Source organism: Qipengyuania marisflavi, from assembly GCF_005884405.1.
Taxonomy (GTDB): domain Bacteria; phylum Pseudomonadota; class Alphaproteobacteria; order Sphingomonadales; family Sphingomonadaceae; genus Qipengyuania; species Qipengyuania marisflavi.
In genome coordinates this window covers 793,690-851,360 of sequence record NZ_VCAO01000001.1, presented here as the reverse complement: position 1 = coordinate 851,360, position 57,671 = coordinate 793,690, and the positions used below count along the sequence as shown (strand labels likewise).

At 62.5% G+C, this 57,671-nt stretch carries 41 protein-coding genes (2 of these 41 only partly in view); 26 read left to right on the top strand and 15 right to left on the bottom strand.

The genetic code is table 11. From position 1 onward, the window contains the following. The 3 genes from glmU to FEV51_RS04090 all read left to right on the top strand — a co-directional run. A protein-coding gene (glmU, locus tag FEV51_RS04100; RefSeq protein WP_138616107.1) for a bifunctional UDP-N-acetylglucosamine diphosphorylase/glucosamine-1-phosphate N-acetyltransferase GlmU crosses the window boundary here: on the top strand, window positions 1–1,182 show its 3' portion. It extends 201 nt beyond the left edge of the window; the window shows 1,182 of its 1,383 coding nt (coding positions 202–1,383); its start codon lies beyond the left edge, outside the window; the stop codon is at window positions 1,180–1,182. Between the two features lie 68 nt (window positions 1,183–1,250). Beyond that, window positions 1,251–1,448: a hypothetical protein gene (locus FEV51_RS04095; protein WP_342773727.1), complete on the top strand. Its 198-nt coding sequence runs from the start codon at window positions 1,251–1,253 to the stop codon at window positions 1,446–1,448. A gap of 65 nt (window positions 1,449–1,513) precedes the next feature. Further along, window positions 1,514–2,137: an SOUL family heme-binding protein gene (locus tag FEV51_RS04090; protein WP_138616103.1), complete on the top strand. Its 624-nt coding sequence runs from the start codon at window positions 1,514–1,516 to the stop codon at window positions 2,135–2,137. A gap of 30 nt (window positions 2,138–2,167) precedes the next feature. On the opposite strand, the gene FEV51_RS04085 is transcribed toward FEV51_RS04090, so the two are convergent. The 9 genes from FEV51_RS04085 to FEV51_RS04045 form a co-directional block, all read right to left on the bottom strand. Continuing rightward, window positions 2,168–2,407, bottom strand: coding sequence for a hypothetical protein (locus FEV51_RS04085; protein WP_138616101.1), 240 nt, complete (start codon window positions 2,405–2,407; stop codon window positions 2,168–2,170). Window positions 2,408–2,521: 114 nt separating this feature from the next. Next, window positions 2,522–4,636: a prolyl oligopeptidase family serine peptidase gene (locus FEV51_RS04080; RefSeq protein ID WP_342773726.1), complete on the bottom strand. Its 2,115-nt coding sequence runs from the start codon at window positions 4,634–4,636 to the stop codon at window positions 2,522–2,524. A 104-nt stretch (window positions 4,637–4,740) separates the two neighbouring features. Then, window positions 4,741–6,204: an ArnT family glycosyltransferase gene (locus tag FEV51_RS04075; RefSeq protein ID WP_171033027.1), complete on the bottom strand. Its 1,464-nt coding sequence runs from the start codon at window positions 6,202–6,204 to the stop codon at window positions 4,741–4,743. Window positions 6,205–6,346: 142 nt separating this feature from the next. Continuing rightward, complete coding sequence (locus FEV51_RS04070; protein WP_138616098.1) at window positions 6,347–6,604, bottom strand: ATP synthase F1 subunit epsilon; 258 nt, start codon at window positions 6,602–6,604, stop codon at window positions 6,347–6,349. Between the two features lie 4 nt (window positions 6,605–6,608). Next, window positions 6,609–8,066, bottom strand: coding sequence for a F0F1 ATP synthase subunit beta (gene atpD / locus FEV51_RS04065; RefSeq protein WP_138616096.1), 1,458 nt, complete (start codon window positions 8,064–8,066; stop codon window positions 6,609–6,611). Window positions 8,067–8,086: 20 nt separating this feature from the next. Next, window positions 8,087–8,434, bottom strand: coding sequence for a hypothetical protein (locus FEV51_RS04060; RefSeq protein WP_246034423.1), 348 nt, complete (start codon window positions 8,432–8,434; stop codon window positions 8,087–8,089). 49 nt (window positions 8,435–8,483) lie between these two features. Then, complete coding sequence (locus FEV51_RS04055) at window positions 8,484–9,359, bottom strand: F0F1 ATP synthase subunit gamma (protein WP_138616092.1); 876 nt, start codon at window positions 9,357–9,359, stop codon at window positions 8,484–8,486. Window positions 9,360–9,386: 27 nt separating this feature from the next. Further along, window positions 9,387–10,916 (bottom strand): F0F1 ATP synthase subunit alpha, encoded by a 1,530-nt coding sequence (gene atpA, locus FEV51_RS04050; RefSeq protein ID WP_138616090.1) that lies wholly within the window; start codon window positions 10,914–10,916, stop codon window positions 9,387–9,389. Between the two features lie 27 nt (window positions 10,917–10,943). Continuing rightward, window positions 10,944–11,498, bottom strand: coding sequence for a F0F1 ATP synthase subunit delta (locus FEV51_RS04045; RefSeq protein ID WP_138616088.1), 555 nt, complete (start codon window positions 11,496–11,498; stop codon window positions 10,944–10,946). A 237-nt stretch (window positions 11,499–11,735) separates the two neighbouring features. On the opposite strand from FEV51_RS04045, the gene FEV51_RS04040 reads away from it, so the two are divergent. Then, a complete protein-coding gene (locus FEV51_RS04040; RefSeq protein WP_138616086.1) occupies window positions 11,736–12,563 on the top strand; it encodes a TauD/TfdA dioxygenase family protein in 828 nt (275 codons plus the stop codon). Here FEV51_RS04040 and FEV51_RS04035 read toward each other — a convergent pair. Then, window positions 12,560–14,101, bottom strand: coding sequence for a S1 family peptidase (locus FEV51_RS04035; protein ID WP_138616085.1), 1,542 nt, complete (start codon window positions 14,099–14,101; stop codon window positions 12,560–12,562). The genes FEV51_RS04040 and FEV51_RS04035 overlap by 4 nt on opposite strands. 114 nt (window positions 14,102–14,215) lie before the next feature. Here FEV51_RS04035 and FEV51_RS04030 point away from each other — a divergent pair, with 114 nt between their 5' ends. Together FEV51_RS04030 and FEV51_RS04025 are read left to right on the top strand one after the other, a co-directional pair. Next, window positions 14,216–15,256 (top strand): bifunctional transcriptional activator/DNA repair enzyme AdaA, encoded by a 1,041-nt coding sequence (locus FEV51_RS04030; RefSeq protein WP_138616083.1) that lies wholly within the window; start codon window positions 14,216–14,218, stop codon window positions 15,254–15,256. Between the two features lie 53 nt (window positions 15,257–15,309). Then, window positions 15,310–16,245, top strand: coding sequence for a CPBP family intramembrane glutamic endopeptidase (locus FEV51_RS04025; protein ID WP_138616081.1), 936 nt, complete (start codon window positions 15,310–15,312; stop codon window positions 16,243–16,245). On the opposite strand, the gene FEV51_RS04020 is transcribed toward FEV51_RS04025, so the two are convergent. Further along, entirely contained in the window at window positions 16,230–18,395 is a 2,166-nt protein-coding gene (locus FEV51_RS04020) for a primosomal protein N' (RefSeq protein WP_138616079.1), read from the bottom strand. The genes FEV51_RS04025 and FEV51_RS04020 overlap by 16 nt on opposite strands. 65 nt (window positions 18,396–18,460) lie before the next feature. On the opposite strand from FEV51_RS04020, the gene FEV51_RS04015 reads away from it, so the two are divergent. The 14 genes from FEV51_RS04015 (at window position 18,461) to FEV51_RS03950 (ending at window position 52,073) form a co-directional block, all read left to right on the top strand. Further along, complete coding sequence (locus FEV51_RS04015) at window positions 18,461–19,156, top strand: DUF4197 family protein (RefSeq protein ID WP_138616077.1); 696 nt, start codon at window positions 18,461–18,463, stop codon at window positions 19,154–19,156. A gap of 59 nt (window positions 19,157–19,215) precedes the next feature. Beyond that, window positions 19,216–19,875: a fructose-6-phosphate aldolase gene (gene fsa / locus FEV51_RS04010; RefSeq protein ID WP_138616075.1), complete on the top strand. Its 660-nt coding sequence runs from the start codon at window positions 19,216–19,218 to the stop codon at window positions 19,873–19,875. After that, the gene (cobT, locus tag FEV51_RS04005) at window positions 19,876–21,702 is read left to right on the top strand and encodes a cobaltochelatase subunit CobT (RefSeq protein WP_138616073.1); all 1,827 of its coding nucleotides are present in this window, start codon (window positions 19,876–19,878) and stop codon (window positions 21,700–21,702) included. It abuts the gene before it with no gap. Between the two features lie 11 nt (window positions 21,703–21,713). Further along, window positions 21,714–22,205 (top strand): DUF7684 family protein, encoded by a 492-nt coding sequence (locus tag FEV51_RS04000; protein ID WP_138616071.1) that lies wholly within the window; start codon window positions 21,714–21,716, stop codon window positions 22,203–22,205. After that, window positions 22,202–22,891, top strand: a complete 690-nt coding sequence (locus tag FEV51_RS03995; RefSeq protein ID WP_138616069.1) for a nitroreductase — start codon at window positions 22,202–22,204, stop codon at window positions 22,889–22,891. The genes FEV51_RS04000 and FEV51_RS03995 overlap by 4 nt, the downstream gene beginning before the upstream one ends. Before the next feature lie 156 nt (window positions 22,892–23,047). Next, window positions 23,048–26,197 (top strand): CHAT domain-containing protein, encoded by a 3,150-nt coding sequence (locus FEV51_RS03990; protein WP_138616067.1) that lies wholly within the window; start codon window positions 23,048–23,050, stop codon window positions 26,195–26,197. A 17-nt stretch (window positions 26,198–26,214) separates the two neighbouring features. Beyond that, on the top strand, window positions 26,215–28,026 hold the full coding sequence (locus FEV51_RS03985) for a ShlB/FhaC/HecB family hemolysin secretion/activation protein (protein ID WP_246034422.1): 1,812 nt from the start codon (window positions 26,215–26,217) through the stop codon (window positions 28,024–28,026). 2 nt (window positions 28,027–28,028) lie between these two features. Then, window positions 28,029–45,563 carry a hypothetical protein gene (locus FEV51_RS03980; RefSeq protein ID WP_138616065.1) on the top strand — a complete coding sequence of 5,845 codons (17,535 nt, stop codon included), beginning with the start codon at window positions 28,029–28,031 and terminating at the stop codon, window positions 45,561–45,563. A gap of 60 nt (window positions 45,564–45,623) precedes the next feature. Next, entirely contained in the window at window positions 45,624–47,081 is a 1,458-nt protein-coding gene (cysS, locus tag FEV51_RS03975; RefSeq protein ID WP_138616063.1) for a cysteine--tRNA ligase, read from the top strand. 1 nt (window position 47,082) lies between these two features. Further along, window positions 47,083–47,412, top strand: coding sequence for a DUF559 domain-containing protein (locus tag FEV51_RS03970; protein WP_171033026.1), 330 nt, complete (start codon window positions 47,083–47,085; stop codon window positions 47,410–47,412). Between the two features lie 40 nt (window positions 47,413–47,452). Continuing rightward, window positions 47,453–47,914: an RES family NAD+ phosphorylase gene (locus FEV51_RS03965; protein WP_138616060.1), complete on the top strand. Its 462-nt coding sequence runs from the start codon at window positions 47,453–47,455 to the stop codon at window positions 47,912–47,914. Then, the gene (locus FEV51_RS03960) at window positions 47,911–48,849 is read left to right on the top strand and encodes a D-2-hydroxyacid dehydrogenase (RefSeq protein WP_138616058.1); all 939 of its coding nucleotides are present in this window, start codon (window positions 47,911–47,913) and stop codon (window positions 48,847–48,849) included. The genes FEV51_RS03965 and FEV51_RS03960 overlap by 4 nt, the downstream gene beginning before the upstream one ends. Before the next feature lie 103 nt (window positions 48,850–48,952). Further along, window positions 48,953–50,611 (top strand): acetolactate synthase large subunit, encoded by a 1,659-nt coding sequence (locus FEV51_RS03955; protein ID WP_138616056.1) that lies wholly within the window; start codon window positions 48,953–48,955, stop codon window positions 50,609–50,611. 25 nt (window positions 50,612–50,636) lie between these two features. After that, window positions 50,637–52,073: an aldehyde dehydrogenase family protein gene (locus tag FEV51_RS03950; RefSeq protein WP_138616054.1), complete on the top strand. Its 1,437-nt coding sequence runs from the start codon at window positions 50,637–50,639 to the stop codon at window positions 52,071–52,073. A 9-nt stretch (window positions 52,074–52,082) separates the two neighbouring features. Here FEV51_RS03950 and FEV51_RS03945 read toward each other — a convergent pair whose 3' ends face one another. From FEV51_RS03945 to FEV51_RS03935, 3 genes are read right to left on the bottom strand one after another with little or no spacing between them, the layout of a single operon-like run. After that, window positions 52,083–52,787 (bottom strand): TonB-dependent receptor, encoded by a 705-nt coding sequence (locus FEV51_RS03945; protein WP_138616052.1) that lies wholly within the window; start codon window positions 52,785–52,787, stop codon window positions 52,083–52,085. 55 nt (window positions 52,788–52,842) lie between these two features. After that, window positions 52,843–53,196: a hypothetical protein gene (locus FEV51_RS03940; RefSeq protein ID WP_246034421.1), complete on the bottom strand. Its 354-nt coding sequence runs from the start codon at window positions 53,194–53,196 to the stop codon at window positions 52,843–52,845. Further along, a complete protein-coding gene (locus FEV51_RS03935; protein ID WP_138616050.1) occupies window positions 53,186–53,407 on the bottom strand; it encodes a hypothetical protein in 222 nt (73 codons plus the stop codon). Before FEV51_RS03935 ends, FEV51_RS03940 begins: the two co-directional genes overlap by 11 nt. Window positions 53,408–53,506: 99 nt before the next feature. On the opposite strand from FEV51_RS03935, the gene FEV51_RS03930 reads away from it, so the two are divergent. The 3 genes from FEV51_RS03930 to FEV51_RS03920 all read left to right on the top strand — a co-directional run bounded on the left by FEV51_RS03930 (window position 53,507) and on the right by FEV51_RS03920 (window position 55,557). Further along, window positions 53,507–54,172: a S24 family peptidase gene (locus FEV51_RS03930; protein WP_138616048.1), complete on the top strand. Its 666-nt coding sequence runs from the start codon at window positions 53,507–53,509 to the stop codon at window positions 54,170–54,172. A 266-nt stretch (window positions 54,173–54,438) separates the two neighbouring features. After that, the gene (locus FEV51_RS03925) at window positions 54,439–54,771 is read left to right on the top strand and encodes a hypothetical protein (protein WP_138616046.1); all 333 of its coding nucleotides are present in this window, start codon (window positions 54,439–54,441) and stop codon (window positions 54,769–54,771) included. Between the two features lie 144 nt (window positions 54,772–54,915). After that, a complete protein-coding gene (locus FEV51_RS03920) occupies window positions 54,916–55,557 on the top strand; it encodes an MBL fold metallo-hydrolase (RefSeq protein ID WP_138616044.1) in 642 nt (213 codons plus the stop codon). Window positions 55,558–55,692: 135 nt separating this feature from the next. On the opposite strand, the gene FEV51_RS03915 is transcribed toward FEV51_RS03920, so the two are convergent. Next, window positions 55,693–56,091: an MAPEG family protein gene (locus FEV51_RS03915; protein ID WP_171033025.1), complete on the bottom strand. Its 399-nt coding sequence runs from the start codon at window positions 56,089–56,091 to the stop codon at window positions 55,693–55,695. 254 nt (window positions 56,092–56,345) lie between these two features. On the opposite strand from FEV51_RS03915, the gene rpmF reads away from it, so the two are divergent. The 3 genes in view from rpmF to FEV51_RS03900 are tightly spaced (at most 24 nt apart) and all read left to right on the top strand, a layout consistent with a single transcriptional unit that may run on beyond the window. After that, on the top strand, window positions 56,346–56,525 hold the full coding sequence (rpmF, locus tag FEV51_RS03910) for a 50S ribosomal protein L32 (RefSeq protein ID WP_138616042.1): 180 nt from the start codon (window positions 56,346–56,348) through the stop codon (window positions 56,523–56,525). Window positions 56,526–56,549: 24 nt separating this feature from the next. After that, window positions 56,550–57,587, top strand: a complete 1,038-nt coding sequence (gene plsX, locus FEV51_RS03905) for a phosphate acyltransferase PlsX (protein WP_138616040.1) — start codon at window positions 56,550–56,552, stop codon at window positions 57,585–57,587. Continuing rightward, window positions 57,584–57,671, top strand: partial view of a beta-ketoacyl-ACP synthase III gene (locus FEV51_RS03900; protein WP_138616038.1) — the 5' end (the start) only. The gene runs 878 nt beyond the window's last position; 88 of the gene's 966 nt are visible here — the first part of the coding sequence; it begins with the start codon at window positions 57,584–57,586; the stop codon falls past the right edge of the window. The genes plsX and FEV51_RS03900 overlap by 4 nt, the downstream gene beginning before the upstream one ends.

Genomic DNA, 57,671 nt, shown 5'->3' with positions numbered 1-57,671 from the left:
GTGGAACGCCAGGTCAGCGCGCGCGCCGAATGCGTGGTGCAGGAACCGCAGCTGGGCACCGGCCATGCGGTGGCACAAGCCAAGGCCGCGCTGGCGGGCTTTACCGGCGATGTGCTGATGCTGCTGGGCGATGCGCCCTTTATCAAGACCCAGACCATGCAGGATATGCTGGTCCGCCTGCGCGAACCGGATGCCCCCGCTGTGGTGGTGCTGGGGTTCGAGCCGGACGATGCGCTGCAATATGGCCGCGTGATCACCCATGCCGACAACACCATTGAAAAGATGGTCGAGTTTAAGGATGCCAACGAGGCCGAACGCGCCAGCCGCCTGTGCAATTCGGGCTTGATGGCCGCGCGTGCTGAGGATCTGTTCGACCTGCTGGACCGGCTCGACAATGACAACACGCAGGGCGAATATTACCTCCCCGATATCGTCAACGTGGCGGTCAGGGACGGGCGCACCTGCGCCGCCGTGCGCACCGACCACCCCGAGGAAGTTGCAGGCATAAATTCGCGCACAGAACTAGCCCGCGCAGAGGCGCAGTGGCAGGATCTGAAGCGGACCGAGGCGATGGAATCGGGTGTCACGCTCAAGGCGCCGGCCACAGTCTTCTTCAGCTGGGACACCAGTTTGGCCAATGATGTGACAGTCGAACCCAACGTCGTGTTCGGTCCCGGCGTTACTGTCGCCACTGGCGCACGGATCCGGGCGTTCAGCCATCTCGAAGGCGCCAGCGTTGGCGAAGGCTGCGTGGTCGGCCCCTATGCCCGCCTGCGCCCCGGCGCGGTGATGGAGAGAGGCAGCAGGGTCGGCAATTTCGTTGAAATGAAGCAGGCGGTTCTGGGCGAGGGTGCCAAGGCCAGCCATTTGACCTATCTGGGCGATGCCGAAATCGGCGCTGGCGCGAACATCGGCGCAGGCACGATCACCTGCAATTACGATGGCTATTTCAAGCACAAGACGGTGATTGGCGAACGCGCATTCATCGGCTCGAACAGCGCGCTGATCGCCCCGGTAAAGATCGGCGCGGACGCCATCGTCGCCGCGGGCAGCGCGGTCAGCCGCGATGTCGCAGACGGCGAACTGCGCATGGTCCGTGCGGAACAATTGGTGAAACCAGGCTGGGCCGACCGCTTCCATGACGCGATGAAAAAGAAACAGGCCGAGGAGCAGAAGGGCTGACTGAGACAAGCCTGATCTGCTGGCTGTGCGAACGGCCGCTGGGCAGCCGCAGCCAGCAGCACCATCTGGTGCCCAAGGCCAAGAAAGGCCGCGTTACTGTGGCGCTGCATCCGATTTGCCACCAGACGATCCATGCGAATCTCAGCAATGCCGAACTGGCGCGCTTTGGCGATCATCGCGTGCGGCTGCTGGAAAATCCAGCAATCGCAACGTTTCTGGTCTGGATTGCCGATAAGCCGCCGGATTTCTATGCGCCGACCCGGTAAATGGCGGACTATGCGAACTCCCACGCGGGGGATCGCTTGATTGATCACACGCATCAGGAGCAGGCATGAAAATCTGGAAAATAGTCGCAGCGGGTCTGGGCCTGGTGGCAGTTGGCGGCGCGGCGGCATTTGCACAATATCGTTCGGGCACCGAGCAGCCTGATTACGAGACCCTCGCCAGCGAAGATGCCTTCGAACTGCGCGCCTATCCCCCGTTGATCGTGGCCGAGGTTACGCATACCGGCGATCGGCGGCGAGCGCTCAATGCCGGCTTTCGCACTTTGGCTTCCTATATTTTCGCGCAGGACCGTCCGGGCGCGGAAATCGCGATGACTTCTCCCGTGATTCAGGACGAGCCGATCGCTATGACCTCTCCCGTCCTTCAGGATGGCAGCCAGAACGGATCTTGGCGCACGCGCTTCGTCATGTCGGCCAAATATACCTTGGATACGCTGCCCGAAGCACCCGAGTATATCACGCTGACCACCATGCCCGCGCGGAAGGTGGCGGCGGTGCGTTTTAACGGCACTGGCTCAAGCAATGACCTTGAGGAACGGGAGGCCGCCCTGCGCGCATGGATTGCCAGCCGCGATCTGAAGCCCGACGGGCCGGCAGAATTCGCATTTTATGACGCACCAATGGTGCCGCCGCCGCTGCGCCGCAATGAAGTGCTGGTTCCGGTCAGATAATGGACCGTGCCTTACTGGCATCACATTTGTTCAGGCCAGAAATTCGCCGCCGACTTCGCCCATCGATGCCCAGCGCACCGCGATCTTGTGCGTTTCGCCGCCATAACTGAGCTGGTAGTCCGCGCCGACTGGCACAGCGCCCGCGACTTTGATGCGGAAGCCTTCTTTCGATACGTCAATGATGGTGCACGCCATATCGTCCGCGCCAGAGCGGCGCAGAATCGCCGCCTCGTTCACAGCAATGCGCGGTTTATGGGTCGGTTTTATCATGTGCGCATTTCCATCTTTGTAATTTGGCTAATGCCATTATCCGGCTGATGTAATGCGAAATTTTGCTTTAGCAAGAATTAAGGGCGCGGGACGTAAATCCCGCACCCTTGATCCTTAATCCATCAGCCGCTGCATGAGATAGATATACTGCAACGCCTGCAATTTTGCGCGCTGTTCATTGTCGACGCCGCCCGAATGACCGCCGGTCATGTCTTCGAAATAATAATAGGGCTGGCCCAGCTCAGCCAATTTTGCCACCGCCTTGCGTGCGTGTGCGGGGTGGGTGCGGTCATCGGCGGTCGAGGCGACGAAGAACGGTGCCGGGAAGTCCTTGCCAGCCACCAGTTTCTGATAGGGCGAATAGGGTTCGATCCAGGCACGCTGTTCGGCAATCCGGGGGTCGCCATATTCGCCGACCCAGGATGCTCCGCGTCCGATGAGGTGATAGCGCAGCATGTCGAACAGCGGGATCTGCACCACCGCTGCGTTGAACAGATCGGGGCGCTGGGTGAAGGCAGTGCCCACCAGCAGGCCGCCCTGGCTCCCGCCCATGATGCCCAGATGTTCGGCACTGGTCAGATTGCGTTGTTTCAGATCGTCGGCAACGGCGATGAAATCGTCCCAGGTCCGCTGCTTGTTCTCGCGGATTGCAGTCTGGTGCCAATTGGGCCCAAATTCACCGCCGCCGCGAAGATTGGCGAGCACATAGGCACCGCCGCGTTCGAGCCACAGCTTGCCGGTCGAGCCGAGATAGGACGGCAGGCGCGGGACTTGAAAGCCGCCGTAACCGCCCAGCAGGGTCGGCGTGCTGCCATCCATTTTCATGCCTGCCGGTTTTACCACGAAATAGGGGATTTTGGTCCCGTCAGCACTCGTGGCTTCATATTGCTCAACCGCCATGCCTTCGGGCACGAAATTGGCGGGCGCGGTCTTGAGCACTTCGATAGTGCCCTTTTCACCGTCGAGGAAATGGAGGCTGGAGGGATTGAGGAAATCGGTGACCGAGAACATCACATCGTCACGTTCATCCGATGATGCGGCGATCCCGATGGTGGCGTTGGCGGGCAGCGGCACGGATGCCTGCGTCCAGCCGCCGGGGCCATGATCAAATTTCACCACCTTGCCGCGCACATTGTCGAGCAGGGTGACGTAAAGGCTGTCCGAAGTGATTGTCGCGCCCTGCTTGGTCTGGCGGTCGCCCGGTGCCCAGACCAGCGTCTTGGCCGCGCCATTGGGATCGGCTTTCCACGCTGCCAGATCAACGCCAATCAGCGCATCGGCAGGGAAGGTCTGGCCGCCAGTGGTCCAGTCCTCGTCAATCGAATAGAGCAGTTGGCCATCAACGATGCCCGAGGGCGAGGATTTGGCGGGCAGGTCCAGCTTGACCCATGCGCCATCCTTCCACACCGCATATTCGCGTTCGTGGAAGGACACGCCGCGATACGCCACGCGCGCATGGACCGTACCAGTGCCGTCGCGCAGCAGATAGACGCCCGACGATACATCCGTGGGGTCGCCGCGGAAAATCTCCGGCGCGTCTGCAATCGCACTGCCGCGTGTCCAGACGCGCGCGGTGAAGGGATATTCGCTTTCGGTCAGCGTGCCTTCGCCAAAATCGCGCCCTACGATCAGCGTATCGGCATCAAGCCATGACACGCCGCCCTGGCTTTCGGGCAGTGTGAACCCGCCATCGACAAATTGCCGCGTCTGCATATCAAACTCACGCAGCACGGTGGCGTCCTTGCCACCATCCGACAGCGCGATCATGCAATGGCGCAGTTCGGGCGCCAGGCAGCTCGATCCCTTATAGACCCATTCGCGCCCCTCGGCCTCGGCCAAAGCATCGACATCGAGCACGGTTTCCCATTCGGGCGCATTGCTGCGATAGCTGGCGAGCGTGGTCTTGCGCACCAGCCCGCGCGGATTGTCCTTGTCCTGCCAGAAATTGTACAGCCCATCGGGGCGGATCGACACATAGGGAATACGGTCGTCGCTGTCATAGATCGCCAGCGCCTCGGCCTTGAGCGTTTCGAAGCGCGGGTCCTTGGCCAGCATGCCCAGCGTGCGTTCGTTCTGCTGGCCGACCCATTCCAGCGCCTTGTCGCTGCGGGCTTCTTCCAGCCAGATATAGGGATCCTGTTCGGGTCCGGGCACGCCATCATGCGCGGCGGCGGGGATGGTGGTCAGTGTCATGGCGGCAGCTACTGCCAGCATCGAGACAAGTTTCAACTTCGCTCTCCCAGTCTTTTTCGAATCTGGCGCACAGGATTGCCGCTATCGCGCGGAAAAGAAACCCCTATCCGCATCTGGCAGAGCTTTGCGGGCAATGCGCTTTATCTGACGCGCTGCCATGCCCGGATTGTGCGGGTGTGGATGGTGGCGGTGTGGAGCGGGCGGTAATGGGCGGCAATGGCTTGTTCGACCAGAGCCGACACCGCGCGGTTCTGCGGGGTAACAGGCGTATCGGCGGTGACAATCACCGGCGGCGCAGCGGCAAGGATGCGGCGCACCTCGCTGGCCTGAGAAATGCCCAGCGCCCCGTCTTCCAGCGCGTTGTTGAGATGGTCGGGATAAATATATCGCGTCGGCAGGCAACTGCGCGCGGCCAGATAGAGCGCGGCAGGGCCGTCATGCACCCACAGGCACTGTTGTGGGTCTGCGACGAGGGGCGCGATTGCTTGCGTCATACCAGCCAGAGCAGCGCGGTTCGCCTGCGCCTCGCGATAATCCTTCCACGGTGCGAGCAGCAACAGCACGGCCGCGCCGACCGCGATCAGCGGCAACACTCCGGCGCGCCCTCTGCGGTCGAGCAATGGCAGGGCCAGCAGGATCGTCGGCGGGACCAGCGCAGCGAAATAGTAGAGATAGACGGTGCCGGGCAGGAACACGGTCAGCGCAGCGGCCGCGAACCACAGCGCATACAGACGGTAAGTGCCGCGATCTTCGACTGGCCGGATCCGCCAATGCGCATAAAGCCCGGTGGCCGCCAGCACGAACAGCGGCAGCGCACCCGCCAGCAGGTCTGGCGACATCCGCCCCAATCCATCGCGCAGGAAAAAGCTTGCGAAATTGGCGAACCAGAAGGCGTCGAAACTGCCATTGGTCCAAAAGAGCAGCGCCACCAGCGCCTGAGGGACCAGACCCAGCGCGGCATAGGCAAGCGCGCGCGCTGCCAGCTGCAACGGGGACTCGCCCATGCCATGCTGACGCCACAGCGCCGCGACGCCAAACAGCAGGCATTGCGGGAGCACGGTGTATTTGACCTGCAAAGCCAGCCCGCCGATCAGCATCGCCGCAGCGGCACGCGCTGCAAACCGCCGGTCACCCGGCGCAAACACCAGCCACGCCATCGCCGCCATCAAGGGAACATGAAACGCCTCGCTCTGCCCCGAATGCGCGCCATAGAGCGCCATCATCACCGGATAGAGCGCTGCTGCACCGCAGGCAGTGACACGGTCGACCAGCTGCCGTGCCAGCAGATAGGTAAATCCCGCACCCGCCAGCGTGAACAGCACAGCGATCAGCTGGTAGCCAAGCGGGCTTGCCCCGGTGAGGTGATAGCCCGCAGCAATGATCGCAAACAGGCCGATGGGTTTGCGGTCCCACAATCCGGCATAGGGCAAATGGCCCTGCGCCAGATCGGCACCGATCAGCGCGTAAAGCTGCTCGTCCGTGCTGGCCAGCGCATCGCCGAACCAGATCAGACGGGTTGCCAGCGTTGCGAAAAGAATGACCGCGAAGGGCAGGGCCATCGCGCGCAGATTTGGGCCAATCGCTGCGCGCTGCTGTCCGCTCATTTGCATGCCCCCCATTCCAGCGCCCGAAACGCCTGCGTCCTTGCGCTTAGAATCGCTCAAGCGTGTTTGCGCAAGATGCTGAAACGAAAAAGGGCGACCACACGGGCCGCCCTTTTCCAATGGGTGGAGTCACGGCGCGGGATCAACCCTCGACATGCTCCGCCAGAACCGTGAGACCCGTCTCGCTCACCTCGGCAAAACCGCCGCGGATGTCGATGCTCTCGGGAACACCGCCCTCGGTCTTGTAGATCTGAACTGCGCCATCGCGGATGGTGGACATAAAGGGCGCATGGCCCTCGAGCACACCGAATTCGCCTTCCGCACCGGGGACGACCACCATGTGGACATCCTCGCTGCGGACCAGCTTGGCCGGGGTTACGAGTTCGAAGTGAAGGGGCATTGGCTTAAGCGTCCTCAGCCATCTTTTCGGCCTTGGCGACAGCCTGATCGATGCCGCCAACCATATAGAACGCGCTTTCCGGCAGGTGATCGTATTCGCCGTCGACGACAGCCTTGAACGATTTCACCGTATCTTCCAGCTGGACGAACACGCCGGGGATCGAGGTGAAGACCTCGGCCACGTGGAACGGCTGGCTGAGGAACTTCTGGATTTTGCGCGCGCGGGCCACGGTCAGCTTATCTTCTTCCGATAGCTCGTCCATGCCCAGAATGGCGATGATGTCCTGCAGGCTCTTGTACTTCTGCAGCGTTTCCTGAACGCGGCGAGCGGTCTCGTAATGCTCCTGACCCACAACGCGGGGCTCCAGCACGCGGCTGGTGGAATCGAGCGGATCAACCGCCGGGTAGATGCCCAGCTCCGAAATCGCGCGGTTCAGCGTGGTCGTTGCGTCCAAGTGGGCGAACGAGGTTGCCGGAGCCGGATCGGTAAGATCGTCGGCGGGAACGTAAATGGCCTGAACCGAGGTAATCGAACCCTTGGTGGTCGAGGTGATGCGTTCCTGAAGGTTGCCCATGTCCGTGGACAGTGTCGGCTGATAGCCCACCGCCGAAGGAATACGGCCCAGCAGCGCGGACACTTCCGAACCGGCCTGCGTGAAGCGGAAGATGTTGTCGACGAAGAACAGGACGTCCTGACCTTCCTCGTCACGGAAATATTCCGCCATCGTCAGACCCGACAGGGCCACACGGGCACGCGCGCCCGGAGGCTCGTTCATCTGGCCGAACACCAGCGCAACCTTGGACCCTTCCGAGATCGCTTCGCCAGCTTCGTTTTTGGCGATGACGCCGGCGTCGAGGAATTCGTGATAAAGGTCGTTACCTTCACGGGTGCGTTCACCCACGCCGGCGAAGACGGACACGCCGCCGTGACCCTTGGCGATGTTGTTGATCAGTTCCTGGATCAACACGGTCTTGCCCACACCGGCGCCGCCGAACAGGCCGATCTTGCCGCCCTTGGCATAGGGCGCGAGCAGGTCGATGACCTTGATGCCGGTGACCAGAATGGCCGCTTCGGTCGACTGGTCGACGAACAGCGGGGCCTCGGCATGGATCGGGTTGTGCATATCGGCACCAATCGGGCCGCGCTCGTCAATCGGCTCGCCGATGACGTTCATGATGCGGCCCAGCGTCTTGGGGCCAACCGGGACCGAAATCTGCTTGCCGGTGCTGATCACTTCCTGACCACGTGTGAGGCCTTCGGTCGCGTCCATCGCGATGGTGCGAACGGTGTTCTCACCAAGGTGCTGCGCGACTTCCAGGACCAGCGTGTTGTCGCCGTTCTTGGTTTCGAGCGCGGACAGAATCGCGGGCAGTTCAGCCGGGAAGGCAACGTCGACGACGGCGCCGATAACCTGCGAGATGGTGCCGTTGACGCTCTGGTTCATTTTGGGTGCGGTAGCCATGATATTATCCTGTGGGATTCTTATTTGTGATGTGTGCCGTGCTCGGCGCAGACGGCGTCGGCATCGGCCAGCGTCCAGGCGTCTTCGCCAGCTGTCAGTGTTGCCTTGTGGCGCAGGTAAGTGTCCTCACCCAGGCCGAATTCGCAGACAACGTCCTTCGAACCCATACCGGCGCGCTTGCACACCGCGGTGTTCACCTTTTCGGCCGAGGGGCAAGCTTCACCGAGCAGCGCGCTGAAGCTTGCCTGATTGGGAGCGGGCAGCGTCTTCACCGGCTCTGGCGTGGTGGTCGGCACCGGCTCGGGAGCGGGTTCCTGACCACAAGCGGCAAGGGCAAAGATCGGGAGGAGGAGGGTCAGTTTGTTCACGTGAGCTGTGTCCTGCTTGGAGTGCCTTCGCACCCGCGATTAATTGCTGTTACAGCGCTTCTGCGCCAGCGATGATTTCGATCAGTTCGGTGGTGATCGCGGCCTGACGGCTGCGGTTGTATTTGATCGTGAGCGCCTGGATCAGATCGCCGGCATTGCGCGTGGCATTGTCCATTGCGGTCATCGAAGCGCCCTGTTCGGAGGCTTCGCGTTCCAGCAGGCCGCCAAAGATCTGCGTCTTGACGTAACGCGGCAGCAGCTCTTCGAGAATTTCCTCCTCACCCGGCTCATATTCCACCACAGCGTCGCCGCCTGCGGTGCTGCCTGTTTCGGGCGCGGGGACCGGGATCAGCTGTGCAACCGTGGGATCCTGCACCAGCGCTGATTTGAAGATCGGCGAGACGAGGTGGGCGACATCGAAATCACCGGCTTCGAACATTGCGATCAGTTCGGACGCAACCGCTTCGGCTTCCTCGAAGCCCGGTGTGCGGACATTCGACGTGTCGAAATGCTTGCTGATGCGTTCGGGATATTCGCGCTTGATCGGCGCGCGGCCCTTCTTCCCCACGAGGTAGAAGCGCACGTCCTTGCCGTTTGCGATCAGTTCCTTCGCCTTGACCTTGGCGGCCTTGACGATGTTGGAATTGAGACCGCCGCACAGGCCCTTGTCGGTGTTGATCACCACCAGCAGATGGCGCTGGGTGGAACCGGTGCCGCGCAGCAGGATCGGGGCGCTGTCGCCACTAACCTTGCCGGCCAGGCTGGCCATGACTTCCGACAGCCGCGCCGCATAGGGGCGTGCCGCTTCAGCCGCAGCCTGCGCACGGCGCAGCTTAGCCGCTGCGACCATCTGTTTGGCCTTGGTGATCTTCTGAGTCGATTTTACCGACCCGATCCGATCCTTGAGTTCTTTGAGGCTAGCCATTTCGGCTCCCTTTGTGTCTCTTCAGGCTCAGGCGAACTGCTTGGCAAAGGTCTTGAGAGCCTCGACCGTGCGGTTCTTCACATCGTCTTCGAACTTGCCGCTGGTGCGGATGTCGGTGAGGACATCGCTGTGCTCCGAACGCATGAAGCTCAGCATCTGCTCTTCATATTCGGTGACGCGGTTGGTCGGAACGGCATCGAGATAGCCATTGGTACCGGCATAGATCGATACGGTCTGTTCCTCGAAAGGCATCGGGCTGTATTGCGCCTGCTTGAGCAGTTCGGTCAGTCGCGCACCGCGATTGAGCAGTTTCTGCGTCGAAGCATCCAGATCCGAACCGAACTGCGCAAACGCCGCCATTTCGCGGTACTGCGCAAGGTCGAGCTTCATCGAGCCGGAAACCTTCTTCATCGCCTTGGTCTGGGCGGCACCGCCCACACGGCTGACCGACAGGCCCACGTTAATGGCCGGACGGATGCCCTGATAGAACAGGTCGGTTTCGAGGAAGATCTGGCCGTCAGTGATCGAAATCACATTGGTCGGAATATAGGCGGACACGTCGCCAGCCTGCGTTTCGATGATCGGCAGAGCGGTCAGCGAACCGCCGCCGTTGGCCTTGCTCATCTTCGCTGCGCGTTCGAGCAGGCGAGAATGGAGATAGAACACGTCGCCCGGATAGGCTTCACGGCCCGGAGGACGACGCAGCAGCAGCGACATCTGGCGATAGGCCACAGCCTGCTTGGAAAGATCGTCATAAACGATCACGGCGTGCATGCCGTTGTCGCGGAAAAATTCGCCCATCGCGCAGCCGGTATAGGGTGCGAGATATTGCAGCGGAGCAGGCTCCGAAGCAGTGGCGGCGACCACGATGGTGTATTCCATCGCGCCGTTTTCTTCGAGCGCCTTGACGATCTGCGCCACGGTCGAACGCTTCTGGCCGATGGCGACGTAGATGCAATAAAGCTTCTTTTTCTCGTCGTCGCCCTGATGCGCTTCCTTCTGGTTGATGAAGGTGTCGATGGCGACAGCGGACTTGCCGGTCTGACGGTCACCGATGATCAGTTCGCGCTGGCCGCGGCCCACGGGGACCAGGGCGTCGATGGCCTTGAGGCCCGACTGCACAGGTTCGGAGACCGATTCGCGCGGGATAATGCCCGGTGCCTTCACTTCGACGCGGCTGCGCTGGTCCGATACGATCGGGCCCTTGCCGTCGATCGGATTGCCCAGAGCGTCAACCACACGGCCCAGCAGGCCCATGCCCACGGGCACGTCCACGATGGTGTTGGTACGCTTGACGCTGTCGCCTTCCTTGATCTCGGCGTCGGAGCCGAAGATCACCGCACCGACATTGTCGGCTTCCAGGTTCAAGGCCATGCCCTGAACACCGTTGGCGAATTCGATCATCTCGCCCGCCTGGACGTTGTCGAGGCCGTGAATGCGGGCGATGCCGTCACCCACGCTCAACACGGAACCGACTTCGCTGACTTCGGCTTGCGTGCCGAAATTGGCGATCTGGTCCTTGATGACCTTGGAGATTTCTGCGGCGCGGATATCCATTGTGCGTAGCTTCCTTTGGACCTGAGATCAGGCCTTCATAACCTGGGCGAGGGAATTGAGGCGGGTGCGGATCGAAGCGTCGATACGCTGCGATCCGATGGTGACGATCAGACCGCCCAGCAAATCCGGGTCGACCTGAGTTGAAATCTTGACGGTGCGGCCTTCGCGCTGCGTCAGCTTGGCTTTCAGCTGGTCCAGCTGCGTGTCGGTCAAGGCGTGCGCGCTGACCACTTCGGCAGTGACTTCGCCGCGTTGTGCGGCAGAGATCGCGCGGAAGGCGCGGATCATGGCGGGCAGGTCGCTCAGGCGGCGATTGTTCGCCAGCACGCCGACGAAATTCTGCGTCAGCTGCGACAGGCCGAGCAATTTGCCGACCGCATCCAGCGCCTGCCCCGATTCGCGGCGCGAAACCTTGGGGTTGTTGGTGACAGCCGTGAACTCAGCCGAATCGGCCAGTGCGGCGGCCAGCTTGTCGAGGTCCGATTCGACCGCCGAAACGGTCCCGTTCTCGGACGCCAGCTCGTATAGGGCAGAAGCGTAACGCCCTGCCAGGCTAGCCTGAATACCGGCGGAAATCTCCACGCGTCTCTCGTCCTCTCGGGTCCGGAAAATAACGATGCAATGCCAAGCCGGTTGGAGGCACTGATAAAAGTACCCCGGCAAAGCTGGCGCGCGCCTAGCAAAGCGCCTTGGCACTTGCAACCCGAGTCAGCTTTGTTTGGTGCTGCGAACCGGAATTTGCCGCCCACAGGTTCCCGGCGTGCAATGGACTCGCTCGCCCATAGCGATATTGTGGCCCCTATATAGAGGAGAGTGTGCATGGAGATGACACCGCTGGCCCCCAACTGCGGGGTTGAGATCACCGATGTGGCCTTGGCCGATGCTGATGGCGCGGTGCTGGAGGCGCTCAAACAGGCCGTTTTCGAACACGGCGTGGCAGTGGTGCGCGATCAGGACTTAACGCCTGACCAGCACATTGCCTTTGCGCGGCGCTGGGGCGGGATCGACATCAACAATTATTTCCCGCTGGAAGACGAATGGCCCGAAATAGCGATCGTCCGCAAGGTAGAGGATCAGACCACCAATATCGGCGGCGGTTGGCACACCGATCACTCCTATGACCAGATCCCGGCAATGGGCTCGATCCTGGTGGCCCGCACGCTCCCGCCCAAGGGCGGCGATACGCTGTTTGCCAGCATGGGCGCGGCCTATGATGCGCTTCCCCCGCATATAAAAGAGCAGGTCGCCGGGCTGCGCGCGGTGCATTCGGCGGACCATATCTATTCGCCCGAAGGCTATTACGCAGGCACCGACATGGGCGCCGATTTGCGCGGACAGGGAATGCAGACCGGTGCAGTACATCCGGTGGTGATCCGGCACCCTGTAACCGGCCGCCAGCTGCTATACGTCAATCCGTCATTCACGCTGCATTTCGAAAGCCAGACGCGCGAGCAGAGCCTGCCGCTACTAAGCGAGCTGTTCGCCGCCGCGATGCGCGAGGACGTGCAATGCCGCGTGATCTGGAAGCCGGGCTCCGTCGCGATTTGGGACAACCGTGCGACGTGGCACAATGCCGTGAACGACTATCAGGGACACGCGCGGGTGATGCACCGGATTACGCTGAGCGGGGAGGCGCTGGCGGCTTAGTCGCTACCCCCGCACTCAAACACCAGCCGCTCGTTCGGCGTCTGCTTGAGCTGGCTGAGCACTTCGGATTGCAGCTCGCCCAATTTGGCCGAGGCGTCAGCCGATCCGCATTTTGGGGCCTGATATTTCGCGCGGGCGGCGCGGGCCTGTTCCATTGCGGCGCGGGGCAGCAGATAGCGTTCGGTGCGGAAGATGCGGCGGTCGGGGTCGAAACTGTTGACCGACACCGCGTCCTCGTCATTGGGCACCAGCACGCGTGACCAGGTGCCTGACGCAAAGCCATATTGGGTGCGCTCATTGACGCAGCCGCCGGCAGTCCAGTCGAAACTGATGTCCTGCGTTTGCGCGCTGGTCACGCGGCTGCGTTCGGGGGCCAGCGTGCAGGTCAGCGCAGCGTCGGCGCTCTGGCCGGTTGCCGCGCCGGTGCCAGTGGCGGGGTGTTCCTGCATGGCAGCAGCCACCCTGCGGTCGATCTCGTCAAGACCGCGGCGCGTCAGATAGGCGGCCAGCGCGGCCAGCACACACACCGCCGCCGCGCCTGCAATCAGCTGGGCTTTCTTGCGGTGCTCGGCCGCGCCGCGATGCAGCGACAGCGCCCATTGTCCCAGTCCGAAGGCGATCAGCAGCAGCACGAAAGCCAGCGCCATGCGGTCTTCGCGTTCGAGCACCACCGATTGCTCGGCCTCCAGTTGCGCACGTTCGCGCTTGGCGCGGGTGAGGGCAGAGCGGTCTGCCAGATCCTGCCGGACCGCCGCCTGCTCACGCTCGATCCGCGCGCGTTCGGCATCGTCAAGATCGGCCAGGCTGCGGCAGGCTTGTTCATTGATCTGCGGTTCGATTGCATTGGCGCGCAGGAATGGGGCCAGTTCGCGGTTGGAAACGGCAAAGAAGAATTCCGCGTCGCCGCCTTCATTGTCGGCACCAAAGCTGTTTACCCCGACCACCCGGCCACAATCGTCGAGCAGCGGCCCGCCTGAATTGCCGCGCGCAATGGGAGCGGTGTGCAGAATGGTGTCGAACTGGCGGCTGGGCCGCGTGCCCGAGACAAAGCCGCGGCTTTTCACCGGTGGCTGAGAACGGAAAATATCGCTGAGGTCCAGCCCCTGCGCCCGGTCGACATTCATCGGATAACCGACGCTGGTCACAGCCCCGCTTTCTGGCGGCACTCCGCCAGCCAGCGCCAGCGGCGGCAGGCGCAGTTTCCCGGTGATGCGGATCAGCGCCAGATCGTTCTTCGGCGAAACTGCCAGAATGCGGCCATAGACCGACTCTTGCCCGCCCGAGGACACAATCCCGATCCGCAACTCGCGATCCTGCACAGCATCCAGCACCACATGGGCGTTGGTGACCACCGTGTCGCGCGTGACGGCAAAGCCGGTGCCGTGGCTGACCGGGACCAGCGTGCCGTCTTCGCTGGCGATGATCACCACCCGCACCACACCGCGCGCGGCGGCGTTGATATCCGCCGGATCGGCAGCCGCCTGCACAGGCAGCAGCACGGTCAGCATCGCGGCGCAAAGCATCAGGAGGCGTGTCATCCAGCGCAGCCTTAACCGCGCGGTGACATTGACCGCAAGCGCCGGGATGCCGCCTCCACCGCTTTGTCATAGGCAGACCTTGCCAGACGCGCTGCAAGATAGAAGGATCGACCCATGACCACGCACAGCCTGACCGATGCCGACCGCTGGGAAATCGCGCTGGCGAAGGACCGCACTTTTGACGGGGTGTTCGTGACCGGGGTGCATTCGACCGGGATCTATTGCCGCCCGTCATGCCCGGCCCGCGCGCCGCGCCGCGAAAATGTGCGGTTTTACGCCACCCCCGCCGATGCCGAGGCGGCGGGCCTGCGCGCCTGCAAACGCTGCGCCCCCGACCAGCAATCGCGCGAAGAGGCCGCTGTGCTGCGGTCGCTGGCGATCCTTCGCGATGCAGCTGGGCCGGTCCCGCTTGAACATTTGGGCACCGCTACAGGCTATTCGCCAACACATCTGCAACGCATCTTTACCCGTGCGGTGGGCTTGTCACCCGCCGCCTATGCCCGCGCACTGCGAGAGGAACGCGCGCGTGCGGCGTTGACCGAAGAAGAGCGAGTGACCGATGCAATATACGAGGCAGGCTATAGCGCGCCTTCACGGTTCTACGAGGGCATGGAAGGACGGTTGGGCATGAGTGCAAGCGATTGGCGCGATGGCGGTCGGGGCCGGACGATCCATTATTCAGTGGTCGATACCAGTCTGGGCGCGATGCTGGTCGCGGCGACGGACAAGGGGGTGTGCTGCCTGTCCTTTGATGAAGCCCGCAGCGATCTGGAGCGCCGCTTCCCCAATGCCGAACTGACCGAGGGCGGTGAGGACTTCCGCGCTTTGTTCAAGCAGGTCACGCAGGCGGTCGAGCAGCCGGGCACCGGGCAGGACATTCCGCTCGACGTCAAAGGCACCGCGTTCCAGCAGCGCGTGTGGCAGGAATTGCGCCGCATCCCGGCGGGCGAGACGCGCAGCTACGGCGATCTGGCGGCGGCGCTGGGCAATCCCAATGCCAGCCGCGCGGTCGGCGGCGCAAATGGCGCAAACAACATCGCTGTGCTGATCCCCTGTCACCGCGTGATCGCGCATAACGGGACGCTGGGCGGCTATGCCTACGGGCTGGCGATCAAGGAAGAACTGTTGAAGCGCGAACGCGGCCCGTCCAGCTGACTTGCGCGGCCGGCTGTCCTGCCGCAGAAGGCGCGGCCAAGGGAGGGTTCGCATTGGATAATATCGAGACTGTACCGACTGCTCCGCCGCGCAAATCGTGGTGGCGCAAGATTGTCGATTTTCCGCTTGTGGCGATGGTGATCGCGCTGGCGGCGATCATTATTGTGGTCGGTCTGATGTCCTTTGGTGCCATTCAGATCGGCGTGGAGGCATTTCCCGAAGATGCCGCCGAAGCGATCTTCGCTTTGATCGCGACATTGGGCGCAATCATCACTTACAAGCTGTTCGTGCGCCGCCTTGGCGAAGAACCGCGCGATGACCTTCCCTTCGACCGGCGCAGCAAGGATTTTTGGCGCGGGCTGGTGTTTGCCGGGCTGCTGATGACGGCGATTGTCGGTGTCACGGCGGCGCTGGGCGGATACAGCATTGCGGGATGGGGCGGCAGCACCTCTTGGGCATTCCTGCTGTTCGCCGCCGGTTTTCAGGCCGCCTTCTTCGAAGAGATTATCGCTCGCGGGATTATCTTCCATTATCTTGAGCAATTTGGCGGCAGCTGGTTTGCGCTGGTGATCAGCTCGCTGATCTTTGGTTTCCTGCATGCAGGAAACGACAACGCCACGACGCTGTCGTCCTTCGCCATCGCAGTGGAAGCGGGAACGCTGCTGGGCGGCGCTTATATGCTGACGCGCAATCTGTGGCTTGCCATCGGGCTGCATTTTGGCTGGAACGTGGTGCAGGGTTATCTGTGGGACGTGCCGGTTTCGGGCAATGCGGTTGACGGACTGGTCGATGCGCAGGTCTCGGGGCCGGAGATTATTTCGGGCGGCGCGTTCGGGCTGGAAGCTTCGGCAGTTGCGATGGTCATGGCGACGGCAGCTGGGCTGTGGCTGGTCTATAAAGCTGCACAGCACGGAAATATCGTCAAGCCGTGGTGGACCCGCCGGGCTGCCGCGCGCGCAGATGTCCCGGTGGATCAGACGAAGCTGTAGGGGTCGATATCCACTGCCACGCGCACACCGGGCGGGTGGTGGACCGCACCCAGCCAGCTGCGGATAATGTCCTGCAATTGCACACTGCGCCGCGCATTGATCAGCAGGCGATAGCGATAGCGTCCGCGCAGCAGCGATAGCGGCGCGGGCGCGGGGCCAAGGATCATGCAATCCTCCACCTGCGGGCGGGTGTCGCCAATCCGGTTGGCGGCCATCCGCGCTTCGGTATCGTCTTCGCTCGATACGATAATTGCCGCCCAGCGTCCGAATGGCGGCGCACCCGCCAGCCGCCGCCCTTCGGTTTCGGCGTCGTAAAAGGCATCGCGGTCGCCCGCCGCCAGCGCCGCAATCACCGCGGCCTCAGGATGGCGGGTCTGGATCAGCACCTCGCCCGGTTTCGAACCGCGTCCTGCACGACCCGCCACCTGCGCAACCTGCTGATACGTCCGCTCGCCCGCGCGCAGATCGCCGCCCTCCAGCCCCAGATCGGCATCGACCACGCCCACCAGTGTCAGCTCGGGGAAGTGGAACCCCTTGGTGACCAGCTGCGTGCCAACAATGACATCGATTGCCCCCGCTTCGACCATGGCGATAAATTCTGCTGCGCGTCCGGGGGAATTGAGCGTGTCGGAAGTGGCGACGAACACGCGCGCTTCAGGCAGGCGCTCGGCGACTTCATCCGCGATGCGCTCCACACCCGGGCCGCAGGCGACCATGCAGTCCGGCTCTCCGCAATCGGGGCAGGTTGCGGGCGGGGCGGTTTCGTGGCCGCAGTGATGACAGGCCAGCCGCTTGGAAAAGCGGTGCTCGACCAGCCAGGCGCTGCAATTGGGGCATTGGAATCGGTAACCGCAATTGCGGCACAGCGTCAGCGGCGCATAGCCGCGGCGGTTGAGAAACAGCAGCGATTGCTCGCCGCGCGCCAGCCGCTCCTCTATCCCTGCCACCAGCCGGGGGGCCAGCCACTGGCCCGCACCGGGCTTTTCCTCGGTCAGGTCGATGGTGCCGATGACCGGCATCTGCGCGCCGCCAAAACGGCTGGGCAATTCGACGCGGGTATAGACCCCGCTTTCCGCCATTTGCAGGCTTTCCAGTGCGGGTGTGGCACTGGCCAGAATCACCGGCGCAGCTTCGAAATGCGCACGCATCACCGCTACGTCGCGCGCATTGTACCGAACACCATCATCCTGTTTGAAGCTAACTTCATGCGCTTCATCGACAACGATCAGGCCCAGCCGCGCGAAGGGCAGGAACAGGGCAGAACGTGCCCCGACGACCACTTGCGCACTGCCACCAGCCACGGCGCGCCAGGCGCGGCGGCGCTCGGTCGACTTGAGCGAGGAATGCCACAGCACCGGTGCCGCGCCAAAGCGCGCCTCGAATCGCGCCAGAAACGCCTCGGTCAGCGCAATTTCGGGCAGCAGGACCAGCACTTGGCGGCCCAGCCGCAGCGCCTCGGCAACGGGCTCAAAATAGGTTTCAGTTTTGCCCGACCCAGTCACGCCGTCGAGCAGGAAGGGCGCAAATTTGCGCGCGCTGACGGCGTCGATAAAACGGTCTGCGACATCGCGCTGTTGCGGCGAGAGAGCGGGCTGGGCAAAATCGGGGTCGGCATGGTCATAGGGGCGGTCGCAATCAACCTCCACCGGCTCCAGCACGCCCTGATTGACCAGCCCGCGCAGCACGCCCTCGGACACCCCCGCCATGCCGGACAATTCGCGGATATTGGCTTGCTCGCCCTCCAGCGCCTCGATCGCTGCCTGCCGCTGCGGCGTCATGCGTTCGGGGAGGCCGCCCGACAGGCGGTATTCGGTCATCGTCGCGGGGCCTTTCAGCGCGCCGCCCGAACTCAGCGCCATGCGCGCCACGCTGGCTAGCGAGGCACAATAATAGTCCGCGGTCCATTCGATCAGCCGCCGCAGCGGCGCGGGCAGGCCGGGTACGGGCAGCACCTCGCGCAAGGGTCGCAACTTTTCTGCCGGAACGTCCGTGCCGGGCAACCGTTTTGCTTCCCAGACGATCCCGATAACGGTGCGCGGGCCCAGTGGGCAGGCGACCACCGACCCGGGTTCCACTTCCATGCCATCCGGCACCCGGTAATCGAGCGGGCCAAGGGCGGCATTGAGGATAAGGCAGCGCACGCGGTTCATCGGTGACCATATGGGCAGCGCGCGCCGGACGAAACAAGGGTGGGACCTGTGAGGAGCCGCTAATTATGACCGCAATTCTTGAAAACACTACGCATCGCCGCGCTGTTCTGGGCGGAATTTTTGCCGGAGGCAGCCTGCTGGCGTTACCCGGCTGTGCCAGTCTGCCCGGTTTCAGCATGGTCGATGCCGTGCAGCGCCTGCTGTTCTTGTCTAGCGACCGGGCGTTTGGCCGGATGCTCCAGTCGGACGGGTTCTGGGACAAGCAGGTAGGGCAGCTTGGCCTTGCCAATATGCTGGGCACACGGGGCGATGTGCTGAGCCGCATTTTGACCTCATCACTGTTCAAAAGCCGCCTCGACAACGCGTTTGGCCGCATTGCCTATGAAGGTGCGGAACGCGCGGCGCCGATGGTGACCGAGGCGGTTCGCACCGTCGGAGTGCGCAATGCCATCGATCTGGTACGCGGCGGCCCGACCGCAGCGACATCCTTCCTGCGCGGTGAATTGGGGCAGGGCCTGATCGAGGTGATGGTTCCGCAATTGGGCACCGCCATGCGGCTGGCGAAGGAGCCATTGGTTGGACAAGCGCTCGCCGCGCTGACCGGCGTGGATGTGCCGCAGGTCGCCACCCGTATCGCATCCGGCATCGACAACACCATCTGGCGCGAAATTGGCATCGAGGAAACCGCGATCCGCGCCAATCCTCAGGCCACGCGCGATCCGTTGATCATCGGCGCATTCGGGACAGGCGCGAGGCTCTAGCCGCGCTTGCCGACGACCGCTAAGGCTCTCCGGGAATCGCCCACTCCCGGAGACCACACATGAAATTCTTCGTCGACACCGCCGACATCGCCGACATCAAGGAAATGGCCGAAACCGGCTTGCTTGATGGCGTGACCACCAATCCCAGCCTGATTGCCAAATCGGGCCGTGACTTCATGGAAGTGACCAGGGAAATCTGCGGCCTGGTCGATGGCCCGGTCAGCGCCGAAGTCGTCGCGCTGGATCACGCGGCCATGATGAAAGAGGCCGAAACGCTGCGCAAGATCGCGGACAATGTCTGCATCAAAGTGCCGCTGACGATTGACGGGCTCAAAACCTGCAAAGCGCTGACTTCGGACGGCACAATGGTCAATGTGACGCTGTGTTTCTCGGCCAATCAGGCGCTGCTGGCGGCCAAGGCCGGGGCAACATTCGTCAGCCCGTTTGTCGGTCGGCATGATGACAATGGTTTCGACGGGATGGAGCTGATCCGCGATATTCGCACGATCTATGACAATTATTTGTTCGACACCGAAATCCTCGTCGCCAGTGTCCGCCACACCAATCATGTGCTGCAAAGCGCGCTGATCGGTGCGGATGTGATGACCGCTCCGCCCAAGGTGATCAAGGATCTGTTCAAGCACGTCCTGACCGAAAAGGGCATCGACGGTTTCATGGCCGATTGGGCCAAGACCGGACAGTCGATCCCGACCAGCTAAGTGACCGACCAGACCCCTCTCGACCGTTTCAAGCAGGCGTTGACCGGCGCCAGCCGCGCGCTTGCGCATGAGGCTGAGGTTGAGGTTGCGTGGAGCGCGGATGCGCCGTCGGCTGCGGGCAAGAATTTCCGCGTCCCGCTGCCGGGCCGGAACTTGCCGCCGGATCAAGCGCGTGAGGCGCGCGGCTTTGCCGACAGCTTTGCCCTGAAACTGCGGTATCATAGCGAGGGTCTGCACAATAGCGGCGCGCCGCCCGAACCCATTGCGCGGGCTTGTTACGATGCGATCGAGCAGGTCCGTTACGAGGCAGTGGGCGCCACGCGATTCTCCGGCATTCGCGACAATTTGAACGCCGCGACCGATCTGCGCACCGCCAGCGATCCAATCACTCGCGCCGAAGATGCGTCGCAAGTGCCGCTGCCAACCGCATTGTCGCTGATGCTGCGTGAAGCCCTGACCGGACAGCCTGTGCCCAAGCGCGCGCGCGCCGGGGTGGACATGGTGCGCAGCGAAATCCTCGCGAAAACCGGCACCGATATGGAAGCTTTGGCAGGCCGGCTGGGTGACCAGCGCGCGTTCCAGCACCTGGCGCTGGATATGCTGCGCCATCTCGATCTGACCAAGCCCGCCGACGCTGATAATGCCGATGGCGAGGACGGCGACGAGGACGACGGCGAAACACCCGAAAACGAGGAAGACGGCGAAGACGAAGCCGAGGGCGCTGCCGAGCCGCAGACCACCGAAATGGCGGGCGAAGTTACCGAGGGCGAGGGTGACGGCGAAGGCGAGGAAGAGGAGGGCGGCGAGCAGGAAATGGCCGATGGCGACCCCTCGGACGAGGGTGAGGAGGGCATGATGCCCGTGCGCCCCAACCGCGCCTGGACCAATATTCCCGACGGCTTCGACTACACCACCTACACCGAGAAATTCGACGAGATCGTCACGGCGGAAGAGCTGTGCGATGTCGAAGAACTGGACCGGCTACGCGCCTATCTGGATAGCCAGCTGGCGGGTTTGCAGGGCATCGTCACCCGGCTCGCCAATCGGCTGCAACGCCGTCTGATGGCGCAGCAGAACCGCAGCTGGGATTTCGATCAGGAAGAGGGGCTGCTGGACGCAGCGCGGCTGGCGCGCGTGGTGATCAGCCCCGGCCATTCACTCAGCTACAAGAATGAACGCGATACCGAATTCAAGGACACGGTGGTTACGCTGTTGATCGACAATTCCGGTTCAATGCGCGGCCGTCCGATCAGCATCGCCGCCATCAGCGCGGACATTCTGGCGCGCACGCTGGAACGCTGCGGCGTGAAGACCGAAATCCTTGGCTTCACCACCCGCGCTTGGAAAGGTGGCCAATCCCGCGAAAGCTGGCTGGCCAATGGACGCCCTGAAACGCCCGGCCGCCTCAACGATTTGCGCCATATTGTTTACAAGAAGGCGGATGAGCCGTGGCGCCGTGCGCGACGCAATCTTGGCCTGATGATGCGCGAAGGGCTGCTCAAGGAAAACATCGACGGCGAGGCGCTGTTGTGGGCGCACACCCGCCTGCTCTCCCGCACCGAGGACCGCCGTATCCTGATGGTGATTTCTGACGGCGCACCGGTCGATGATTCGACGCTGAGCGTGAACACCGCAGGCTATCTGGAACAGCATCTGCGCAAGGTGATCGGGTGGATCGAGAACCAGTCCCCCGTCCAGCTGGTGGCCATCGGCATCGGCCACGACGTCACCCGCTACTACAAGCGCGCGGTGACGATCATGGACGTGGAACAGCTCGGCGGCACGATTATCGAGCAGCTTGCGGGCCTGTTCGAGGTGGAGGGGTGACTTCCGAGCGCGTGGAGTACGTCCACTTGCCTTCGGGCTCTACTTTGCCAACAATTTCGAGTGAACCGCGCCGAATAATCGTATTGATAGCGCAGGAAGTTGAGGCGCGCTGGCAGGATAAAGTGAGCGATTGGATTGTCGACTCCGGCTGTCTCTACATGATGGCTTGGGGCGAAAAATGCGTCACCTGGGACGATAGTGTCGATCATGCGAAACTTCGACGCTTTGAGTATGGCGAAGTGCCGGACGAGCGTTTCGTTATGACCACTTGGCATGAGAATGAGCCGCTCTGTGAAGTTTTTTTCCATGCGCGCTTGTGCGCGTTTCACCCCACTGTGCCTCTCCCCGTACTTACGATCGTCGACATCACCTCCGAACCGCGTGAAGAGGCTATCCGCGCGTTGCATCTCGCAGAAAAGTCCGAGTTATTGGAAGACGTTCCGGAAGATCCACGACAATTGCCATTTCGAGAGCGCCTAAGAAACTTGTTGGGAAGAAAATGACCCCCACCGAAGCCGTCCAAACCCGCCGCTCCGTCCGTGCTTTCACCGACCAGCCGGTCGATCGCGACACGCTTACCCGCGTACTCAAAAAGGCGCAGCGTTCGCCTTCGGGGGGCAATGTCCAGCCGTGGAATGCGATCTTGCTGACCGGCGAGCCGATGCAGGCGCTGTTCGACCGGGTGGCGCTGGAATTTCCCAAGGGGCGCGCTGCGCTCAAACCCGAATATGACATATATCCCGAGGGTCTGGAGGGCGCTTACGAAGACCGCCGCTTCGGCGTGGGCGAGGATATGTACGCGGCGCTGGGCATCACCCGCGAAGACAAGGCGCAGCGGTTGATGTGGTTTGCGCAGAACTTCCGCGCGTTCGGCGCGCCAGTGCTGATGCTGGTCCACACGCCCAGATATATGGGGCCGCCGCAATGGTCGGACATGGGGATGTGGCTGCAGACAATCATGCTGTTGCTGCGCGAGGAAGGGCTGGACAGCTGTGCGCAGGAGGCGTGGGCGGTCTATGCGCCGCAAGTGCGCGAACTGGTCGATATTCCCGATGATCATGTGTTCTTTTGCGGCATGGCAATCGGCCACCGCGACACCGCCGCCCCGGTGAACAATTTCACCGTCGCGCGCGCGCCATTGGCTGAAGCGATCCGCTGGGAGGGTTTCGGCGATCAGGCTGCGCCGTAAAAATCTCCCTCCCGGACTCGAATATTTTCTCAGTCCGGTGTAAGCCTCGCCGACAAGGGTCGGACGCAACTATCTAAAACATAAAGAATTCGGGTTGCAGCTACGAATTGGCAGGTCATTCTGTGCCTGCCGGGAATGCGGTGCTGGGGGTTTGGCATGATCGGTTTTGCAAGAGTTTCGGCGGGTCTTCTGGCGGTGATAGCTGCCGCTACCGCTCCGCTTGCCAGCGGGCAGGAGCGTCCAGTCCTGCTGCGCGATTCCTTCCCCATCGGCGCAGGCGGCGAGATCCTTTGCCAGGTGCAGGATCGCAGCATTAGCAACCCGGCACGCCTGACAATGTTCGACCGCGCATGGGCAGTGGTCTGCCGCGATTCGGCCAGCCCGGTTGCCACCATTTACGCCTTTGACCGCACCCGAGGTGCCGCTGTGGGTGCAGATCCGGTCGCACTAATTGCCCCGCATCGGCGGGAGCCGGTCAGCTGCACCGCTGCGGCCACCGCAAGCGCTGCAATTGCCGGCGCTCAGGCGCGCGTCTGTCAGGTTACCGGGACCGAATTGGCATGGAGCCTAGTGCAGCTGGACCGCGGCGACACGACATATCTGGCCGAAGGCTTCGCCGCCTATGACAGCGCCACCATGCTGGCGCTGAAATCGATCTTGGCGAACCGGATCGTCGAAGGCGAAGTGACGATTGCCACCACCTCGATCACCGACTCGCTGTCCTTCGCGCGCATTCAGGCGCAGACGCTGGAGCCGGGACAGGCGCTGGCCGAGGGGTATCGCCGCAATCTGGGCGGTGAATATGCCGAAGCCTCTGCCTATTTCGAGACTTTACAGGATCGCCTCTCGGGTGATGAGGACAGCGGCGTCGATGCGGGCGAATTTCTGGTCAACCGCGCCTTGCAGAAAAGCAATTTGGGCGATTTTGCCGAGGCAGACCGGCTGTTTATCGAAGCTGCCGAACTGACCGCACAAGACCCCATCACCGCACGGTTGCAGCGCAATTTTGAAGCAATCCATTTCCTCAACCAGAATGCGCCTGAGGCAGCGGTTCAGCGGCTGGACCGCAAGCTGGCGATGACGCTGCCCGATGCACAGGCGCTGATCGAGAGGCTTGAAATCAGCATCCCGATCTCCAGCCGCCTGAACAGCGCGCAGGGCGATGGCAGTCTGCTGGGCTATGTCGACGAGCTGAAGCTGAGCGAGATGGAACGCGCACAGATCATCGACGCGCAGGCGTTGCAATTGCTGGGCACGGCGCTGCGGCTGGAGGGGCGCAACGATGAGGCTCGCACGGCGCTGCTCGATGCCTGGTCGCAGGCGGTGGCAGTGCGCGATGGCCGGGTGACGTCGATTGCACGGTTGCGCGCGCAGGTGCTGGGCGAGCTGTCGGCGATTGCGGAATCGCGCGGCGATATCGGCGATGCGACACTGTATCTGCGGAATGCCGTCGATATTCTGGAGGCGCAATATCCCGAACGCAAGGCGCAGGCTGGTGCCAAGGCGCGGCTGGCGGCATTGCTGCTGCGGTCGGGCGGTGAGGACGAAGCCAACACGATTTACCACGAGGTGATTGCGCGTGCGGTGGGCCGGACCAATGCCGCCACCGGCTTTGCCAACCAGCTGGCACCCTATTTCCAATATCTGGCAGAGCGGGTGGAAAGCGATCCCGAAGCCGCCGCCGATTTCTTTGCCGCGACACAGGTGCTGGTCCGGCCCGGCGTGGCGGAAACGCAGGCCATTCTGGCGCGCGAGCTGAGCGCGCGTTCCGACGAGGCATCGCGCCTGTTCCGCCAGTCGAACGATCTGTCACGCGATATCGAGCGCCGCCGCATCCGTGCCATCGCTCTGGGCAAGATCGAGCAGACCGGCGACCTCAAGCTGGTCCGCGCCAATCTGGCTGACGAGATTGCCGTGCTGGAAAGCGAACAATTGCAGACGCAGGCGCGGCTCGCGCAATTCCCCGAATACCGGGTGGTCGCACCCCGTTCGCTGGCGCTGGAAGACTTCCGCAAGACACTGGGTCCGGGTGAGGCCTATGTCCGGCTGGCAATGGTGGCCGGGCGGCCGTTCGTATTTTTCGCCGATAGCGAGGGCGCGAAAGCCTATCGCCTAGATCTGGATGAGGAAGAGCTCGACCTCAAAGTTGATCTGCTGCGCTACTCGATCTCGGCCTATGAAGATGGGCAATATCTGACCTATCCCTATGACATCGAGGCCGCGCGCGAGCTGTATGTCAGCCTGTTTGGCCCGGTGGCAGACCGGCTCGCCAAGGTGCAGCATCTGGTGTTTGAACCCGATGGCGCGATGCTGCGTTTGCCGATCGATATTCTGGTGGCGGACGACGCCTCGGTGGCTAAGTATCAGGCACGCAGCGCGGTATCGGGCAGCGACCCCTATGATTTCACCGGCGTCAATTGGCTCGCCCGCGACCTGCGCGTCAGCACGGCGGTATCGGCGCAGGCTTTTGTCGATGCGCGCGCGTCCAGCCCGTCTGCCGCCACCCGCGAATATCTGGGCTTTGGCGACAATACGCCGGTTGGTTCAGCACCATCACCGGCGATACAGGCGATGCTGGAAGGCGGGGCAGAGCGTTGCCATTGGACTGCCGCTGAATGGAACCGGCCGATTGACCCGGCAGAGCTGAATGTGGCGCGCGGGATTGTTGGTGAAGGCCGTTCACGGATCATCACGGGGGCGGAATTTACCGATCAGCAGATCGTCGCGATGGACGACATCGCCGACTACCGGGTGCTCCATTTCGCCACGCATGGGCTGGTTACGCCCCCTGCGCCGCCATGCCCGTCACGCCCGGCGCTGCTGACATCGTTCGGCGGCGAAGGGTCCGACGGACTGCTCAGCTTCCGCGAGATTTTCGACCTCAATCTGGATGCCGATCTGGTGATCCTGTCGGCCTGTGACACGGCGGGCAAGGCCAGCATCGAGGCCACGCGCGACGCCGGTGTCGGCAGCGGCGGCGGCACTGCGTTGGATGGTCTGGTACGCTCCTTCATCGGTGCCGGTGGCCGTTCGGTCATGGCCAGCCACTGGCCCGCGCCGGACGAGTATGACGCCACCCAGCGTCTGATGAACGGCATGTTCCGCGCTGGCGAGGCCAAGCCGGTGGGGCAGGCGCTGCGGGAATCGCAGTTTGCCCTGATGGATCAGGCGATCACGTCGCACCCGTTCTATTGGGGCGGGTTCGCCATCATCGGTGATGCCGAACGGATGCTGCTGGCCAAATCGACCGCGACGGCGGCTGTGGAAGCTGCTGGAACACTGGCGCTGGCGCAGGTTGGCGAATGACAAAGAGAAGCACGATAATGACAATGAATGTCCGATCCTTTCCGGCTTGCCGCAGTGTGAGTGCAATCCTGCTGGCCGGGACCATGCTGGCTGCCGCACCCGCAGCGGCGCAGTCTGTGCAACCGCCGACGCGCGAAGAGGTGCAGCGCGAGCAGCTGGACCAGCAATTGCGTGCGCCTGCGCAGCCGCTGTCAGTGGAAGACGGAATCGAACGCGCGCCGTGCCCGCTGGCCGATCCGCAATTTGCCGACATCAGTTTCACTTTCCGCGAAGCCCGTTTCAGCGGGCTTGAGGCTGTTGATCCCGCACTGGTTACCGCCAGCTATGCCGATATGACGGGCCAGACTTTACCCGTGGCCGCCGTGTGCGAAATCCGCGATCGGGCGGCGACTGCGCTGCGCCGCGCAGGCTATCTCGCGTCGGTCCAGATCCCGGTGCAAAGCATCGAGGACGGCGTTGTCGATCTGGATGCGGTGCTGGCGCGGATGACCGCCGTGCAGGTGCGCGGCGATGCCGGGCCATCCGAATATGCGCTGAAGAAATATCTCGACAAACTGGTCGGCGCGCCGGTGTTCAACATCAATGATGCCGAACGCTATCTGTTGCTGGCGCGCGATATTCCGGGGCTGGATGTCCGGTTGACGCTGCGGCCCGCGCCGCGCGACGAAGGGCCGGGCGCCGCTGTAGTGGCAGGTGATGTGGTGGGCGTGGTGAATGTGGTGCGCACGCCGGTCTATGCCGATGTGAATGTGCAGAACTTCGGTTCACGCGATGTCGGGCGGTTTGGCGGCCTGCTGCGCGCGCGCTTTAACGGCCTCACGGGGCTGGGTGATGAAACCACGATCAGCGGTTTTATGACTGCCGATCCCAAGGAACAGCAGGTGGTTCAGGCAAGCCATTTGTTCCGTGTTGGCGGCGAAGGGCTGACCTTTGGCGGCGGTGTCACAATGGCGTGGACCCATCCCGATCTCCCCGGCCCCGATCCGTTTACGTCGGACACATTGGTGGCCGGTATCTTTGCATCCTATCCCGTGCTGCGTACCCAGACCCGCAATGTGCTGGTGACCGGCGGTTTTGACCTGATCGACCAGACTATCGACTTTTCAGGTCTGCCGCTGTCGCAGGACAAGCTGCGGGTGGGCTTCCTGCGTGCAGAGCTGAATACGATCGACCGTGCCAGCCTGGTGGGCCGCGATGGTTACAGCGTGTTCGAACCGCGCATGGCGTTTGGCGGATCGGTCGAAATTCGCCAGGGCGTGGGCATTCTGGGTGCCAGCGATTCCTGCGGCCCCGCCTTTATCGCCTGTCAGCAGCCGGGCGTGGTTCCGCTCAGCCGACTTGATGCCGACCCGGCTGGCTTTGTGCTGCGCGCTCAGGCCAGCATGGATTTCCGGCCAACGCCGTTGCTCCGATTCTCGCTGCGTCCACGCGCGCAATATTCGCCCGATGCCCTGCTGGGGTATGAGCAGATATCAGGCGGCAATTACACTGTCGGGCGCGGTTACGATCCAGGCGCGGTGATTGGCGACAGCGGTTATGGCGTGCAGGCGGAAATTGCCTATGGCTCGCTGATGCCGGAAAGCCGGGGCGGGATTGCGATCCAGCCGTTCGCATTCGTCGATCATATCGGCACTTACACCAAGAATGTTGCGGGCGATCCGCAGACGCTGACGTCGATTGGCGGCGGCGCGCGGGCAACTTTGGGAAACCGTGCCTCGGTCGAGGCCTTTATCGCCGCACCGCTTGAGCGGGCACCGCTGGCAACGCGCCGCGGTGACGTTCGCGCTCTACTCACACTGACTGTGCAACTTGCACCGTGGGGGAATTGATTATGTCGGGTCGTAAGGCAACCACCGCAGCGCTGCCGATGCCAGCGCACCATATCAACAGCTTGCACCAGACACCGCGCGCCCATCGCACTCGGCGGCAGCGGCTGATGATGCAGGGTTCGGTGCTGGCCTTGTCGACCACGATGATTGCGTTCGGCGCGAGCGAGGCATCTGCGCAAAGTGTCGCACCGCGCGAAAACGGGACGCGGTCGGTTCAGGCAGACAGCGACCTGACACCGGCACGCGGCACGCATACGACCAGCCCGGTTTCCGATGTCGTGACGGTGTTGAACCAGGAAACGATCATCAACTGGACGACACTGGACACGCTCTCGCTCGACGATACGCTGGATTACGTCAATTTCCTGCCCAATGGGACAAATCTGACCTTTGTTGGCCCAGCTGCCGATTATGTTGTGCTCAACCGGATTTTCACAGCGCCAAGTGCCACCGGCGATTATCGCGGCATCGCCTTTGGCGGCAATGTTTCCAGCCGCATCGGCGCGACTGACGGGAGTATTGGCGGGAACATCTGGTTTTACAGCCCCGGCGGAATTCTGGTCAACTCGACTGCGAGTTTCAATGTTGGCAGCCTGCTGCTGTCCACCAGCAATATCGAAACGATCGGTGCCGGTGGGAACCAGGTCAATTTCCTTGGTATCACCGATCCGGGATCCTCGATCATCATCCAGGGCGGCGCCAGAGTTCTGGCGAATGCGGTCGAAGGCAGTTACGTCGCTATGTTCGCGCCGCGGATCGAGCAGGGCGGTACGATTGACGTCAATGGCAGCGCGTTGCTGGCGGCGGCTGAACAAGGCACGCTGACCATCAATGCCGGCTTGCTGAGCCTGGCAGTGGATGTCGGCAGTGAAGACGCGAATGGGATCGTCCATACCGGCACGACCGGCGGACCGGCATCGACCGGCGGCGGTGATGTGCATTGGACTCAATTGGTGGCTGTGCCCAAAAACCAGGTCATGACCATGTTGGTCGGCGGGACGCTGGGTTACGCGGAAGCGACCAGTGCGGGCGTGGTGAATGGGACAGTCGTGCTGGGCACCGGAGCTCCTACTGGAACCGGCACCGGCAATGTCGATGTCGGCCCGGCGCAGTTCAATTCCTCGACTTTCATCTCATCCAGCAATGATGTGCTGTTTTCGGCAGCGGGTACAACTGAACAGATCACCATTGGCGGCGCCACAAATACTGCGGATTTGACGATCCAGGCGGCTAATCAGATCGATTTTGAAGCGATCAACGGCGGCAATATCTTTGCCTTCGGATCGGTATCACTGGGGGCAGGCAGCGGGGCAGTCGGCGGCACCATCAACATTACCGCTGACGATGTCGGCCGCGATGACGATGCAATCATCAACGGCATAGTTGTTGGCGAAAACTTCACTGCCAGTACCGCGCGGCTTGGCGTCAACGACAGCAGTGCTGGCGGGATTGGTGGCAATGCGACCGGCGGGACCATCAATGTCGATATCAACACCGGCGGCGATTTTCTGGTCGGCGGTAATGTGAACTTGAGCGCTTTTGCGCGCGCCGGTTTTGGCGAAGCACAAGCGGGCAATGCGACTGGTGGCTCGGTTAATTTCGCTGTCACCGGCATCAATAGCCGCGCGCAAGTTACTGGTACGCTCGCGATTGATACCAGCGCCGATGCGGCGATCAATCCAGATAGCGTCGGGGCGCTGTACGCTGCTGTTGGCGGTGACGCTGTGGGGGGCGCGGCCAGCTTTTTTGTAACCGATGGCCGTACAAATTTGGGCGAGCTGTTGATCGACAGTTCCGCCACCGCATCACGCGGGACCGACGCCAGCACAGCGCAAAGCAATGACGCTGTGGCGGGCGATGTCGCTGTCCGGCTGAATGGCAATACGCAAACCATCGGTTCGATCTCTGTCGCCGCCAATAGTTCTGCTGTCGCCTCCTTCGACGCGGCGGGCAATGCAATTGCCGGAGCGGTGGGCCGTAGCCTCGTCGACCTGATTGCCGATGGGTCGACAGTTAATATTGCTGGCGGTATCAATATTGACGCAACGACATTCGGCGATGTCAGCGCCGCTGCGCCAGGCAATGTGATCAGAGTCGCCACGCTGAACGACGGCACAGTCACTGCGGAGTCTCTGGCGCTGAACTCCAGTCACACTAATGGCATGAGCGCTAATGGCGGGACCACTGGCTCGGTTGGTATCGTCACCAGCAGCGGCGGCCTCGATGTTGGCGCGGTCAGTATCGATACCCGTGCCACCTTGGGATTTGGTGCCACCGAATGGCATGACCTGACGGGCGGGAACATCACCGCACTTGCGATCGGCGGTTTCATCAATGGGACCACCCTTTCGGCGCAATCGGGTGTCTATAACAATGAAGGCCTGACGGGTCAGGGCGCTTCGATTGGCGGCAACATCACCTTGCTGGCGGATGCTGGCAATTTCGTATTCAGCGGTTCGGGTACACTCGACAGCAGCGTCGATGGGGGCACTGGCGGTGACCAGACAGGTCTAGTTTCGCGCGCTGGCGACATCACGATCACCCAGCGCGGTGATGCTGCAGGGATTTCCTTCAACGGTCTCGATATCCTTGCAAATGCCGCTGTAACAGGCGGCTTTGCGGAAGGCGCGAATTTCATTGGCGATGGCGGCAATGCCCAAGGCGGCACGATCCTGATCGATCTGCTTGACGAAGATACTGTCACCGCCGATCTTTCGGTGCAGGCCAATGGCACTGGCGGGCAGGGCGGATCAATCGCCGCCACGGCAGGGGCTGCGACCGGGACAGGCGGGACCGGAGCAGGTGGTTCGATTACCCTGAACGTGGGTGGCCGTTCGCTGACGACTTCGGGGGCATCGCTTGAAGCCATCGGGACTGGCGGCGCAGGCGGCGAGGGATATGAGACCAGCAATGCAGGATCGGCTGGAGCTGGCGGATTGGGCCGGGGCGGATCAATTCTAGTCAATGCGACAAACGGCGACATATCTTCCACCGGATCATTCGCAATCAACGCATTTGGCCAAGGCGGCGCAGGCGGAAGTGGGTACGGGGTGTCCGCCGGGCGCGGCGGCAATTCTCAGGGCGGGAACGCCAGTTTCGTGCTTGATGGAGCGAATCTGTTGATCGCGTCCGGCGCACTTGAAATTAATGCCTATGCCGCAGGTGGAGCGGGCGGCAATTCCCAAGCCGACTTTGGCGAATTTCGAGCCGAAGGCGAAGCTGGTGGAGATGGCGGCGACGCATTTGGCGGCACGGCCACATATCGCGACATATCCGGCTCGACCGACGTGACCGTGGTAGCGCTGGATACGACAGCCACCGGCGGAAATGGTGGCCAGCACATCCCGCTAGAATTTGACTATGCAGGTGACGGTGGTGCGGGCGGCAGCGGGACAGGTGGTTCCACCAATGTGATCCTATCGCGCAGTGATGCCAGCTCCATCGGCTATGCGCTCGACGCGCGCGGGACGGGCGGCGAAGGCAGTCTGGGTATCGTTTCCGGTGCTGGCGGCGATGGCATCGGCGGCAACGCCAGCCTGGCTGTCGAAAATGCGGCAGTCATAATCGGTAACTCCTCGCTATTGGCGTCCGGAGCAGGCGGCAATGCGCGCGATTCACAGGGTGATGGCGCTGATGGCGCGGCTGGCGGGCGTGGCACTGGCGGCTCGGCGTCAATCACCGCTGATGGCGCAGTTACACAGCTCAGCAGTTCGTCGGCCGTAAACCTCGGCGCCGATGGCACCGGCGGTGTCGGCGGGCGCGGCGGTTCCAGCAATGACGCGGCAGGAAGCGGCGGCTTTGGCGGCGCTGGCGGGCTCGGAACAGGCGGTACGATTGCTTTGTCAGCCGACAATGGCGCCACCTTGGCCTATACAGCTGGCAGTTCGGTCAATGCGCGCGGGTTCGGCGGAGCGGGCGGCGCGGGCGGCGATAATTTCTCAAATATCGGCGGTATGGGCGGTGCAGGCGGCGGAGCTGTAGGCGGCAGCATCGCGTTCTCCGCTTCGACCGGATCGACCATCACAGTCCAGTCCTTCGAGGGCGACAACCAGCTGAACGCCAATGCGATTGGAAGCACTGGCGGCGATGGCGGTCTCGGTACTTTCGAAAGTTCGTTCACGCCGGGCAGCAATGGTTTTGCAATTGGCGGTGATATCGCACTGCTTTCGACCGGCGACGGTTCCGACCTGACCTTTACGGGCAATCTGATTGCCGATGCCAGCGCGGTCGGCGCGCAGGATACGCGGGCGGACGCGTCTGGCGCGGATGCCACAGGCGGATCTATCACGGCAGAGGCAGCTTTGGGGGCAGCCTTTACTGTCACCGGCGGATTCTGGGCCGACGCCACCACACTGGCCGCAATTGGTGAAGCGGGTGCGGGCACCGGCACTGGCGGAAGCATCGATTTAGTGATGAGCGGCGCAGGAAGCAGCTTCGATCTGCTTGGCCAATTCGACAACAGTTTTCCACTTGGGCCACGCGGCAACAGTCTTTACGCCAATGCCAGCGCGTATGAACCGCAATCGGGTGTACCGGAAATTCGCACGCTGGTTGGCGGTGACACAATTGGCGGGACGATCACGCTCGATTTCGCCGATGGCAGTTCCAGCTTTGCCGCAAACACGGGTTTGGTGGCCGACGCCGGAGCGAGCAATCCGAGCAGTGCACCGGGTCAGGACCCTGCGCTATTCATCAATCCCGCCAGCGCGACCGGCGGAACCATCGCTATTAATCTGACCAACAGCATCAATGTCTGGAATGGCAATGTGCGCGCTGCGGTCAATGCTTTCGCGTTTGGCGGACAGGCCACACTTGGCCAGATAACCGGCGTGCTGAACAATGCCGTGCTCGATCTGGGCGCGAATTCGCTCTCGATGCGTACCTATACGGCTGGCGAGATCGCCATTGTCGATCCCGTTGCGATTGATCTGCAAGTGCTGAACGGATCGACCCTGTCGGCAGGCAGCGTGTCACTGTTTGCCGATGCCGGTCACGGTATCAGCACCAACACCATCCAGACCGGCGATATATCAATGCTGGTCGACAATTCCGCGGTGAACGTACTTACCGGCGGCATTTCCATCGGCACTGAAGCGCAAGCGTTCCGCTTCCCCTCGGTCGCGACCAACACCACCGGCGCTGATGCGGTAGCGGGCGATGTGACCTTCGTGGCGCAGAATGGCAGTGTCATCAGCGGCAATGTCCAGTTGCAGAGCTTCGCCACTTCCGATTCCGGTCCGAGTGGCGGCGATTCTACCAGCGGCACGCTGACCTATGTGCTGGCCGATTCCACTCATACGGGCGGAGCGTTTGGGGCCGCGCTTGAAATGTTCTCCCTCGCGGATGGGCTTGGCGGTCAGGATATTGGCGGCAGCGGCGGCAGAGCGCTTGCTGGCGATATGAATGTGACCATCTCCGGCGCGGCCAATTTTACCGGCGATATGGCGTTCTCAAATTCGCTGTTAACCTCTTACAATGGCGGCAATTCAGGTGCCTTGGGCGCGGCTGAAGCGGGCGACGTCACTATCGACATCCTCGGCGGCTCGGTAAATGTCGGTACTCTCGATTTCACGACCAGCATGGGCGCTGACATTGGCGGACCTGCGACTGCCGGTTCCGACCAGTTTGGCGGCGATTTCAACCTGACCGTAAGCGGCGGTGATTTCTCCGCAGCATCGACAGCAATTTTCGGCGATATGTTCGGCGGAGAGGGCGGCGAGGCGGCTGATCGCGCTGGCGGTACTCCCGGCGCGGGCGGCGCTGCGGTGAGCGGCAATGTCACAGTCACCAATGCCGGCACCGGGGCGTTGGCGCTTGGTGATTTCACAGTTTCGAACAGCGCGTTTGGCGGTCAGGGCGGAGCCGGGAGCACCGGCCCGGGCGGATTTACCGGCGGTGCTGGCGGGCTTGCCTTTGGCGGCACAACCACACTTACCGGGCTTATCGATTACAGCGCGCTGTCGGTTACCAGCCAGAGCACCGGCGGTGATGGCGGAGCGGCTGATTTGGGCGGTACTGGCGGCCGCGGCGGGACCGCTTTCGGCGGCAATCTGACCATTGATAGTCCGGGCGCGCTGACCAACACCATTTCGCTGGTGTTCTCGGGCGCAGCTGTGGGCGGCGCGGGCGCGGATGGCGACAGCGGCGGCACCGGCGGGGCCGGCGGCGCTGGTCTGGGCGGCGATTTCACCATCGCTCTCACTGGTACAGGCGATCTGGCACCAGTCCTGGAGACATTGACTGCGGACACCACTGGAACCGGCGGAGCAGCAGGAGCAGGCGGCAGCGGTACGGCGGCTGTCAGCGGCGGCGCGGGCGGCACTGGCGGTGCCGGTACAGCGGGAGATGTGACATTCACGATCTCCGGCGCTGGGGCGGTGTTCAACACCATCGGGATGAATTTCAATCTCGATGCCAGCGCCTTGGGCGGTGTTGGCGGCACTGGCGGCGCAAATCTGCTTGGCGGGACTTCGGGCAATGGCGGGCTTGGCGGCAACGCCACCGGCGGCAATTACTCGGTCAACGTCAATGACGGCGCATTGCTCGACATCTCGGCGGCTGAGGAAACATTCCAGAGTGTCGGACAGGGCGGCGACGGCGGCGCTGGCGGCGCGCTCGATCTGACCAATGGCGGCACTGCGGGCGGCGGCGGCAATGGCGGCGACGGCACCGGGCTACAGGTTCGCGTGACCAAGAATGGCGGCGATCTGGTCGCTGGCGATCTGACGTTGCTCAGCCTTGGCGTGGGCGGCAATGGCGGCGCTGGCGGGACCGATGGCGGCGCGCTGAGCGGAACTGCGGGCAATGGCGGTGCTGGCACGGGTGACATTGTGCTGCTGGCCAATGCCTTCACCATCGGCGGTTCGACCACCGCCAATGATTTTGTCATGCGGTCTCAGGGGATCGGCGGATCGGGAGCACTTGCTGGCGCATCCACTGCCGGATCGGTGATTTACCAGAGCACTGTCGCGAACCCCGCCAATGTTCTCGACTTCGCCAGCCTGACACTCGAAGCGCTTGGCGATGACGGGACCGGCGTGGTTGTGTTCGGCCCCAATTCGACGCCCACCACTGTGTCGGGCAATGCCGACTTCACCAGCTCGGATGATTTGTTCTTCGTCCCCGATGGCGGCGCACAACTTGTGGTTGGCGGCAGCGTCTTCTTGTCTGCGTCAAACGATATCGTGATGTCGCATTCCAACGCACCGTCGGCAGGCTTCCTGTCGCTTGACGTCGGCGGAAGTTTCTTCGCCGCAGCGGGTGGTAATTTCAGCGCAGACCTGGGCACGATCGTCCAGGCCGGCGATCTGCTGTCAATCCGTGCAGAGGGCAATCTCGACGCCGACGACCTGCGGGCCGGCGACAGTATCGACCTCTCTGCCGGACAGAATTTGACTGTCACCGATCTGACGATCACTGGCCCCGTTCGGACATTCCCGCTTAGCGGCGGCGTTGCGGTCGCTAACGGGATCAGGCTGGAAGCTGGCAATACCGAGATTGCAATCGGGCTTTACGACCCGACCGCGCAGCTGACGATTAACGGCAATGTGACGTCCACCGGGGACATTACGATGACCTCGGGCGGACAAGCGATTATCGCGGGCGGCGCCGATGTCTCGTCCGATAATGGCATATCCATCATTACTGGTGACGACATCATCCTTGGTGCCGGAGCCACGCTGACGGCGGCTGCCAACCCTGCCAACAGCCCGGATACCGCCAACCCCTTTACCGGCAGCGGAAATCTGGTTCTGGCGGCGGGACTCCTGGTCGAAACAGGCCGTATGGAGGCCCCGCTCACCACGCCGATCTCGTCAATCGTGTTGGACGGGACGATCAATTCCAACGCCTTTTCCACGATCATGACGGCCAATGCGATTGACGGGCTGGATTCCACCATCACCGCCGCATCACTGACCGCGGATATCAATGATGCCCCCGCCGCCGGTGCGCCGCAGAGCAATGATGCCGGATTGCTGTCTGCCAATTGCCTCGAAGGCTCGATCTGCCTCGGCTCCGTTGCAGTCGATAACCAGTTCCAGATTGGTCAGGCCAGCAACAATGACGTGATTCAGCTGATCGTTGAGCAGCCCAATCTCGCGGCCAACCGGATCCTGATCACCACCCGCAATGATATTGTGATGGGGACCAGCGGCTTCCCGACCACGCTGACCGCGAACGACCAATTCCTGCTCGCCAGCACCAGCGGTAACGTGAACCTGTTCGATGCCACGGTGACCAGCAACCAGATCGATATTTCGGCAGCGGGCAGCCTGCTCGGCACCGGGTCACTGATCAGCCCGAACGATATCGGGATCACTGTTGGGCAGGACATCAATCTTGCCCTGCTCGACACTGGCGGCCAGCTGACCAATGTCGGCGACACCGGCGGTCCATTCGAAACCGCATATGCCGTGCCCGGAAGCCTCGACATCGGCACCTATATTCAACGGGGCGCGACCGGCGTGCGGATAACTGCCGGTGGCGATATCAGCTTTGGCGAAATCCAGACCAATGGCGCGCGCACTATAGCGCTGCTCGCCGATGCGGGCGATGTGTTCCTGGGCGCTGTGACCCCGGCGAACCAGATCACGCTGGCGGGCGACAATGTGATGTTTGGCGATCTGTCGACCGTGTCGCAGGGCATCGATATCACTGCAGACAATGGCGATGTAGCCGGCGGCAGCCTCGATTCCGCGCAGCTGCTCTCGGTCTCGGGCAATGCGGTCAATGTTGGCGATCTGTCGTCAGGGGCAGCGATGGATATCACTGCGCTGGCGGGTGATCTGACTGCGGGTGCTGTCAGCAGCGGCGCAGCGGCCACGCTGGATGCATCCGGTAATGTCACAACCGGCGACATCAGCGCCGCTGGGCTTGGCCTGCAAGTGAGCGCGGGCGGCTATATCGCAGTGGGCACGGTCAGCACCACGGGCGCAGTGGCCAGCATCGGCATCAACGCTGGCGGGGCCGTGGATTTCACCAGCGTCACCAGCAGTTCGCTGCTGACCATTACTGGCACCGATATTACCGGCGGCGACGTGCAGGGCGACGACCAGACCGAAGTTACGGGCGAAACTGTCGCAATCGGCAATGTCACCTCTGCCAACGGCTTCGTGATCGTGGAATCGACCGTGGGCGATGTGTCCGCAGGCGATATCACCAGCGATACTCTGGGGGTGACTGTCACGTCTGCCGGAGCGGCAAATCTGGGTAATCTGACTGGATCGAACGTCAATGTAACCACGGCGGGCGATGCCACGCTGGCCGATACACTCGCGCGGGCCAATCTCACCTTCGAAATTGGCGGCAATCTGGTCTCCGGCGCGCTGGTCTCGCAATCGGCCAGTCCGGGCCTCAGCGTTACCGTGGGCGGCGATGCCGATGTCACCTCGGCCTCGTCCAACGGCCTGTTCGACTTCACAGTCGGCGGCGCGCTGACCGGGGGTGATTTCTTTGGCGGCAATCAGACGAATGTCGATGCCGGATCGGTCAATCTTACCTCGCTGGTTTCGGGCGGTGCAATCACTGTGGCGGCGAATGCGGGCGATGTGACCATCGGCACGCTGGACGCCAACGGCAATCTGCGCGTTGATGCCGCAGGTCAGGCCATCATCGGCCAATCGGACAGCCTGTTTGCGACACGGATTTTTGCAAGCTCAATAGATCTTGGCGGCGCGAATTCGGGCGGCCTGATGCTGCTCGACGCAGCCACCGGCGCGGTGACCGTCACCGGCACGCTGGATGCGGGCGCCAGCCTCACCATCAACGCGGCGACCACTGTCACGCTCGGCGATGCGGCGGCGGGGGCAGGCTTTGCGCTCACTGCAGCGGATGACGTGACCTTCGGCACCATCACCGCCACCGATGGCGACGCGCAGGTCACATCCACCGGCGGCTCGGTAAGCGGCACTTCGCTGCTGGCTATTGCACCCATCGGCAGCGCAGGCACGGACCGCGCAATCATCGATGCGGCGGGCGATATCACCCTGACCGGGATGGCGCAGTCGGTCGATGACGGTGTGTTCCTGACCGCAGGCGGCGCAATTTCGGTCAACGATATTCAGGCGCGTGACCAGATCCGGGCGACTGCCGGAACGGGCGCAGTCACTATCGGCACTATCACGCAAGACCTCGCTGGTTTCGACACAATCCTGCGCGGCTCCGCTGTCTCACTGAACAGCGGCACACTGGGCGGATCGCTGGTCATGGATGCGCTGGCGGGTAACGTTGCTATCAGCGGCACTGTCACAGTGGGCGAGGTAATCGATCTTGACGCTACTGGCGGCATCTCCATCGGCACTTTGGCAGCGCAGGGCGGTGACTTCACCGCCGATGCTGGCGGCGCAATCACTTACGGCGCTGCCTCGGCGACGGGCGATCTGGCGTTCACGGCGGGCGGGGCGATTACCGGCGGCGATCTGGATGCTGGCGGGGCGCTGACTCTGAACGGTGCGGATATTGTGATCGGCGCGGCAAGCGCGGATGCGATTGCGATTACCGGCAATGCCCTCACCTCGGACCTGCTCGATGCGGGGGCCACAATTCTGGTCGATGCGTCGGGCGACGTGAGCATCGCCAACCTGCTCAGCGGCGGCCAGACCGACATTACCGGTGCAAGCGTGCAATTGGGCGGCGGCGACATTGGCGGTGCGCTGGCTGTCACTGCGACCGCCGGGGCACTCACACAAACCGGGCGGATCGATATCGCCGGGGCAGCCAGCTTTAACGCCGACGCAGGTGATATTGTGCTGGGTACTGTGGTGGCGGATGACACACTTCAGGTGCTGGCAAGCGGAAACATTGATGCCTTTGCGCTGACCGGTGCGCAGGCCGGTACGGGCGATCTGATCGTCGACGCTGGCGGTGCAGTGACCGTGGACCGCGCATTTATGTACAATTCCGGCGGAACCGCCCGCATCGCGGGTAGCTCGGTATCACTGACAACTGGCCGCTTTTCCGGTCGCCTGACGATGACCGCGCGGACTGGTGATATCACTTCCGGCGGCGTGATTACTGCCGACCAGACCGCTAGCTTTATCGCCAGCGGCGATGTTGCTTTGACAGGCGTGGATGCCGTGGGCGGGATCGCCATCGATGCTGGTGCGAACGCGACTTATGACGAGCTGATCAGCGACCGCGGCGATGTGACGATTGCAACCGCAGGCGATGTCACCGGGCGCCGCGCGATAGTTGGTGTGGCCGGGGCCGATGCCTCGCTGCTGATCGATGCGGGCGGGACGGCGACGTTGACCGGCCTCCATCGCGGCCGCTCGGGTGTCAGCATTACCGCAGACACAATCGATGCGGCAGATGTCCGTAGCGCGCAGGGCGATATAGAGATTACCGCCAATGGTCTGGCGAGTATCGGCAATGTCACAACGCCGGTTGGCCTGGCCACAATTACGGGCGCTTCAGTGGTGCTGGACCAGGCTACCTTCTCCAGCGGTCTGTCGGTCACTGCGACTGCGGGCGACATAACCGGGACAGGCAATCTCAACGGCAATCTGGCGGCTGGCTATGCCGCGCTCAGCGCGACTGGCGACATCGCCATCGGCTCTGTCAGCAATGATGGCGCGATCACGCTGGATGCTGGCGGCAGCGCCAGCTTTGCCGAACTGTATTCGCGTGACGGCAGCATTGCGGTGAACGCTGGCGGTGACATCACCGGCAGCACCGTGGTGGCCGATGATAGCTTCGGCACCGGCGGGATCGACAGCGTTACGCTGACAGCGGGCGGCGATGTGACGCTGGATCAGACGATCACCGTTTTCAACGGCTACAGCGGTGCCGCAGACGATTTCACGATCAATGCTGGCGGCGCTGTTTCGCTGGTGACGATCGATGCTGTTGGTGCATTTGCAGTGGACGCGGCAGGCACCGTGGCAGTGGACAGCTTCTCCAGTGGCGCGAGCACGACGATTTCAGGCTCCGACGTAAGCGTTGGCAGCGGAGCCGTGGGCGGCGATCTGGCGCTGACAGTTACAGCGGGCGATCTTGACGCCACAGGCGCTCTCACGGTTGGCGGCGGGATCGATCTCGATGCCAGCGGAGCCATCGCGATTGGCACTCTGGCAGCGCAAGGCGGTGACTTCACCGCCGATGCTGGCGGCGCAATCACTTACGACGCGGCTTCGGCGACAGGCGATCTGGCGTTCACGGCTGGCGGCGCGATTACGGGCGGCGATCTGGATGCTGGCGGCGCGCTGACGCTTAGCGGCGCAGATATTGCCATCGGCGCGGCGAGCGCGGATGCGATCGCGATTACCGGCGATGCCCTCACCTCCGACCTGCTCGATGCGGGCACCACTGTCGTGGTCGATGCGTCGGGTGACGTGACTGTCATCGCCGTGCAGAGCGGCGACCAGACAGATATTTCCGGCAATGTCGTCGATCTCGGCAGCTTTACTACGGGTGCGGCCACCAGCATCGCGGGCGCAAGCGTCAGCATTGGCAGCGGGACTTCGGGCGGCGATCTGACTATCGACGCCTCGGCGGGCGATGTTGTGCTTGGCGGAGCAGTAACCTCTGCTGGCGGCATGACGATTGGCGCAGCAGGTTCGCTTCAGGCGGCCACGCTCGATGCGCAGGGCGGCGCGCTCAGCATTTTGGCGGACAATGTTTCGCTCGACACCGGATCGGGCGCGAATGGCGTGCTCGTGCAGGCCAATGGTGACATCGCTTTTGGCAGTCTCACCAGTGACAATCGCAATGTCGAGCTGACCGCCGGTGGTTCCATAAGCGGTGATACTGCGATTGCGCGGGCTGTAAGCGGCGACGGCGGGTTCGACCGCGTCATCATGGACGCTGGCGGCGACATCACCATGTCCGGTGTCGTGCAGTCGGTGTTTGACGGTGTGTTCCTGACCGCAGGCGGGGCAATCGACCTTGCCGATGTGCGCTCAAGCGACCGTATCCAGATCGCTGCGGGCGGCACGCTCGACATTGCGGCGCTGGTGCAAAGCGATGGCGGTTTCGCCACTACGCTGAGCGGTTCCTTCGTGACCTTGGGCGATGTGCAGACCGGCGGTAGCGCCACGATCGATGCCGGGCTGGGCCTGCTGATCGGCACCGCCAGCATTGGCAATGGCCTGGTGGCCAATTCGGCTGGCGATGTGACATTCACAAGTATCGAAACCAGCAATGACGATGCCGAAATCAATGCCGCTGGTTCGATCAGCGGCGGCGATATCGCGGCGCTGGCTGTGAGCGGCGAGGGCGGCCTAGACCGGGTGATCCTGTCAGCTGGCGGCGACATCGCCATTTCCGGAACAGTCTTGTCGGCAACCGACGGCGTGTTTGCGACCGCTGGCGGCGATTTTGCCGCAGGGACCGTCGATGCGCAGGACACGGTGTCGATCGATGTCGGCGGCGCAGTCACGATTGACGATGTGTTCCAGCGGGTCGCCGGGTCGGATGCTACAATCAGCGGCGCTTCGATTGCGCTGGGCAGGGCCACCATCGCCTCCTCCTTCACTGCGACAGCCAATAGCGGCGACATCGCCGTCAGCGGCCCCCTGAGCGTCGGCGGCACTGCTGTGATCGATGCAGCGAACGATGTTTCGCTGGCCAGCGCGAGTGCGGCAGGGCTGGATGTGACGGCTGGCGGCGCGATCGGTTTCGGCAGCCTGATCTCCGATCTACAGATTGCGCTGACAGCCGATGGAGCAATCAATGGCGGGACGCTTGATGCCGCAACCACGCTGACGGCGAGCGCCGGATCGACATTGGACATTACAACTGCGACCGCAGGCGGCGCAGCCAGCCTTGATGCGCAGGCGATCACTTACAACGCTATAATTGCAGGCGGGCCGGTTACTCTGGCCGCACGCTCTGGCGGGATTACCGGCACAGAGAGTGGCGACATTACGTCGGGCGGGGCGATTGGCCTCAGCGCAGCAGGCGATATCCTGGTGGGCACTCTGGCAGCCCAGGGCGGTGATATTTCCGCCGATGCCGATGGTGCGATTGCTTACAATGCGGCTTTGGCGACAGGCGATCTGGCGTTCACGGCTGGCGGAGCGATTGCCGGCGGCGATCTGGATGCTGGCGGCGCTCTGACACTCAGCGGTGCGGATATTGCCATCGGCGCGGCGAGTGCAGATACAATTGCGATCACTACTGGCGCGGATATTCTGTTCGACAGCTTGACCGCCAATGCTGCGATCACCCTTGCAGCCACCATTGGCACCATCGGTGCCAATGCGGGGCCGGGCGACATCACCAGCGGCGGCGATGTGACTCTGGACGCGCAGGTGCTTGCGCTTGGCGATGTCAGCAGCGGCGGCTCGCTAAATGCAACCTCCAGCGTCGGCGATGCCAGCTTTGGTGCGGTGGATGCGGCAGCGGATATTACGGTGAGTGCAGCTGGCGGGGCCAGCCTCACCAGTGCCATCAGCGGCGGCAACACCTCGCTCACCGGCACAACGATATCACTAGCCAGCGGCGACATTGGGGGCGATCTGGCGCTCGATGCTACGGCTGGCGATCTTGATGCCACCGGCGCTCTCACGGTTGGCGGCGGGATCGATCTTGACGCCAGCGGAGCCATCGCGATTGGCACTCTGGCAGCGCAAGGCGGTGACTTCACCGCCGATGCTGGCAGCGCGATCACATACGATGCGGCCTCGGCCACTGGTGATCTGGCGTTCACAGCAGGCGGAGCCATTACCGGCGGTGATCTCGATGCTGGCGGCGCATTGACACTCAGCGGCGCAGATATTGCCATCGGCGCGGCCAGTGCGGATGCGATTGCGATTACGACTGGCGCGGATATTCTGTTCGACAGCCTCACCGCCAACGCTGCAATCAACCTCGCTGCGACCAATGGCACTATCGGCGCCAATGCTGGACCGGGCGACATCACCAGCGGCGGCGATGTGACGCTTACCGCGCAGGATATTGCGTTGGGCGACATTGCAGCGGGTGGCGCGATCAGCGCCGCCGCGACATCGGGTGATGCGGATTTTGCCTCGCTGACAGCAAGCAGCGACATTGCCGTCGTCGCAGCCGGGACGCCGACCATCGGTGCGCTCTCCAGCGGCGGCGATACGAGTATTACCGGCGCTTCGGTCACGCTATCGCAGGGCGATGTGGGCGGCGATCTCAGCCTGACCTCGACCACTGGCGATGTCGATGCACGCGGCACTGTGACGGCAGGCGGCGCGATCACGCTCAGCTCGGCTGGTGCGGTCCAGTTCGATACGCTCAATGCAGCGGGCGGTGATCTGACTGCCAATGCGGCGGGCGATATCGACTTTGCTGCGGCCAATGCCGCGGGCAGCGTTACGCTGGCCAGCAGTGGCGGCGCGCTGAATGGTGGGAACGTCACTGCGGGCAGTGCCATTGCGCTTTCGGGCACGGCGATCAGCCTTGGCGATCTGGATGCGGGCACTGCTCTTACTGCCGATGCTTTTGGCGGCGATCTGGCGATTGGCGATGCCTCCGCCGGAGCAGCCGGGATCGATTTGACAGCAAGCGGCGGCGTGTCATCGGGCGATCTGGCGGCCAGCGGACCGATTGCGGTTGATGCCGGTAGCACACTCGTTCTGGGCAATGTCACGGGCGGCGCCATTGCGCTGACCGCAGGCGGTGCGATTGGCGTCGGGATTGTCTCCAGCACGGACGACCTCACGATTTCCGGCAGCGAAATCGCTGTGACTTCGGCCAACGCCGCTGGCGATACTTCGCTGCTGGCGCGCAGTGGCGCAGTGACTGCCGACGCGGCCACTGCCGGGGGCAGGCTGTCCGTGACCGCACAGGGCGCCATTATGCTCGGCGATGCGGTGGGTGACAACATTGCCTTGACTGCGACCAATGGCGCGCTGACGATCACCAATGATCTGCGCAGCACTGCGGCGGGGCCGGTCGATGTCACATTGAGCGGGACGTCGATTGCCATCACCGACAGCAATGGCGTGCGCATCTCCAGTGCCGAGGCGACGGGCGGCACGCTGGCCATCCTCGCCGCTGACACTATCGTGATCGGCTCTGGACAGGCGGCGGACAATGTCTCGCTGAACAGCAGCGGCGGCAGCGTGCTGGCCGGGACGATTGTCGCTGGCGCGGACGCAGGCCCCAGCAGCGAAGTGGATGGCAGCATCACCATCAGCGCGGCGCAGGACGCCACTGGCGCTCTGACTGCGGCCAGCCGCATCGGCGTGACAGCCGGGGGCGATATCACGCTTGGCCAGTCGACCGCGGGCACGTCCATCACGCTGGATAGCGGCGCGGATACGGTGATTGCCGGAGCGGTTGCGGCAGGCACCGACATTGCTGCAAATGCGGGCGGCGTGTTCGATATTATCGGCGCGAATTCCTCGCTGGTGGCGGGCCTCGCGCTCGACATCGTGGCGCAGGAGCGGTTCCTGACCGAAGGGCTCGCCAGTGGTGAGCGCATTGTAATTACCTCCGGCGATGTCGTCATCACGGATAGCGGCCAGCTGGGCGACGCGAGCCGGACGCAGAGCATTGTGCTCAGCAATCTGGGCGCGCCGGTCACGCTGGGCGGCGATGGCAGCGCGGCAGGATATGTGGTTGATGCCAGCGAGTTCGCGCGCATCTTCAGCGGCGGCGATGTCGCCATCTCGGCGACCGGCGGTGTGACTGTCGACAGCTTCACCGTCAGCGTTGGCGGACAGGAACGTTCCGGCACGATCGGTTCGGCGGGCAGCTTCACGATCGACTCGCAAGCCTCCATCGATGTGATCGGCGCGCTGGATTTGACCAATGCGGGCGCGGAAAACACGCTGGGCCTGCGCGCTGCGGACACCATCCGGGTGCAGGAAACGGGAAATCTGCGCGTTACCGATGCGGACGATACTCTGACCGGCCTGATCGCGCTGGAAGCGGCGAATATTGCGATGGGCAGCGATGCCGCGCTCGGCGATTTCGAGGGCAGTAGTATGGCGGATCTGGGCACTGCACTGGGCACGCCTACCAACGTAACCAGCGTTGCCGGGTTCATTCAGGCCGACACGATCAACTTCACCGTTTCGGACAGGCTGCTCATCCAGAACACCGGGGCCAGCAGCGAATTTGCCGACCGGCGCGGCTTTACCGCCAATACTGTCAATATCACTGCGGATGATGATGGGCAGATCAACGGCATCGCGATCAATGGAACGATTGGCGGCGTGACCGGGCTGGATGCTATCGAGCTGGCCAATATCGCTGGCGATTTTGATGCGGATTCGACCATTAATGGCTGCCTGATCGGCAATCCGGCCAGCTGTATCCCGGTAATTCCGCCGCCGCCCCCGCCCATCGATCCGGTGTTCGGCACGCCGATTCAGGATCTGCTGGAAGAGAATATCCGCGAGGATAATGATGAGGCGCTGGGCGTCGATCCGGTTGGCACCATGCTGGTAATGCTGGATGATCCCACCACGGACGAGGATGACCCGTTGATCGACGATCCGGTAACCGGTGCAGGCAATGACGATCTGTGGAACGGCACGCAGGATGAAGAGTGCGATCAGGATGACGAAGATCCCTGCCCGGTCGAAACGCCCGAAGAAGAGCTAGAGCCAGCCGAATAAGCGCGCGGCACGCTGCCCAGTCTTGACCCGCGTGTTTAGGGCAGTGCAAGGCGCGCAGTGATGACTGACACCCCGCCCCCCGCCGATCTGCGCCTGTTCAACTCGCTGACCCGGCAGGTCGAGGTGTTCAGCCCCGTCCATCCGGGTGAGGCGCGCGTCTATTCCTGCGGGCCGACGGTCTATAACTACCCCCACATCGGGAATATGCGCGCCTATGTCTTTGCCGACATTCTGGGCCGGACGCTGAGCTGGAAGGGGTATGACCTCACCCATATCATCAACATCACCGATGTCGGCCATCTGACCGATGACGCGGATGCGGGTGAGGACAAGATGGAGAAGATGGCGGCGGAACGGTCGCAGTCGATCTGGGACATCGCCAAGCATTATACCGAGGCCTATTGGGCCGATGTGCAGGCGCTCAATATCCGCCAGCCTGCCAAATGGTCAGTGGCAACGGACTACATCGACGAGATGGTCGCGTTCGCCAAGGGCATTGCGGACAAGCATTGTTACGAGCTTGAGAGCGGCCTGTATTTCGATGTGTCGAGCATCGCGGATTACGGCAGGCTGGCCCGCGCTGTGACCGAGGACGGCGAAGGCCGCATCGACACCGTAGAAGGAAAGCGCAATCAGGCTGATTTCGCCATCTGGCGCAAGACCCCGGCGGGCGAGACGCGGCAGATGGAATGGGACAGCCCTTGGGGCAGGGGGGCGCCGGGCTGGCATCTGGAATGCTCGGTCATGGGCGGCAAATTGCTTGGCTTCCCCTTTGACATTCACACCGGCGGGATCGACCACCGCGAAATCCACCATCCCAACGAAATTGCGCAGAACCAGGCGCATTGCTGCGCGGGTGGCCTCGACTCCGCCGAAAACAGCGGCGCGCGCATCTGGATGCACAACAATTTCCTGGTCGAACGGTCAGGCAAGATGAGCAAAAGCTCGGGCGAATTTCTGCGCCTGCAACTGTTGATCGACAAGGGCTATCACCCGCTTGCCTACCGTATGATGTGCCTTCAGGCGCATTACCGCAGCGAGCTGGAGTTCTCGTGGGAGGGCTTGCAGGCCGCGCTGACACGGTTGAAGCGGATTGTGATGGCGGTTGAACGGCTGAGTGATGCGGCAGTTGGTGACGCAGTGCATCCCAAGTTTGCGCCCATGCTGGAAAAGTTTGCTGCGGCAGTGTCGGACGATCTGAATACCAGCGTCGGTCTGGTTGCGCTGGAGGAAGCTTTGGCGGTGAAGAAGGTGGATGCCGCGGCGAAACGCGCCGTGGTGCATCAAATGGACAAGGTTCTTGGGCTGAACCTGTTTGGTCTTTCACGCGAGGCGCTCCGCATCCGTCCCAAGGCAGCCACCCTCACCGAGGCCCAGATCGAAGCCGAACTGATCCGCCGCAAAGAGGCGCGTGCCGCCAAGGATTTTGCAACTTCGGATGCTATCCGCGAAACACTTACCGCCAAGGGTGTCGAGGTTATGGACGGTGATCCGCTCGGCTGGGAATGGAGACTTTGATATGGCCGATCCGCACGATCTTTTGTGGCAACATTTACAAGGCTCGCCGCGCGGCCTCAAATTCCTGAGAGATTTTGCGGAAGATGGCGTGACGCTGCAATTCTACTGCGCCGAGGCCCATCTCGCTGCCGAGATCACCGACGATCCGTTCAAGCAGGCCGACACCGATCTGCGCGAAGCGTGGCTGGAGCAGCACCGCGTCGATGTCATGCAAATTCCGCCCTCCCACGTCCTCAGAAACGCCTCCGAAGTCTCCGACGCCATCCTCTCCATCGCGACCGGACGGGTTGAGCGATTTGCCGATGCGGCATCGGGAAAGTCGGCCAAGTGATTGTTGATGTCCCGTTCAGCGCAGGCTGGAGCCGGGGCTGATGCGATTGTGGCGGCTGAGCCGTGCGCCTTTCATGGCGCTCGACGGTTCAGGACCAGAGCGTCACGGTGCCCGCTATTCCTCGCCCGGCTTGCCAGTGGTCAATTTCGCCTCCGAGGCAGGTTTGGCGGTTCTGGTGGCGCAGCGCTACCTGCCTGCCGACCGCGCAGATTATCCCGGTGATTTGCGACTTGGCTGGACAGAGATTGACGCAGCAGCCGAACGCATTCCCGATTGTGCCGACGAGGCTGCCATCCGTGAATGGGTCGACGAATGGCTGCTGAGCTGCCGTTCACTGCTCGCGGCAATCGCCTCGCGAGTGCTACCAGAAGGCGATATCGTGCTGATGAACCCGCGCCATGCCGATGCGGAGCGGGTCGCTCCGCTGACCAGCCGCCCGTTTGACTTTGGTGCCTGCCTGCATCGCCCGCCCATGCTCGACACCTATCGGAGCAATTCATGACCAAAGCCGTCCTGTCCGCCATGATCCGCCCGCTGGTGGAACCGCTCCTGCCGGGGTGGGTGGAGCCGCAATGGTTCATGAGCAAGGAACAGGCGCTGGAACTGGCTCCGCGGGCGGAAATCGGGTGGTTCGATTTCACCCAGCCAGAACCGATGGTCGAAGTGGTAACAGCGGCGACGCAGCTGAAATGGCTTAACTCGATCTATGCCGGACTGGATTTCCTGCCGCTTGATCTGCTGCGCGAGCGCGGCGTTACCGTGACCAATGGCGCGGGGATCAATGCGATCACGATTGCCGAATATACCGTGATGCTGATGCTCGCCCATGCCAAGGGATACCGCGATGTGGTGCGCGCTCAGGATCGCCGTGAATGGCTGCTCGATTCGCCGGGCAAGCGTGAGCTGGCTGGGGAGCGCGTGCTGCTGCTGGGGCTGGGCGCGATTGGCGGGTTGATCAAGACGCGGCTTGAGGCGTTCGATATGAAGGTGGTGCCGGTGCGCCGCTCTGGCGAACAGGGTGCGCTGCGTCCGGGGGAATGGCGCGGCCGGCTGGGAGAGTTCGACTGGGTGATCCTCGCCGTCCCCTCCACCGCCGAAACCGCCGGGATGATCGGCGCGGCGGAGCTGGCGGCGATGCGGCCCAACGCCGTGCTGGTGAACATTGCGCGCGGCGATGTGGTCAAACAGGACGCGCTGATCGAGGCGCTGCGCGAAAACCGCATCGAAGCCGCGCTGCTCGACGTCACCGATCCCGAGCCGCTGCCCGCCGATCATCCGCTGTGGGAACTGGCCAATGCGCAGATCACGATGCATCTGTCGGGGCGCGCGCAAACCAAGATGTTCCAGCGCAGCGCCGACCGCTTTATCGCCAACCTCGAACATTGGCACAGCGGCCAGCCTGTGGCCCCGCAAATGGACCTTGAACTCGGCTACTGACTCGCGCCGCGCGGTCTGTTAGGCCTCGCGCATAAACCGGGAAAACACGGGTTGCGTTATTGATTTAGGGGCCTTCTTTCAGGGGGCATGGGGGAAATCACGCATGACCGATAACAAGCAAAAAGCATCCGACCTGTTCATCCAATGCCTCGAGGCCGAAGGGTGTGAATACATCTTCGGCGTGCCGGGCGAAGAAAACCTCGATTTCCTCGACTCGCTCAGCCGGTCCAGCCAGATCAAGCTGATCCTGACCCGCCACGAACAAGGTGCGGGCTTCATGGCCGCAACCTACGGCCGCCACACCGGCAAGACCGGCGTGTGCATCGCCACATTGGGCCCCGGTGCCACCAATTTCGTTACCGCCGCCGCCTATGCACAGCTGGGCGGGATGCCGATGATGATGATCACCGGACAGAAACCGATCAAGAAATCCAAGCAGGGCCAGTTCCAGATCCTCGACGTGGTCGCGATGATGGAACCGATCACCAAATACACTCGCCAACTGCACGCCGGCGACAACATTCCCAGCCGCGTGCGCGAGGCCTATCGGCTGGCAGAGGAAGAGAAACCCGGCGCGGTCCATCTCGAGCTGCCTGAGGATATCGCCGAAGAACCCACCGATTCGCGCCCCATCCCGCGCAGCATCGCCCGCCGCCCCAGCGCCGAACCCAAAGCTGTTCGTCAGGCGGTCGAAGTGATCGAAAAGGCGAAGAAGCCGATTCTGGTTGTGGGAGCCGGCGCCAATCGCAAGATGACCGGGCGGATGATCAATCAGCTCATCGAAAAGACCGGCATCCCCTTCGTCACCACCCAGATGGGCAAGGGCGTTATCGACGAACGCCATCCGCTGTTCCTGGGCTGTGCTGCCCTCAGCGCAGGCGATTTCTGCCACCGCGCGATCGAAGAGGCCGATGTCATCGTCAACATCGGCCATGACGTGATCGAAAAGCCGCCGTTCTTCATGAAGCATGAAGGCGTGACGGTGATCCACGTGTCCAACCGCTCTGCCGAGGTGGACCCGGTCTATTTCCCGCAGATCGAGGTGATTGGCGACATCGCCAATGCGATCTGGCAGATCAAGGAAGACATCGTGAAGCAGGGCCATTGGTCCGGCGGCGAGCTGAAGCGCTATCATCAGGCAGAGCTGGACCACACGCAGGGTCTGGCCAAGGATGACCGCTTTCCGATCTTCCCGCCGCATCTGGTGCAGCAAGTCCGCGACAGTCAGCCTGAAGACGGGATCATCTGCCTCGACAACGGGGTTTACAAAATCTGGTTCGCGCGCGGTTTTACCGCCTATCTGCCCAACACCGTGCTGCTCGACAATGCGCTGGCCACGATGGGCGCGGGCCTGCCGTCGGCAATGATGAGCGCGATGCTGTATCCCGAACGCAAGGTCATGGCGATTTGCGGCGATGGCGGCTTCATGATGAACGATCAGGAGATGGAAACCGCGGTGCGCCTCGGTCTCAACCTGACGGTACTGATCCTGCGCGATGATGCTTACGGCATGATCCGTTGGAAACAGGCGAATATGGGGTTTGAGGATTTCGGCCTGACCTATGGCAATCCTGACTTCGTAAAGTTTGCGGAAGCCTTTGGCGCGAATGGCCACCGGGTGGAAAGCAGCAAGCATCTCACCGAAGTGCTCAACCATTGCCGCGATACGCCGGGGGTTCATCTGATCGATTGCCCGGTCGATTATGCGGAGAACGACCGCATCCTGAACCATGACATCAAGGAACTGAGCAAGCAGCTCTAAGATTACCGGACATCAGGAGAGACCCTTGCCAATCCTCAAAGACACCTATCCGCTGTATCTCAACAACAAGGCGGTGCAGCCGAACACCGATCTGAAGGTGACCGATAAATTCACCGGCGAGGTCGCATTCCGCACCGCGCTGGCCACGCCGGAAATCATCGACGAGGCCATTGCCGGGTCAGTGCGCGCGGCGGAGCCGATGGCGCGGCTGGCCAGTTACGAGCGGCAGGATGTGCTGATGCACTGTGTCGAACGCTTCAAGCAGCGCTATGACGAGCTGGCCTATGCGCTGTGCGTGGAAGCGGGCAAGCCGATCAAGGATGCCGAGGGCGAGGTCACCCGCCTGATCGATACCTTCCGCATCGCGGCAGAAGAAGCGGTGCGGATTCATGGCGAGGTCATGCCGCTGGACATATCGGAACGTGCCAAGGGCTATGAATCGATCTGGAAGCGCTATCCGATCGGTCCGTGCAGTTTCATCTCGCCGTTTAATTTCCCGCTCAACCTGGCCGCGCACAAGATTGCCCCAGCGATTGCGGTGGGCTGCCCCTTTGTGATGAAACCCGCCAGCAAGACCCCGCTGGGCGCGATCATCATGGGCGAGGTGCTGGCCGAATGCGATGTGCTGCCCGAAGGCGCGTTTTCGATCCTCCCCGCCAGCCGCGACGGCGCGGATCTGTTCACCGTGGACGAGCGGCTCAAGCTGCTCAGCTTCACCGGCTCACCCGGGGTGGGCTGGGACCTCAAGGCGCGCTGCGGCAAGAAGAAGGTCGTGCTCGAACTGGGCGGCAATGCTGCAGTGGTGGTGGATCATGACGCGGATCTGGACGATGCGCTCGAACGGATCATTTTTGGCGCATTCTACCAAAGCGGGCAGAGCTGTATCGGTGTCCAGCGGATCATTATCCACGAAAGTGTCTATGACCGCTTCAAGGACATGCTGGTCGCCAAGACCAAGACGCTGGTTGCCGGTGACCCGAAAGATCGCGACACCTTCATCGGCCCGATGATCTCCGAAGGCGAAGCCAAGCGGCTGAAAGGCTGGATCGACGAGGCCGTGGACGGCGGCGCAGCGCTGCTGTGCGGCGGACAGTTGGACGGGGCGATGCTGGCGGCGACGCTGCTCGAAAATGTCCACCCTGATGCCAAGGCCATCAATGAAGAGGCGTTCGGCCCGCTCGCCATCCTGCAGAAATTCAGCGATTTTGACGAGGCGCTGGCCGAGGTCAATCGCAGCAAATTCGGCCTGCAGGCGGGCATTTTCACGCGCGATCTGTTCAAGATGTTCGACGCGTGGGACCGGCTGGAAGTCGGCGGCGTGGTGATCAACGACGTCCCCAGCTACCGCGTCGACAACATGCCTTATGGCGGCGTGAAGGATTCCGGTCTGGGCCGCGAAGGCATCAAATTCGCGATGGAGGACATGACGGAAATCCGCAATCTGGTGATCCGACGCGGGTAAGGGGCGCGGTCAGGGGCGTGGGACGATGGTCAGCTTGTAGGGGATATACAGCAGCACTTCGCCCGGTCCCGACCTGGCCCATTGGACCGGCATGTTCAGGCCTTCGATCTCTACTGAGTAGCCATCGCCTATACGGCGCGCCATGGCATTTGCATCCTCGGCAATTTTCTCCGCGATTTGCGGGCGGAAGCTATCGGGTCCGACGATCGAGAGCGTCGCGTCGCCCAATATGTCCATCTGGGCGCGGCCAACCTCGGGCACGGCATCCATATAGCGTTCGATTTGCGCCTCGGCGGCCTCACCGCTTTGCGCGCCGCCAAGGCGGGCTTTGACCAGAAATAACACGCGCTCGCTATCGGGCCGATTGTCGCTTTGCAGAGTGATTTCGTCCACATTTTCGGATGTCAGCCGCGTCAGAATATAATCGCCATAGGCAAGCTCGACGCCCGCAGAACCGGCACGGCGGATCGCATCGGCCAGCATTGCACGGATTTCCTTGCGCCGCTGCGCCATGTCGCGCGTGTCACCTCGGATTACGACCATTTGGACCAGAAAGTCTGCTGCCCGGCGCAGCCCTACGGCCGGCATATCATTGGAATAATCGTCCTGATCAATCCGTGATCCGGTGACGACAATCTCCTGAAATTCGAGATCCTGTGCGGCGAGCGGTGCGCCCAGCGTCAGCAGAGCCAGTCCAAGGATAGTAACACGCATCGACAGTCTCCCCATTTTTGCAGATACGCCCAGAAATTGTGCCACTGTCAAGCACTCACGCATCCTCCAGCAACAACAGCTCGCACTCCACCACCAAGCGGGGCGAGGGGAGCAGGCGGTGTTCGGCGCCTGCCACTGCGGCATCGGCGACAAATTGGCCGGGCAGCGCGAATTCGTGATCAGGCAGCGCGGCGATGAAGCGTTCGCCTGCCGCCACGGCGTCATCCCCTGCAAACAGGAGCGCCAGCGTGTGGCGCGTGCCGGCAAAGGTGATGCTGGCCCAGGCTTTCTCGGCATGATGCAGCACTTGCCCGTGATGCTCGCCAAGCGACAGCAACGCCTCACGCAATCGGTCGGCAGTGGTGCGGCGCACGCGCGGCGGGCGGGGCGGGGCGGTTTCACTGGACATGGGCGGTTTCTCCGTGGGCGGTTTCGGTTTGGTTTGCGGCGGCTTCGAAACCGGCCATGAAGCCGATTATGCGTTGTTCGACGGGCGTGCGCGGGATGCGGCCTTGTCTCAGATCGAGGACAAAGCGCGGATCGCTGGCGGCGAGTCGGCCGAATTTGGTGGCGGCCATATCGGTGCGGCGGAGGAATTTCTCGACGGAACGGATCAGCATGGGGCTCCTTTCCAGCTGGTGATTCGCTGCTGGTGTTCTCCGTTCGTTCCAGCTGAAATCCTACTTGTCTAGGAAAAATCCTATGCTATAGGAATTTTCATGGAAAACATCTCTCTATCTGAACGCCACGCCCGCGGACGTTTGCAGGATCTGGCGCGCGATAGCCGCACCAGCCTGGCCGAACTGTCACGGCTTATCGGGCGCAATGCCGCTTATCTTCAGCAATATGTGAGACGGGGCAGCCCGCGCCATCTGGATGAGCCAGACCTCAGAAAGATTGCGGAATTCCTTGGTGTGAAACCGCGCCTGATCGCCACGCGCACGTTCGATGATGCGCCGCATAATGATACGCATACGGCGCCGGGCGAGTGGGTGGAGGTGCCGCGCCTGCCGCTCGACGCCTCAGCTGGACCGGGCGCGATGGGTGCGGAAGAAATTTCCTTCGATGCGTTCCGCTTTTCGCGCCGATGGTTGCGCGAAATGGGGTTGGAGGGTGCGGATTTGTCGGCCATTCGGGTGGAAGGCGATTCGATGGACCCGCTCCTGCGTAGCGGTGATGAAATATTCGTCGACCGCAACAAGCGCGCGGGCGAGGGTATCCACGTCGTCCGCATCGGAGACGCGCTGCACGTCAAACAGGTCCAAGCCAGCGCTCCCGGCCGCATCGCCCTGATCAGCGCCAACGATGGCTATGCCCCGATCGAATTGGGGCGTGAGGAAGTGGAGATTATCGGCCGGGTGGTCTGGAAGGGGGGGAGGGTTTGAATATCTAGTGTGCTGATCTTCCCCGAATCGGGGGGGACCATGCGCGATTCACCCTGATCGCTTGCTCGTACCGTAACTCCCCTCCGTCAGTCGCCGCTGGCGCGCCGTCTGCCACCTCCCCGGTCAGGGAAGGATTGCCGGTCCATCCTTTTTGCAGCATGCCCACCTCTCAAAACCCCAGCCGGAACAATCACTCGCGGTTTTCGTAGTCTCAATACCCTTGCAGTCGGTGGGCGAGACAAGGGACACAACGCTGGAGACACGACATGCGTAAGTTACTTCTTCCCACCATGCTTTCCACCACCCTGCTGCTTGGCGGTTGTATGAGCGGCCTTGGCGGCGGCTTGTTCGACGATATCCTTGGCGGCGGTGATGACAATTACGGCTACAATTCAGGCCAGCAATTTGAACGTGCTGCTGCCAATGCCTGTGGGCGTGAAGCATCACGTTTCGGACAGATTCGTATCGAATCCGTCAAGCAGGACAGCCGCGATACAGTGAAGGTCAAAGGTCGGATCAATGTGCGCGATTCGCGTCGTAACCAGTTCTCCTGCATCTTCCGCAGCGACAACCGCATCGTGGATTTCCGCCGCTATTGATCAGCTTTTCTGTCGGCGTTCGGGGGCACAGCGCGCCCTGAACGCCTGACAGTTTGGCCTGACCGCAGGTTTGGTAGGCGGGTTGCAATCGCAGCCCGCTGCCGCCATTTCCCGCGCATGACAGGCACTCTTAAAACTCCCCCAATGAAAGCCGGTATCGTCCCGGTCACGCCCTTGCAGCAAAACTGCTCTTTGATCTGGTGCACCGCCACCAACAAAGGTGCGCTGATTGATCCGGGCGGGGATCTCGACAAGCTCAAGGCGGCGGTGGCGCGCAGCGGGGTGGAGCTGGAGAAGATCCTGATCACCCACGGCCATATCGACCATTGCGGGGAGGCAGGCGTGCTGGCGAAAGAGCTGGGGCTGCGCATCGAAGGGCCGCATGAGGCCGACCGTTTCTGGATTGACCGTTTGGGCGAAGACGGCGCGAAATACGGCGTCAACGGCCAGGTGTTCGAACCCGATCGCTGGCTGGACGATGGCGACACCGTCACCGTGGGCGACTTGGTGCTGGAAGTGATCCATTGCCCCGGCCACACCCCTGGCCATGTCGTGTTCTTCAACCGCGCCAGCAAATTCGCCATTGTCGGCGATGTGCTGTTTCAGGGCAGCATCGGGCGCACCGATTTTCCGATGGGCAATCATCAGGATCTGCTCGACGCGATCACCCAGAAGCTGTGGCCGCTGGGCAATGACGTGACCTTTATCCCCGGCCACGGCCCCACCAGCACCTTTGGCCAGGAACGCAAGACCAACGCCTTCGTCAGCGATCACGCTCTGGCGTAAATCCTCTCCGGACCGGAAGGGTGACCAAGCGGAGCATGGTGGGGGGCGGCGGCAAAGTGCCGTATCAGGCCGAAATCCCCTCCGTCAGCCGCCTATCGCGACTGTCATCTGCCCGGGAACGGGGAGGGCTGCGCCTTACATCACCCGCATCGCAATCAGCGCGGCGACCACGGCCAGCCCCAGCTGGGTCAGCATGGTGATCAGCGTGCCGATCATGCGCGGTTTCGTCGGGCCTTCGCCGTCCATCCCCATGCCATGCGCCACGCGGCCCAGCATATATGCGCCCGCGACATAGGCGAGCCACGGCTGGCCGCGTCCCGACAGTTCGATGGCCGCGATCAGCACCAGAACAAAGGCGGTGTTCTCCACAAAGTTCATCTGCGCGCGCATCCGGCGGGTCAGCGGGCCGCCCGAATCATCACCGTGCAGCACTTTTAAACTGCCCCGCAATTGGCCCACGCGCACGGACAGCCACAGATTGATGATGGCTGCCGCTGCGGCAGAAGTCAGTGTGATCGGCAGTATGATATCCATGGCGATTGCCCCTGTGGCGGACGATTGTCCCGATTGCTTGCGAACCCACTCCTTGCTAGGGAGGGGCAGAGGCGCGGGCAATCCGCGCGGCCATGCTATCCCCGTGCTTGCATTGCCGCCGGTTTTCGCTATAGCGCGCGCCTTCACCGCCACGGACGGGACTTTTCGGTAAGCCGCACTCTTGTGTGACCCCGGACCATCCCCTACGGCGGCCAACCGAAACTACAGTGTTTATTTGAGGAACAGGTGCCGCCATGGCCGTCCCCAAGAGGAAAGTATCGCCCCACCGCCGGGGCAACCGCCGTTCGCATGATTCGTTGAAGGTTGACGCTCATCACGAGTGTTCGAACTGCGGCGAGCTGAAGCGGCCGCACAATCTGTGCCCGCATTGCGGCCATTATAACGGACGCGAAGTCATCGCCGTCGGTCTCTGACCGTAATTTGACCCGGAGTTTGCCATGAGATTGCCGCGTATCGCCGTTGACGCGATGGGCGGCGATGAAGGCGTGCGCGTGATGGTCGAAGGTGCTGCGCTTGCGCGGCGCCGGCATGATCGCTTCAAGTTCCTGCTGGTTGGTGACGAAGTGCGGATCAAAGCCGCGCTCGAAACCCATCCCGGCATGACCGAAGCGTCCGAAGTGCTGCATTGCGAAGATGTGGTCGGCGGGGATGAAAAACCCAGCCGGGCGCTGCGCCGTGCCAAAACCACCAGCATGGGTCTGGCCGTCAATGCTGTGAAGCAGGGCGACGCTGGCGCTGCTGTCAGTGCCGGGAACACCGGCGCGCTGATGGCGATGAGCAAGCTGGCGTTGCGCACCATGCCGGGGATCGATCGCCCGGCGCTGGCCGCGCTGCTGCCCACGCTGACCGATGATGATGTCATCATGCTGGACCTTGGCGCGAATCGCGAATGTGACGCGCGCAATCTGCTGCAATTTGCGGTGATGGGCGCTGCCTATTCGCGGATCGTCACCGGGCGCGAGAGCCCGCGGGTGCGGCTGCTCAACATCGGCACCGAAGAAACCAAAGGCACCGAGGATATCCAGGAAGCCGCCGCCCGGCTAAAAGCGGCGACCGGCCTGGCGATGACCTTTGATGGCTTTGTCGAGGCGGACAAGATCAATCGCGGCAATTGCGATGTGATCGTGACCGACGGATTTTCCGGCAATATCGCGTTGAAGGCGATCGAGGGCGCTGCGCGGTTCGTGACCGATCTGCTGAAAAATGCGTTTTCGTCTTCCTTCCGCTCGAAAGTTGGCTTTCTGGTCTCACGCCCGGCGACCGAATTGCTCAAGCACCATCTTGATCCCAACAATCACAATGGCGCGGTCTTCCTGGGCCTCAATGGCGTGGTGGTGAAAAGCCACGGCAGCGCCAATGCCAAGGGCGTCGCCAATGCGGTTGAAGTGGCCGCGCGGCTGCTGGAGGATGACATTACCAACCGTATTGCGCAGGATATCGGCGCGCTGTCGGCCAGCGGGCTGACCGCGCCATGATCCGCTCTGTCATTCGCGGCTGTGGTTCGGCATTGCCGCGGACCTGCGTGACCAACGCCGAATTGGCCGAGCGCGTCGACACCA

Excerpts from the sequence above, each read along its gene's own strand:
- FEV51_RS04090 (WP_138616103.1), top strand. The coding sequence starts at position 1,514 with ATGAAAATCTGGAAAATAGTCGCAGCGGGTCTGGGCCTGGTGGCAGTT.
- FEV51_RS04085 (WP_138616101.1), bottom strand. The coding sequence starts at position 2,407 with ATGATAAAACCGACCCATAAACCGCGCATTGCTGTGAACGAGGCGGCG.
- FEV51_RS04075 (WP_171033027.1), bottom strand. The coding sequence starts at position 6,204 with ATGAGCGGACAGCAGCGCGCAGCGATTGGCCCAAATCTGCGCGCGATG.
- FEV51_RS04070 (WP_138616098.1), bottom strand. The coding sequence starts at position 6,604 with ATGCCCCTTCACTTCGAACTCGTAACCCCGGCCAAGCTGGTCCGCAGC.
- atpD (WP_138616096.1), bottom strand. The coding sequence starts at position 8,066 with ATGGCTACCGCACCCAAAATGAACCAGAGCGTCAACGGCACCATCTCG.
- FEV51_RS04055 (WP_138616092.1), bottom strand. The coding sequence starts at position 9,359 with ATGGCTAGCCTCAAAGAACTCAAGGATCGGATCGGGTCGGTAAAATCG.
- atpA (WP_138616090.1), bottom strand. The coding sequence starts at position 10,916 with ATGGATATCCGCGCCGCAGAAATCTCCAAGGTCATCAAGGACCAGATC.
- FEV51_RS04040 (WP_138616086.1), top strand. The coding sequence starts at position 11,736 with ATGGAGATGACACCGCTGGCCCCCAACTGCGGGGTTGAGATCACCGAT.
- FEV51_RS04035 (WP_138616085.1), bottom strand. The coding sequence starts at position 14,101 with ATGACACGCCTCCTGATGCTTTGCGCCGCGATGCTGACCGTGCTGCTG.
- FEV51_RS04030 (WP_138616083.1), top strand. The coding sequence starts at position 14,216 with ATGACCACGCACAGCCTGACCGATGCCGACCGCTGGGAAATCGCGCTG.
- FEV51_RS04020 (WP_138616079.1), bottom strand. The coding sequence starts at position 18,395 with ATGAACCGCGTGCGCTGCCTTATCCTCAATGCCGCCCTTGGCCCGCTC.
- FEV51_RS04015 (WP_138616077.1), top strand. The coding sequence starts at position 18,461 with ATGACCGCAATTCTTGAAAACACTACGCATCGCCGCGCTGTTCTGGGC.
- fsa (WP_138616075.1), top strand. The coding sequence starts at position 19,216 with ATGAAATTCTTCGTCGACACCGCCGACATCGCCGACATCAAGGAAATG.
- FEV51_RS03995 (WP_138616069.1), top strand. The coding sequence starts at position 22,202 with ATGACCCCCACCGAAGCCGTCCAAACCCGCCGCTCCGTCCGTGCTTTC.
- FEV51_RS03990 (WP_138616067.1), top strand. The coding sequence starts at position 23,048 with ATGATCGGTTTTGCAAGAGTTTCGGCGGGTCTTCTGGCGGTGATAGCT.
- FEV51_RS03985 (WP_246034422.1), top strand. The coding sequence starts at position 26,215 with ATGACAATGAATGTCCGATCCTTTCCGGCTTGCCGCAGTGTGAGTGCA.
- FEV51_RS03980 (WP_138616065.1), top strand. The coding sequence starts at position 28,029 with ATGTCGGGTCGTAAGGCAACCACCGCAGCGCTGCCGATGCCAGCGCAC.
- cysS (WP_138616063.1), top strand. The coding sequence starts at position 45,624 with ATGACTGACACCCCGCCCCCCGCCGATCTGCGCCTGTTCAACTCGCTG.
- FEV51_RS03970 (WP_171033026.1), top strand. The coding sequence starts at position 47,083 with ATGGCCGATCCGCACGATCTTTTGTGGCAACATTTACAAGGCTCGCCG.
- FEV51_RS03965 (WP_138616060.1), top strand. The coding sequence starts at position 47,453 with ATGCGATTGTGGCGGCTGAGCCGTGCGCCTTTCATGGCGCTCGACGGT.
- FEV51_RS03960 (WP_138616058.1), top strand. The coding sequence starts at position 47,911 with ATGACCAAAGCCGTCCTGTCCGCCATGATCCGCCCGCTGGTGGAACCG.
- FEV51_RS03955 (WP_138616056.1), top strand. The coding sequence starts at position 48,953 with ATGACCGATAACAAGCAAAAAGCATCCGACCTGTTCATCCAATGCCTC.
- FEV51_RS03945 (WP_138616052.1), bottom strand. The coding sequence starts at position 52,787 with ATGCGTGTTACTATCCTTGGACTGGCTCTGCTGACGCTGGGCGCACCG.
- FEV51_RS03940 (WP_246034421.1), bottom strand. The coding sequence starts at position 53,196 with ATGTCCAGTGAAACCGCCCCGCCCCGCCCGCCGCGCGTGCGCCGCACC.
- FEV51_RS03935 (WP_138616050.1), bottom strand. The coding sequence starts at position 53,407 with ATGCTGATCCGTTCCGTCGAGAAATTCCTCCGCCGCACCGATATGGCC.
- FEV51_RS03930 (WP_138616048.1), top strand. The coding sequence starts at position 53,507 with ATGGAAAACATCTCTCTATCTGAACGCCACGCCCGCGGACGTTTGCAG.
- FEV51_RS03925 (WP_138616046.1), top strand. The coding sequence starts at position 54,439 with ATGCGTAAGTTACTTCTTCCCACCATGCTTTCCACCACCCTGCTGCTT.
- FEV51_RS03920 (WP_138616044.1), top strand. The coding sequence starts at position 54,916 with ATGAAAGCCGGTATCGTCCCGGTCACGCCCTTGCAGCAAAACTGCTCT.
- FEV51_RS03915 (WP_171033025.1), bottom strand. The coding sequence starts at position 56,091 with ATGGATATCATACTGCCGATCACACTGACTTCTGCCGCAGCGGCAGCC.
- rpmF (WP_138616042.1), top strand. The coding sequence starts at position 56,346 with ATGGCCGTCCCCAAGAGGAAAGTATCGCCCCACCGCCGGGGCAACCGC.
- plsX (WP_138616040.1), top strand. The coding sequence starts at position 56,550 with ATGAGATTGCCGCGTATCGCCGTTGACGCGATGGGCGGCGATGAAGGC.